Genomic DNA, 57,671 nt, shown 5'->3' with positions numbered 1-57,671 from the left:
GGGCCCGCTGGAGGAGGCTGTTGACGGCCGCTACGGCGGTGTCGAGCGCGACGGCGATCTCCTGCGGCGTCCAGCCGTGGACGTCGCGCAGCACGAAGGCCGCCCGCTGCCGCGGCGGCAGGTACATGAGCGCTGCGATCACGGCCAGCTCGACGGTCTCCCGAGCGGCGAGACCGGCCTGCGCGTCGTCGGCCAGCAGGGCGTCGGGATAGGGACCGAGCTCGATGGACCACTCCAGCGGATCACCGTACGGCACCGCCCGTCGACCGGCCGCCTTGCGGCTGTCGAGGAAGACGTTCGTGGCGATCCGGTACAACCAGGTACGCGCCGACGCCCGACCCTCGAAGCGGTGGCGAGCCCGCCAGGCACGCAGGAAGGTCTCCTGCACCAGGTCGTCCGCGTCGGTGACGTTCCCGACGAGGCGGTAGCAGTGGAGGTGTAGCTCACGCCGGTGCTCGTCGAAGGCGCGCTGCAGCCAGACCGCCTGCTCGTCAGGCGAGTCGGACATGTGATTTCCCCGGGGCTGAGTGGTGCTCACAACCGTACTGACGACCGTGGCCCCCATCCGTCATCGGTCACCGATGACAATCGCCGGCTCGGTCGTCTGTACCTGTGACCGATCCCCACTCCACGAAGGAGACAGCCATGACGGCAACCCCCGCGTCCAGCGCCGCCGCGCCCCCGGTCGTCGACCGGGAGACCTGGCTGCGCAAGCGCGACGAACTGCTCGTACGGGAGAAGGCCCACACCCGCGAAGGAGACGCGATCGCCGCCGCTCGTCGTCAGCTACCGATGACCTTGATGCCGACGGTGACGGTGCGGGGCCCTGGCGGCGACACCCCGCTGGTGGAGGTGTTCGAGGGCCGCCGGATGCTCATCGCCTACTTCCATATGTGGCACGACGGCAATCCGTACGAGCATCAGTGTGAGGGGTGCACCTTCTCGACCTGTCACATGCAGACGCTGGACTACCTGCATGCTCGGGACGTCACCTACGCCGTCTTCTGCGAGGGTCCCTACGACGAAAGCGCCCCGTTCGCGGAGTTCATGGGCTACCGGTTCCCCTGGTATTCGGCGAAGGACTCCGACCCGGCTCTGGCCGACGGTCGTCACTTCGGGTTCATCGCGTGCTACCTGCGCGACGGCGACAAGGTCTACGAGACCTACTGGACCACCGGGCGGGGCGTGGAGGCGTTGATGACCACCTACCACGCTCTGGATCTCACGGTGTACGGCCGGCAGGAGAACTGGGAGAACTCGCCTGAAGGCTGGCCGCGGGTCGCCGGGCACCCGTGGCGTCTCGACGGCCGCCCCACCGCGCAATGGTCACGCCCCGGCGTTGCACCGCGATGACGTCCTGATCGTAGTTGAGCTGGGGAAACGGCTGGTGGGGCGGGCGGGTTTCGACCCCGCCACCGAGGAATCATGAGATCAAGATGGGCGACCCAGCGACCTGCCTGAATGGGGCTCTCACCAGCGGAAACACCTCTCGATATCTCTCACCACTCCCCCAGAGGCGGTCGGCCTCTTGCGGACTGGGTGCGAACTGCCCGCAAGCCTCTCGTCCCGCAAGAGTTGGCTACCCATCGAGCGCCTTCTGCCCCGCCGACAGCTCCTGTCGAAGCCGTCCCACCTCATCAGGTGGGGCGTCCGGGAATCTGGGCACTGCTTCAGCGATTCCCTCCACCGCCTCCTCACCGATCACCTGACTGATGGCATCCCATAGGACCCTTCGCGCCCGAGACGCTTGAGGGCCGATCAGCCACTCGTCGATGAAGCGGTCGACGGTCTCGGCGTCTGCATGGCCGCCTGCCATCCTTGAACCGATCCGGTCAATCGAGCGGGTGAGGCACTCAAGGAAGCGAGCTACCTCGATCGCCCGGTCAAGTGGGACGGTCACCGTTGATTCGTCGCGGTTCACATCCAAGGCTGCCCCTCTGGATCAAGATGCCGTCGCAGACCGTCCAGATCCTCGACGGATAGCCGCCAGCCTGCCCCCGTCCCCCGGATAGGTGCCAAAAACTGCGGTGCCCGGTTGGGGTCAAGGATGGCTGTAGGCCATCGGCATACCGACGCGCAGCGCCCTTGACGCCGGGCGGGTGGCGTAGAGGATCGGGCACCCGGGGACGGTTCACGCCCTGGTCCTCATCGTCGTCAAACCGCATTCGGCGACCTACGAGAGGCCGGGGGCAAGCAGCTCCGCTGCGCGGCAGCCGATCGCCCCAACCTCAACTGGGAGCGACGCCTACGCCGATCGTCCCGCCTCACAGCCCTTCAAGCCCTTGGTAGGCCCCGTCAGCGTGGCCGGCCGGCCAGGCCGATGCCGGCGCTTGCGCCGCCAGCAGGCCGCCTTGATCCTAAAGAGGCCAATTCGGCAGTTCGCGGTGTAGAACTCTTGTCTTCCGTCGGCTGATGCGCGACACCCGTCCGCCAACTGATCGGCGACACCTACGCGCTGGTCGCGGCATGAGCGAGCGTCAGCGATGATGGCGCGACCGTTCAGATGGGGAAACGATGACGACACGACCGACTCTGTTCCTGACGGTAGGACTGCCAGGCACCGGGAAGACCACAGAAGCACGGCGCATAGAAGTCGAGGAGCAGGCTCTTCGCCTCACGAAGGACGAGTGGGTAAAGGCCCTGTACGGCCTCGCGAACCCGCCGTCGGCCTCGGACGTGATCGAAGGACGGCTCATCGAGATTGGGCTGCGCGCCCTCAATCTCGGCATCAACGTCGTCATCGACTTCGGCCTCTGGGGTCGAGATGAGCGCTCCGCGCTACGGCAGGCAGCTGCCGACCTCGGCGCGGCGGTGGAGATGCGCTACTTCGAACTCCCACCGGCCGAGCAACGGAGACGACTCGACCAACGCCAAGCCGAAGAGCCGCACACGACGTGGCACATGTCCGACGAGGAACTCGACAGGTGGGCTGCCCTCATCAGCATCCCGACCGAAGGGGAACTCGACGGCAGTGAACCCGTCGACTGCCCGCCGGCAGAATTCGCGACGTGGGAGGACTGGCGCAGGCATCGCTGGCCTCCGTCGGTCCCCTGACACCAAGGATTCCGAACCAACCACCCATCGGCAGACCGCACGTCCCGACGCCCACTGATGTGCCCCGGTGACGAGCTGGTGTTCACATCCCCAACGGGCGAGGTGTTGCGTAACAACAACTTCCGTCGCCGGGTCTTCGACCGGGCTTCGGCGTCGATCGAGCTTGCGAACCGGACGCCGCACGAGCTGCGGCACAACGGCGGCCAGTGTCGCGGTGGCGGAGGGGCCAATGTGAAGGCGGCCATGACCTCGACGCAGTGCACCCGAGCCGTCGGCACCATGGCTGAGCTGGAGAAACGGCTTGGTGGGGCGGGCGGGGTTCGAACCCGCGACCGAGGGATTATGAGTCCCCTGCTCTAACCGGCTGAGCTACCGCCCCGTCACCGCGCCGGATCGTAACCCGCCGATCGTTTCGCGGACCACCACCGGCCGGGCGGAAAGACTACCGCGACAGCACGATGGGCTACGCGAGGATAACAACGCGCAACCCACCGGCCAACGGCTCTACGCGCGCCGGAGATCGGCGATGACGGCACCGACCGTGCGCCAGCCGCTGGCGAGCGCGCCCTGGATGGACGGGCTGTCCCGGTGGTCCCCGGCCACGTACAGGCCGCCGCCCAGCGCGACCGGCTTGCGCAGGCGGCCCTGCGGCGGCGGGGCGGCGGGCAGCGCGTCCGGCACGGTGATGGTGGTGAGGTGGGTCCAGTCGGCGGTGGAGCGGCCGTAGAGGCGGTCCAGTTCGCGGCGGATCACCGGTTCGGGCGGGGTCTGCGGGCCGACCACCGAGGTGGCGACCAGGTGCTGGCCATCCGGGGCGTACGTGGGCGCGGCCCGGCTCACCACCACCGTGTTGGCGATCGTTTCCCGCCGGTCGCCGTCGAGCAGCAGGATCGGCTCGTCCAGTGGCGCCGTCTCGGTGCGGTGGTAATAGGTGGTGTAGGCGTGCATGCGTACCCTCGGCAGCCCCGGCAGCAGCGTGGCCGCCGCCGGCGGGTCGGCCGCGACCACGACGGCGCGGCAGGTGATCTCGCCGGACGGGGTGCGGACGCGGCCGGGCGCGACCTCGGTGACCGGGGTGTTCAGGTCGATCAGCTCGGCGGGCAGYGGCGCGGCGAGCGCCCGGGGCAGCGCCGCCATGCCGTCCGCGGGCAGGCCGATGCGGCCCCGGGCGAAGGAGCGCATGATGACCGCGAGGACGTGGCTGGAGGTGGCCAGCTCGCGGTCGAGCAGCACGCCGGACAGGAACGGCCGGAGCAGTTCCTCGATGATCGCGTCGGAGAGCCCGGCCCGGCGCAGCGCCTTCTCGGCGCTGGTCTCGGGTGTGTTGAGCAGCCGCCCGACCGGCAGCGTCGCGTAGCCGGCGGCGAGCGCGCCGAACCGCAGCCGGTCGGTCAGTGTCCCGATGCCGGCGGTGAGCGTGGCGGGCGCGCCGGCGGGCTCGCGCAGCGGGTTGACGAGTCGTTCCAGCCGGTCGCTGCGGCGCACCAGCACGCCGGGCGTGAACCAGCCCATCTCGAGGGCGCCGACGTCGACCAGGCCGGCCAGCCGTGGGTACGCGGTGTTCAGCACCTGGAAGCCGCGGTCCAGCAGGAACCCGTCGACGCGGTCGGTGGCGACCCGCCCGCCGAGCCGGTCGCTCGCCTCCAGCAGCCGCCAGGGCACGCCGGCCCGGTGCAGCCGCCGGGCGGCGGCGAGACCGGCCAGGCCGCCGCCGACGACCACCACGTCGGTGTCAGGCACGGTCCACCCCCGCGCCGGCCCGGTCGCCCTCGCGGTGCGACCGCGACAACCGGCCCGGCCACCAGACCTTCGGCCCGATGTCGTACGCGAGCGCGGGCACCAGCAGCGAGCGGACCACTATGGTGTCGAGCAGGACGCCGACGGCGACGGCCACGCCCAGCTCGACGAGCACGACGAGCGGCAGTACGGCGAGCGCGGAGAACGTGGCGGCGAGCACGATGCCGGCGGAGGTGATCACGCCGCCGGTGACGGCCAGGCCGACGAGCACACCGGCGCGGGTGCCGCGGCGTACCGATTCCTCCCGGACCCGGCTCATCAGGAAGATGTTGTAGTCGATGCCGAGCGCGACCAGGAAGACGAACGCGAACAGCGGGAACGACTGGTCGACGCCGGGGAAGTCGAACACGTACTTGAACAGCAGCGCGCAGAGGCCGAGCGTGGCCAGGAACGACAGCACCACCGTGGCGATCAGCAGCACCGGGGCGACCAGGGCGCGCAGCAGCACGGCCAGGATGACCGCGATGACCAGCAGCACCACCGGGATGATCACGTTGCGGTCGCGGACGGAGGCGTCGGCGGTGTCCACGTTGATCGCGGTGAAGCCGCCGACCACGGCGTCCGCGCCGGGCACCCGGTGCACCGCCTCGCGCAGGTCGCGGATGGTCCGCTCGGCGCCGTTGCTGTCCGGCGCGTCAGCGAGCGTGACGTTGAGCTGCACCCGCCCGTCGACCACCTTGGGGGGCGCGTTCGGGTCGGGCGGCGCGTTCTCGCCGCGCTGGCCGAGCGGCAGCACCGAGGCGACTCCCGGTACGCCCTGCGCCACCTGGGCGACCTGCCGCGCGGTGTCCTGGGTGGTGAAGATGGTGGCGGGGCTGCCGGTGCCGGCCGGGAAGTGCCTGTCGATGACCTCCTGCCCGGCCACCGAGTCGGTGCGCTGGGTGAACAGCTGGGACTGGCCGAGCGTGGTGGCGCCGAGCTGGGTCACCCCGATCGCGAGCACGGCGAGCGCCACGGCGGTGACGACCCAGACGGTACGGGAGCGGCGCGCCACGAAGCCGGCGATCCGCGCCCAGATGCCGTGCTCGGCGCGCGGGTCGGCCTCGTCGTGCCGGGGCCGCCGGGGCCAGAACGCCCACCTGCCGCCGAGGACCAGCAGCGCGGGCAGGAACGTGAGCATCACCAGCAGCGTGGCGGCGATGCCGACGGCGCTCACCGGGCCGAGCGCCCGGTTGGAGTTGAGACTGGACAGCAGCAGACAGAGCAGGCTGACGATGACTGTGGCGCCGGAGGCGACGATGGCCGGCGCGGCGCCCTTCCAGGCGGTCTTCATCGCGTCCCAGGGCCGCTCGTGCCGGTGCAGCTCCTCCCGGTAGCGGGCGATGAGCAGCAGCGCGTAGTCGGTGCCGGCGCCGAACACGAGCACGGTGAGGATGCCCTGTGCCTGCCCGTTGAGCTTGACGATGTCGTGGTCGGCGAGCAGGTAGACGAAGACGGCCGCCAGCGAGTACGACATCCCGGCGGCCAGCAGCGGGAAGATCCACAGCACCGGGCTGCGGTAGACGACGAGGAGGATGACCAGGACCACGGTGAGGGTGACGAGCAGCAGCGGTCCGTCGATCGCGCCGAACACCTCGATCAGGTCGCCGAGCAGCCCGGCGGGTCCGGCGACGTCGACGGTGAGCCCGTCGCGGTCCGGGCCGGCGATGTCGCGCAGGCGTTCCACCACCGCGCGGATCTGTTCGCCCTCGCCGCTGTCGATCGGCACGATCACCTGGGCGGCCTGCCGGTCCTGGCTGACGACCGGTGGCGGCAGCGGGCCGACCACGCCCGGTACGTCGGCGAAGCGGGCCGCGTCGGCCTGGATCCGTTGCTGGTCGGCCGGGGTGAGGCCGCCGGCGCGTTCGTAGACCACGAGCGCCGGCGTGGTCTCCCGGTCGACGAATCCGGCGGCCAGGTCCTGCGCGCGGGTGGCCTCGGCGTCGGCCGGCAGGAAGGAGGCGTTGTCGTTGGTGGAGACCTCGCCGAGCTTGCCCGAGTACGGCCCGGCGACGCCGCCGATGATCAGCCAGCCGAGCACCACGGCTACCGCGATCAGCGTCGCGGTCCAGCGGCTGCGTCCTGCGGCCATCTCCACCGTCCTCGAATCGACGCAACAATCGACGCAGCGGGAGTCTAGGTCGACGCCGACCATCCTGCCGGGCGAGTGACGACTCGCGGGCGGAAACCGGGCAGCCGGGACACGCGAGGGGCCGGAACGGGAAACGCCCGCCGGCAGGGCCGACGGGCGTGACGTGGAGCGAAGCTCCCCCGATTGGACTCGAACCAATAACCTGCCGGTTAACAGCCGGCTGCTCTGCCAATTGAGCTACAGGGGACCGTGCACCGCTCGGATCGGATCTCTCCGCTCCGTGCGACGGGGACAAGAGTACAGGACATCGGGGGGTTGTGCGCCAGGGGGTTACCGGAGGAGGACCGGGCCGGCGGACGCGCCAGGATTACGGACAAATCGTCATCTCGGCACAGGGAGGCATGAGCGGAGAGCAGGATGGGTAGTTAGCCGTCGACAGAGAACGCAGGCGCAAGATGGTCGTTCCGCCGAGCCGGCGGAAATCGGCAAGAGCGTCAGGTACGGAAGGAGCCGCCATGCGCGGAAAGATCATGTTTCTTGGCGGGCTGGCTGCGGGATTCGTCCTGGGCGCCCGTGCCGGCCGGGAGAAGTACGAGGAGCTGGTGGTCCGGGGGCGCAAGGTGCTCGACCACCCGACCGTCCAGGAGGCGGCCGGGGTCGCGCAGGCCCAGGCGACCCGGCTCTACTCCGAGGGCAAGGACAAGCTGGGGCAGACCAAGCTGGGTGAGAAGCTCGCCACCGGCAACGGTGGCAAGCCGGGCATGACCGAGGCCGACAAGCCGTTCGCGGGCACGCCGGCCGCGGTCGGCAGCCGCAGCGCCAACGGCACGGGCTCGACCAGTTCGACCAGCGCGTCCGGCTCGACCACGACCGGCACGAGCACCAAGCCGTCCACCGGCAACACGCTCTGACGCAAGCGGACAGCGGGCCGGTCACCTCCGGGTGACCGGCCCGCTCCCGTGTGCTCGGGCGCCGATGTGGCACATTCTCCGTGGGGAGGTGACCACATGCCGATGGTCGGACCGGAAACGGCGGATCAGGCGCGGCTGCTGCGCCTGCTGCGCGACGACGGCCCGCGGTCCCGGGTCGAGCTGACCGACCTCCTCGGCCTGCCGCGGGCCCGGTTCGCCGCCGAGGTGGACCGGTTGACCGCGCTGGGCCTGGTGGAGAGCGCCGGCCCGGCTGCCTCGCGGGGCGGGCGACGGTCGTCGCTGCTGCGCATCGGCGCGCAGGTCCGGTTCGGCGCGGTGCTCGTCGGCGGCGGCACGCTACGGGTCGCGCTCACCGACGGCGAGCTGAACCCGCTGGCCCGGCACGACGAGCCGGTGGACGTCCGGCTCGGCCCGGACGTGGTGGTCGGACGCATGGTCGAGCTGCTCGGCAAGCTGCGCGTCGAGGCGGGGCTGACGTCGCTGACCGGCGTCGGTGTCGCGCTGCCCGCGCCGGTCGAGGTCCGCGACGGCACGCCGGTCTCCCCGCCGGCCCTGCCCGGCTGGCACCGCTTCCCGGTACGCGACACGCTCGCCGCCGAGCTGGGCTGCCCGGTGCAGGTCGACAACGACGCCAACGCGATGGCCCTCGGTGAACGGCACGCCGGCACCGGCCGCCCGTTCGACGACTTCCTCGCCGTCAAGCTGGGCGACGCGGTCGGCTGCGGGCTGGTGCTCGCCGGCTCGCTCTACCGGGGCGCGGCCAGCGGGGCCGGCGACATCGGCCACCTCCAGCTCAGCGAGGACGGGCCGCTCTGCGGCTGCGGCAACAACGGGTGCGTCGAGGCGTACTGCGGGGATGCCGCGCTGGTGCGGGAGGCGGTGACGGCCGCGCGGGCCGGGCGCTCGACGGTGCTCGCGGACCGGCTGGCCGCGGCCGGGACGCTGGCGGTGGACGACGTGGCGGCGGCGGCCACCGAGGGCGACCCGGCGGCGCAGACCATCGTCCGCGACGCCGCCCGCCGGCTCGGGCAGGTGCTGGTCGGGCTGGTCAGCTTCGTCAACCCGGCCATCGTCATCATCGGGGGCGCGCCGGCCGGGATCGGGCCGGTCCTGCTCGCCGAGATCCGGGGCGTGGTCTACCGGCGCTCCACGCCGCTGGCCACCGGCAGCCTGCCGATCGTCCTGTCCGACCTCGGCGACACCGCCGCCCTGATCGGCGCGGCCCACCTGGTCAGCACCCAGACCTACGCCGCCCGCTGACCCCCGCCCCCGCCCTCACCTCACCCCGTCAATCTTGCACTTGCGGCCCTCCCGAAACGGGCATAAGCAGCATCACGTGGGCCGCAAGTGCAAGATCGCGAGCGCAGGAGGAGGGTCAGTCGCGGCTGCTGAAGGCGGCGTCGAAGGCGGCGCTCGGGGCGTCGAAGGCCAGGCGGCGGACGAACTGGAGCGCCTCCGGCGCGCCGACCAGGCGGTCCATGCCGGCGTCCTCCCACTCGACCGAGATCGGGCCGTCGTAGCCGATCGCGTTCAGCGCCCGGAAGCAGTCCTCCCACGGCACGTCACCGTGGCCGGTGGAGACGAAGTCCCAGCCGCGCCGCAGGTCGGCCCAGGGCAGGTGGGAGGAGAGCCGGCCGCGCCGGCCGTCCCCGGTACGGACCTTCGCGTCCTTGCAGTCGACGTGGTAGATCCGGTCGGCGAAGTCGAAGATGAAGTTCACCGGGTCCAGCTCCTGCCAGACGAAGTGCGACGGGTCCCAGTTGAGCCCGAACGCCTCCCGGTGCCCGATCGCCTCCAGCGTCCGCTTGGTGGTCCAGTAGTCGTACGCGATCTCGCTGGGGTGCACCTCGTGCGCGAACCGCACGCCCACCTCGTCGAACACGTCCAGGATCGGGTTCCACCTGTCGGCGAAGTCCTGGTAGCCGCGCTCGATCATGGCCGGTGGCACCGGCGGGAACATGGCCACCGTGTGCCAGATGGACGAGCCGGTGAAGCCGACGACGGTGCGTACGCCGAGTTTCGCCGCCGCCCGCGCGGTGTCCTTGATCTCCTCGGCGGCCCGCTGCCGCACCCCTTCCGGCTCGCCGTCGCCCCAGATCCGGGCCGGCAGGATGTCCTGGTGCCGCTCGTCGATCGGGTGGTCGCAGACGGCCTGCCCGACCAGGTGGTTGGAGATGGCGAACACCTGAAGGTTGTGCTTGGCCAGGGTGGCCCGCTTGCGCTCGACGTACGAGTCGTCGGCGAGCGCCTTGTCCACCTCGAAGTGGTCGCCCCAGCAGGCGATCTCCAGCCCGTCGTAGCCCCACTCGGCGGCGAGCCGGCAGACCTCGTCGAACGGAAGGTCGGCCCACTGGCCGGTGAAGAGCGTGATGGGTCGCGCCATTGTCCTTCTCCCCTGTGGTGATGGGGGATTCCGTCGCGGACCGGGGCGAGGACGACCGGAGGCGGCGGCCTGAGGGCACCGGTGGACGCCGGAGCGTCTGCCTCCCGGGCGGGTTGCGCCTCCCGCCGGGTCACCGGCCACCTCGCGGTCGCCGCCTCCACTCTATGGCCTACCTCAGGGCAGGGTCCAGCGCTGGTTCGCCGCGCCCGTGCACGTCCACAGGTGCACCGCCGTGCCGTCGGCCGAGTTGTTGCCGGACACGTCCAGGCACTTGCCCGACGACGGGTTGCGCAGCGTCCCGTCCGCCTGCGCCGACCAGGTCTGCGCGCCGGTGCCGTTGCACGACCACAACTGGATCTTCGTGCCGTTCGCGTTGCCGCCGCCGGAGACGTCCAGGCACTTGCCCAGCGCCTTCACCGGCCCGTTCGGCGTCACCGTCCACGTCTGCGCCGTCGAGCCGTTGCAGGTGTAGAGCTGGATCTGGGTGCCGTCCGCCGACGAGGCGTTCCGCACGTCCAGGCACTTGCCGGCCAGCCCCTTGATCGGGCCGGTGCCGCCGCTTGCGGTGCCGCGGACCAGCGTGAAGTCGTCCACGTCGAACAGGCCGGTGCCGCTGCCGGCGAACGTCAGGTGCACGGTCTGCGTACCGGACGGCACGCCGGTGAGCGCGGTGGACACGTCGGCGAACGTGGTCCAGCTCCCGGTGTTCGGCACCGCCACCTGGCCGAGCAACGGTCCGGTCGGCGAGCCGGTCCGCACCTGGAGCGTGCCGCCGGGGCCGCCGGAGACCACCCGGGCGCGCAGCGACGTCACACCGGTCAGGTCCAGCCCCGGGTACGCGGCCCAGTCGCCCGGATCCACGTACCCCAGGGTCTGGCCGCCGTTGGCACCGGCCTTGGGGTACGCGCTGACGCCGCTGGCCGAACCGAACGCCTCGGCCTGGACCGTGGTGTTGCCGGTCGGCGGCGGCGTCCCGCCCAGCTCCTTGATCCGGATGTTGCGGAACGACACGTCGTCGCCGGTGCCGTGGTTCTGGATGCCGACGTGCCCGGCGAGAGACCGCACCGGATCGGTGTTTGTGAAGTCGTTGATGCGTACGCCGTTGAGGAACACCTGCAGCCGTTCCCCTTCGACCAGGATCTCGTAGGTGTTCCACTCCCCCGCCGGGTTCAGCGCCGCGTCCCGGGCCGCCAGGTCGGCGGACTTGAAGCCGTAAATCGCGCCGGTGGTCCGGTCGGCGGCGTCGGTGGGGTCGATCTGCACCTCGTAGCCGTTGTCCACCGCCGAGTTCGGGTCGCTCGACGGCGGGAAGCCGACGAACACGCCCGAGTTGTCGTCACCGGCCAGCCGCCAGTCCAGCTTCAGCGAGTAGTTGGTGAACTGCTTCGCGCTGTACCAGTACAGGCCCATGCCGCCGACCGAGGTGAGCGTGGCGTCGGTGTTGGTGAAGCTGCCCGGCCCGGCCTGCGACCAGCCGGTGGTGCCGCCGTTGTAGAGCGCGGTGTAGCCGGTCTCCGGCCGGCAGTCGGCCTTCGTGCGCCCGGCCGCGTAGCGGATGCCGCCGAGCAGGTGGTTGCGGAACGCCGCGTCGGCGTAGGAGGCCTGGGTGTGGCCGCCGCCGGTGTAGAAGGACCGGCCACCGCTGTACGTCTTGCACCAGGCGTGCGGGTGGTCGCCGCCCATCGAGCCTCCCGAGTACGAGGACTCGTCGAGACTGGCCAGCACGTGCGCGGTGGAGCGGGCGTTGGAGCGGTAGTCGTACCACTCGTCGGTGCGGTTCCACTGCTGCGGCAGGTGCGCGGTGGCCGCGTGCGCCCGGTCCTCCACCTTGACGGTGGCCGGCTGGATGGCCGGGTGGGACGCGAACCACGCGCCGACGAGGTTGCCGTAGAACGGCCAGTCGTACTCGGTGTCGGCGGCTGAGTGCACGCCGACGTACCCCCCGCCGGCGCCGATGTACGCCTCGAACGCCGACTGCTGGGTGGCGTTCAGGACGTCCCCGGTGGTGTTGAGGAAGATCACCGCCTCGAAACGGGCCAGGTTGGCGGTGGTGAACTGGGCGGCGTCCTCGGTCGCGGTGACGGTGAAGTTGTTCGCCGCGCCAAGCTCCCGTACGGCCTGCGTGCCGACCGCGATGGAGTCGTGGCGGAAGCCGGCGGTCTTGGAGAAGACGAGCACGTCGTAGGGGGCGTCGGCGGCGCTCGCCGGGGCGGCGGCGCTGGTGGCGGCCACGGCGGTCACCGCGACCAGCGCGATACAGAGGAGTCTCATCGGCGTTCTTCCTTCCCACCTCACGGCAGCGTCCACTTCTGGTTGGCCGCACCCGTGCAGGTCCACAGGTGCACCGCCGTGCCGTCGGCCGAGTTGTTGCCGGACACGTCCAGGCACTTGCCCGACTGCGGGTTGCGCAGCGTCCCGTCGGCCTGCGCGGACCAGTTCTGCGCGCCGGTGCCGTTGCACGCGTAGAGCTGGATCTTCGTGCCGTCCGCGCTGGCCCCGCCGGACACGTCCAGGCACTTGCCGAGCGCCTTCACCGTGGCGTTCGGCGTCACGGTCCACGACTGCGCCGTCGTGCCGTTGCAGGTGTAGAGCTGGATCTGGGTGCCGTCGGCGGTGGCGGCGTTGCGCACGTCCAGGCACTTGCCGGCCAGGCCCTTCACCGGGCCGGTGCGCACGGCCGACGTGATGAGCGTGAACGCGTCCAGGTCGTAGAGCGCCCCGGTGCCACCGGCGAACGTCAGGTAGAGCGTGGTGGTGCCGGCCGGCGGATTGGCGATCGTGCCGGTGACTGTGGTGAACGTGTCCCAGGCGCCGGTGACCGGGACGGTGGCCGAGCCGAGCACGGCGCCGGTGGCCGAGCCGGCCCGTACCTGGAGCGTGCCGCCGGCCCCGGCGGACGACACCCGGGCGGTGAACCCGGTGGCGTCGGCGAGCAGGTACGGCTGGAACGCGATCCAGTCTCCGTTGTGGATGTCGCCGACGGTCTTGCCGCCCTCGGCGGTGGCCTTGTCGAACGTGTTGATTCCGGACGAGGTCTTGAAGTGCTCGGCCTGCCGGTGCCGGGGCTGGAGCGTGTGCTGGGTGTGCGTGGTGAGGCCGCCGGAGTCGGTGTACTCGGCGTCGAAGACCGCGAAGATGTTCGCCGCGTCGTCGTGCTCACCGTCGACGGGTACGGCGATCGAGCCGGTGCAGCCGGTCGCCGAGGTGATCTGGTGGCCGTGCTGGTCGTGGCCGAGCACGTAGGTCATCTTGACCTTCGTGCAGTCGATGGTGGCGTCCTCCGGGTCGGTGACGGTGATCCGGAACGGCACGGTGTCGCCGAACGAGAACAGCTTGCCGTTGCCGGGTGTCTCGATGACCACAGTCGGGGCGGTGTTGCCGACGGTGATCGTCACGCTGGCGGTGCCGGTGGCGCCCTGCGGGTCGCGCACGGTGAGCGTGGCGGTGTACCTGCCGTTGGCGGTGTAGGTGTGCGAGGGGTTCGCCGCGGTGGAGGTGCCGCCGTCGCCGAACGTCCAGGCGTACGTGAGCGCGCCGCCCTCCGGGTCGGACGAGCCGGCCGAGGAGAAGGCCACCGCGAGCGGCGCGGCGCCGGAGGTCCGGTCGGCGGCGGCGCGGGCCACCGGGGCGCGGTTGGCGCCGCCCAGGTAGTCGAAGCGGTACAGCGCCGAGTTGGCGTCGCCGTTGAAGTAGCCGGTGCCGTAGTCGAGCACGTAGTACGCCCCGTCCGGGCCGAACGCGGAGTCCATCACCTGCTTGCCGGTCCACGGGAACGTGTCGATGGTGCCGGGTGAGCCGTCGGCGTTGACGTGGATCGGCTTGATCCAGCCCCGGCCGAACTCGGTGGCGAAGAACTGCCCGTCGAACGACTGCGGGAACTTGGTGGTGGACGGGTTCGCCGCGTCGTACCGGTAGACCGGGCCGCCCATCGGCGACTCGGAGCCGCCGCCGAACTCGGGCGGGCTGCCCGCGTCACCGGCATAGCGGATCCAGGACGGCTTCGCCGCCGGCAGCGTGGCCAGGCCGGTGTTGCGGAACGAGTTGTTCGTCGGGCCGCCGGTGCAGTCGTACTTCGGTCCGGCGGCGCCGGTGGCGAAGTCCCATTCGGCGTACGTCTCGGCGGCCGTGTTGGTGCCGGTGCAGTACGGCCAGCCGTAGTTGCCGGGCCCGGTGACCCGGTTGAACTCGACCTGCCCGGACGGGCCGCGCGCGGTGGTGGTGCCGGCGTCCGGCCCGTAGTCGCCCACGTAGACGACGCCGGTGGCCTTGTCGACGCTGATCCGGAACGGGTTGCGGAAGCCCATCGCGTAGATCTCCGGGCGGGTCCGCGCGGTGCCGGGCGCGAAGAGGTTGCCGGCCGGGATCGAGTACGTGCCGTTGGCGTTCACCTTGATCCGCAGGATCTTGCCCCGCAGGTCGTTGGTGTTGCCGGCGCTGCGCTGCGCGTCGTACCCGGGGTTGCGGTTGGTGCGCTCGTCGATCGGCGCGTATCCGGCCGAGTCGAACGGGTTGGTGTCGTCGCCGGTGGACAGGTAGAGGTTGCCGGCGGCGTCGAAGTCGATGTCACCGCCGACGTGGCAGCACAGCCCCCGGTCGGCCGGTACGTCGAGCACGTCGACCTTGCTGGCCTGGTTGAGCGTGAAGTCGGCGTTGAGCGTGAACCGGGACAGCCGGTTGACGCCCTGCCAGGTGGAGAAGTCGGTGCCGGTGGCGGGCGCGTCGCCGGCGGGGGTGGACAGCGGCGGCGCGTAGTAGAGGTAGATGTGCCGGTTGGAGGCGAAGCCGGGGTCGACGCCGACGCCCTGCAGCCCCTCCTCGTCGTGGGTGTAGACCGGCAGGGTGCCGATGACTGTGGTGGCGCCGGCCGCGTCGGTGCGGCGCAGCGTGCCGTTGCGGGCGGTGTGCAGGACCGACCGGTCGGGCAGCACCGCCAGGGACATCGGTTCGCCGGTCTCGGCGACGCCGCGGGCGAGTTCGACCTGCTGGAAGTCGCTCGCCGTGATCGGGTGGGCGGACGCCGGGACGGGCGCCGCGGCCGCTGTGACGGTGCCGGCGGTGGCCGCGAGCAGCAGCGCTGCGGCAGCGGCGAACGGTCGTCGGGCACGGGGGTGGTGGTGGCTGGACATGCTGTGCTGTCCCTTCCTGACGCGCGCAGCCAGGACCGGGCGCGCGTCGCGCCGGATGCCGAGCGGGGGATGCTGCGCCTCGGCGAGGCGGGCGGTACGGGGGCGGATCGCCTCGTCGGGTCAGCTAGGTACTGTGCACGACATTAAAACCTTTCGATCAGCCTGTCCATAGCTTCTGATCGATCGGCTTACACTTTCGCCGCCACGCGACAAAAGTAGGTGTCACTCGCGGCGGTCGACAGCCCGCTCCACGAGCGCGGCGAGCACCCGCCGGGCCGGCTCCGCGAGCCCCGCCGCGTCCAGCGCGACCACTGCCGCGTCGGCCCGGGTACGGATCATCCGCTCCACCGCCTCCCGGGCGCCGGACTCCTCGACGATGCCCCGCACCTCGGCGGCGCCCGCCTGATCCAGCGCCGGATCGCCGACCAGCTCGCGCAGCCGGGCCACCCCGGCCGGGGAGGCGGACGCCCGGGCCAGCGCCAGCAGCACCGTCGGCTTGCCCTCGCGCAGGTCGTCCAGATTGGACTTTCCGGTCACCGCTGGATCGCCGAAGACGCCGAGGACGTCGTCGCGGAGCTGGAACGCGTCCCCGAGTGGATCGCCGAACCCGGCCAGCGCCGCCACCTCCGCCGGCGTCGCGCCGGCCAGCGCGGCGCCGATCTGCACCGGACGGGTCACCGTGTAACGGGCCGTCTTCAGCCGCACCACGGCGAGCGCGCTCGCCACCGAACCGTCCCCGGCCGCCGCGACCACGTCCAGGTACTCCCCCGCGATCACCTCCGAGCGCATCCGGGCCAGCAGGACCTGCCCGCCGCGCAGCCGCTCGGGCGGCAACCCGCAGCCGTGGAACATCTGCGCCGACCAGGTGGCGCAGAGGTCCCCGCAGAGCACCGCCGCCTGCCGGCCGTACGCCGCCGGGTCGCCGCGCCAGCCGGACCGCTCGTGCAGGTCGGCGAAGAAGCGGTGCAGCGTGGGCGCTCCCCGGCGGCGGTCACTGCCGTCCACGATGTCGTCGTGGATCAGCGCGAACGCGTGGAACAGCTCCAGCGACGCCGCGGCCACCACGATCGGCCGCTCGTCCGGGCAGCCGAAACCCCGCCAGCCCCAGTAGCAGAACAGCGGCCGCAGCCGCTTCCCGCCGGCCAGCACGAACCGGCGCAAAGCGGAGTGAACAGTCCCCGTACCGTCGTCCGGCCGACCCGGCCCTCTCGCGTCCAGGAACGCGGCGAGCTCGGCGTCGAAACGGCCCCGAAGCAGGGCCGGGTCGGTCGGTGCGACGGTCACGGTCATGGTGCCTCCCAGGCCAATCCGGCGAGTTCCAGCAACAACGCCTTCACATCGGTCGCCTCCACCCGGGGCCGGATCGCGGCCGGGTCGGAGCAGAGCAGCACCGGGCCGTCCGCCGGATCGGCCGGCAGGCGCCCGTGCGAACCACGCACCGCCCGCGCCCCGGCGTCCAGCCCGACCACGTTCATCAGATAGCGCAGACCGAGCTTCTTGCGCGCCAGCGCCACCGCCGCACGACGTTTCGCCGCGCCCGGAGCGGCCGGATCGAAGAACAGCTCGGCCGGGTCGTAGCCCGGCTTACGGTGGATCTCCACCAGCCGCGCGAAGTCGGGTGCCCGCGCGTCGTCCAGCCAGTAGTAGTAGGTGAACCAGGAGTCCGGCTCGGCCACCAGCACCAACTCGCCCGAGCGGGGATGGTCCAGGCCGTACCCGGCCTGCCCGGCGGCGTCCAGCACCTCGGCCACGCCGGGCAGCGCCGCGCAGAGCTTCGCCACCGCCGGCACGTCCGCCGGATCCCGGACGTAGACGTGCGCCACCTGGTGGTCGGCCACCGCGAACGCCCGTGACGTCCACGGGTCGAGGTATTCCATCCCGGCCTGGGTGTAGACCCGCAGCAATCCTTCGGCGCGCAGCAGCCGGTTCACGTCCACCGGGCGGGACACGTCGGTGATGCCGTACTCGGACAACGCCACCACAGTAGCGTCCCGATCACGGGCCGCGTCCAGCAGCGGGCCGAGCACGGTGTCCAGCTCCGCCGCCGCGGCGGCGGCCTCCGGCCCGGACGGACCGAAGCGTTGCAGGTCGTAGTCCAGATGCGGCAGGTAGACAAGGGTCAGGTCGGGGGCGTGGTCGGCCAGGATCCGCTGCGCGGCCCGGCTGATCCACGCCGAGGACGGCAGCCCCGCGCCCGGCCCCCAGTAGCTGAACAGCGGGAACGTGCCGAGCGCGTCGGTGAGCGTGTCCCGCAGCCGCGGCGGGCCGGTCCAGCAGTCCGGCTCCTTGCGCCCGTCGGCGTGGTAGACCGGGCGCGGCGTGACCGTCCAGTCCACGTCCGCGCCCATCGCGTACCACCAGCAGACGTTCGCGACCCGGTAGCCCGGCTCGACGCGGCGGGCCGCCTGCCACACCTTCTCGCCGCCGACCAGCGCGTTGTGCTGCCGCCAGAGCAGCACCTCGCCCAGAGCGCGGAAGTACCAGCCGTTGCCCACCACGCCGTGCCCGGCGGGCAGCTCGCCGGTGAGGAACGTGGACTGCGCCGAGCAGGTCACCGCCGGCAGCACGGTGCCCAGCTCGGCGGCGAACCCGGCGTCGGCCACCGCGCGCAGCCGGGGCATGTGCGCCAGCAGCCGCGGGGTCAGCCCGACCACGTCGAGCACCACCAGCCGCCGGCTCATGCGGTGCCGGCCTTCGTTCGCGACTGCGGGGCTCGCAGGACCGGCTCACTCCTCGCGCTCACGAGGACATCACCGCCGTCGGCGCCAGCCCGAGCGCGGTCAGCTCGTCGCGGGCGAAGGCCAGCTCGGCGGCGATGCCGGCGGCCAGCTCCGCGTCGCCGCGCGGCCGCCGCGCCTCCGGCAGCACCCCCCAGGTGTACGTCTCGACGTCGAGGTGGTCGCAGCCGGCGGCCGGACCGGCGAACAACGCGGCGAGCGCCTCCCGCAGCACCGGCACCGTGGAGCGCAGCGGCGGCTCGGGCGGGGCGTGCAGCGGCACGTGGTAGTGCACCCGCCAGGCACCGGGCAGCCCCGCGTCGAGCGCGGCGTCGAGGTCGTCAGCCGCGTACGCCGGATCGGCCGGATCGGCGGCGCCGGCGCAACCGGCCGCGCGGGTCTGGTGCAGGAACCTCGGCTCGACGAAGCGGCGCAACGCCGCGCCCGCCCCGACCGGATCGGGCGCCTCGACGGCGGCGGACACCTGGACCTTCACCACGGGGAGACCGGCGGCACGCAGCCCGGCCAGGGCATCCGCCGGCTGCTCCCAGGCGCACGCCAGGTGTGCGAGGTCCAGGCAGATCCCGAGCCGGTCGGTATCCATGGCTGAGAATACCTCGCGTGCTTGTCCCGTCGACTCCACCAGGCAGCCGGGTTCCGGCTCGAAGCCGACCCGGATCACCCGGCTGGTCTCCCGCTGCACCGCCGCCAGCCCGTCGGCCAGCGCGTCGAGCCGGCGCCGGGCGGTCGCGGCGCGCGCGGTGTCCCACGGCGTACGCCAGGCCAGCGGCAGCGTCGAGACCGACCCGTGGACCGCGTCGTCGGGCAGCAGGTCGGCCAGCACCCGGGCCAGGTCCAGCGTGTACGCCGAGCGCTGCGGCGTGGTCCAGTCCGGGTGGTACACCGCGCCCTTGACCACCGGGGCCTGGAACGCGGCGTACGGGAAGCCGTTGAGCGTGACCACCTCCAGGCCCCGTACGGTCAGCTCGTGACGCAGCCGGCGGCGGGCCGCCGGGTCGGCGGCGAGCGCGGCGGCCACCGGCGCGGCCAGCCAGAGCCCGAGCCCGAGCAGGTCGGCGCCGAGCGCCCGGCGCACCGCTACCGCGTACGTGTCGAGCTGGGCGACGATGCCGGGCAGGTCCTCGGCCGGGTGGACGTTCGTGCAGTAGCCGAGATGGACGGTCGTGCCGTCGGCGTGGCGCAACCGCATCACTCGCCTCCGCGCAGGATCGAGTTGCCGGCGAAGGTGGGGTCGTTCGCCTCCAGGGCGGTCAGGTCGAGCCGGCCGGACTGGCCGTAGAACTCGACCGGGTTGCGCCACAGCACCCGGTCCACGTCGTCGGCGCTGAACCCGGCCAGCTGCATCGCTTCCCCGGTGGCCCGGGTCAGCAGCGGGTCCGACCGCCCCCAGTCGGCGGCCGAGTTGACCAGCATCCGCTCGGTCCCGTACCGCTTCAGCAGCTCGACCATGCGCGGCGGCGACATCTTCGTCTCCGGGTAGATGGAGAAGCCCAGCCAGCAGCCGGTGTCCCGGACCAGCCCCACAGTCACCTYGTTGAGGTGGTCGACGAGCACCCGTTCCGGCGCGATGTCCGACTCGGCGACCACGTCGAGCGTGCGCCGTACGCCGCGTGCCTTGTCCCGGTGCGGCGTGTGCACCAGCGCGGGCAGGTCGTACGCGACGGCCAGGGCGAGCTGCCCGGCCAGCGCGGCGTCCTCGGCCGGCGTCATCGCGTCGTAGCCGATCTCGCCGACGGCCACCACGCCGTCCTTGTCCAGGTAGCGGGGCAGCAGGTCGAGGACCGGGCGGCAGCGCGGGTCGTTCGCCTCCTTCGGGTTGAGCGCCACTGTGGCGTGGTGCCGGATGCCGAACTGTCCGGCCCGGAACGGCTCCCAGCCGATCAGCGAGTCGAAGTAGTCCACGAAGCTGTCCACGCTGGTGCGCGGCTGGCCCAGCCAGAACGCCGGTTCGACCAGCGCGCGGACCCCGGCGGCGGCCATCCGCTCGTAGTCGTCGGTGGTGCGGGACGCCATGTGGATGTGCGGGTCGAAGATGCGCATGTCACGCCTCCGGGGTGGGGATGGTCAGCCGGCGCAGCAGGTCGGCCGCGTCGTCGGGCATGGTCCGGCCGGCGGCGTGCCGCTCGGCGGCGTACGCGGCGAGCATCCGGGCCAGCTCGCCGTCGGCCCGCTCCGGCAGGTCGTCGACGACCGCCAGGGGCACGCCGGTGAACACGCACTTGAGCACCGCCTGCCGCCAGGCCGGCTGCTCCAGGTGCCGGGCGTACGGGCCGAGCGCGGCGGCGACCAGCCGGGTGTCGTTTGTGCGGATCGCGTCGTGCAGCAGCGGCACGCACTCCGCGCCGATGGGCAGCAGCGGCAGCGCGCGCAGCACGGCGCGTTTCTCGGCGGCGTCGCCCTGCCGGTAGAGCGTCTCGGCCGCGGCGGCGTGGCCGTTCGGCAGCGTGGTCAGCAGCAGCGCGCGGGCCGCCTCGTCGGCCGTCCAGCCGGGCGGGTCGGGCAGCGGCCCGCGACCGCACCGCCGGGCGGCGGTGGCGAAGAACCGTTCGATCGCCGTGGGTTCGGTCGCGACGCGGCGCAGCGCCGCGTCCAGCCACTGCGGATCGGGTACGCCCCGAAGCGCGGCGCGCAGTCGGTCGGGTGTCATGCCGTCTCCCCTCTGCCGGGTGGAAGGTGGTGGGTCACCGCCCCTCGCCGCGCGAGGCGGCGGCGCGCAGGAAGTCCAGTGAGCGGGCGGCGACGGCCGGTGCCGCGTGCGAGTGCCGGGGCAACTCCACCGCCACCAGCCCGCGGTAGCCGGCGTCGGCCAGGGCACGCAGCACCGGCGGGAAGTCGATCTCGCCGGCGCCGAACTCCAGGTGCTCGTGCACGCCCCGGCGCATGTCGTCGATCTGCACGTTGACCAGGTGCGCGGCGACCTCGGACACGCACCGCGGCACCGGCAGCGGCTCCAGGCACCGGCAGTGCCCGATGTCGAGCGTGATGCCGAAGCCGAGCGGCGCGCCGAGCGCCTCGCGCAGCCGCCGCCACCCGGCGATGTCCTCGACGAACATGCCCGGCTCCGGTTCGAAGCCCAGCGGCACGCCCGCCTCCGCCGCCTCGGCGCACACCGTCGCGCAGCCCGCTACGAGGCGGTCGGCGGCGACGCCGGGCGGTACGCCGGGCGGTACGCCGGGCGGGCGTACGCCGGCCCAGAAGGAGACCGCCTCCGCGCCCAGGTCGGCGCCGATCCGCACGGCCCGGCGCAGGAGCTCCACCCGCCGGGACGGGTCGTCGTGCAGCAGCGTCGGCGCGTGCTTGTGCCAGGGGTCGAGCAGGTAGCGGGCGCCGGTCTCGACCACCACCGACAGCCCGAGCGCGTCCAGCCGGCGGCGCACGGCGGCGACCCGGCGGGCCAGGCCGGGGGCGAACGGGTCCAGGTGGTCGTGGTCCAGGGTGAGCGCGACACCCTGGTAGCCGAGGTCGGCGAGGACCGCCAGCGCGTCGCCGAGGCGGTGGTTGGCGAAGCCGTTGGTGCCGTACCCGAAACGCAGCGTGGCCGGGCCGGAGAGCGGTTCGGCGACAGCTGTCATGTCGGCGAGATCAGTCGGGCCAGGCGGCGGCCGAGCGGGGCGGCGCCGGCCACGGCGAGGCCGAGCAGCCGCGCCCCGGCGCGGGCGGTGAGCGAACCCTGCAAGGCGGGCAGCCCGGTGATCCCGGCCCCGACGGCGGCGCGCACCCGGGCCGGTGACGGATCGGCGAGCACCCGGGCCTGCGCCCGGCCGTACCGGGCGGCGTACCCGGCCGCGAGCACCGCCGGCACCAGCTCCCCGAGCCGAAGGAAGGGCCCCCTCTTAACGCATCCGGTAGAGGAGGGGGCCCCTCTTAACACGGTGGGCCGGGCCGGGGTGGTGAACGCGATCAGCGCGGTACCGGCCAGCGTGAGGCCCGGCAGACGCCGGTCCGCGCCGGTCACCTCGCGGCGGGACAGCGCGGTCACCGTCCAGGTGTGCGCGGCGACGGTGAGCGCTGCGGGCAGCGCCCGGACCACCCGGCCGCCGGACGCGCCGAGCAGCACGTCCAGCCCACGGCACGCGGCCATCACCGCCGGGCCGGCGGCGGTGTTCTTCGCGCGCAGGTCGTACCCCCAGATGGTGGCCGCGAGTGGCAGCGCGACCGCCGCCGCCCGGCGGCCCCCGGCGGCGGTGGCGACCGCGAGCCCGGCGGCGGTGAGGCCGGACGCGACGCCGAGCGCCACGGACGGGCGCACCCGGCCGGACGGGATCGGCCGCTCCGGCCGTTCGACAGCGTCCAGCCGCCGGTCCGCCCAGTCGTTGGCGGCCATCCCGGCCCAGTAGAGCAGCACCGACGCGCCGGCCAGGGCGGGCGTACGGCGGTCCAGCGATCCGGCCGCGGCGGCGCCGGACAGCACGTCCCCGGGTACGGAGAGCGCGGCCGGCGCCCGGACCAGTTCGGCCAGGTCGGCCAGGCGGGTCACGGCGTCACCCGGGCGTGCAGGCCGGCGGCGAAGTCCCGCAGCACCGTCCACTGCTCGCCGAGCGCGTGGCCGGTCGCGCCGAGCGGGTCCTTGAAGAAGAACGCCAGTTCGGTCAGCGGGCCGTGGCGGCCGGCGGCGTGCGCGGCGGCGGTGAGCCGGGCCAGGTCCAGCACGAGCGGCGCGGCGAGCGCCGAGTCGCAGCCGTGCCAGGTGAACTCCATCCGCATGCCGGTGCCGAGGAAACCGGCGAACGTGATCAGGTCCCAGGCGGTCTTGAAGTCGCCCAGTTCCTCGACGTACTCGATCCGGGTGCCGCCCTGGGGCAGGTAGCCGAGCGTCTCGGCGAGCACCCGCTGCTTGCTGCCGACCTTGGCGGCGTTGGCGGCCGGGTCGGCGAGCGTGGCGCCGTCGCCGCCGCCGAGCAGGTTCGTGCCGGACCAGGAGCGCACGGCGAGGTGCCGCATCGCGAACATCGGCGCGAGCACCGACTTGAGCAGCGTCTCGCCGGTCTTGCCGTCGTGCCCGGCGTACGGCAGCCCGCGTTCGGCGGCGAGCGCGGCCAGGGCCGGCAGGCGGGCGCCGGTCGACGGGGTGAAGTCCACGTACGGGCAGCCGGCGGTGAACGCCGCGTACGCGTAGGCAGAGCTGGGCGGCAGCACGCCGGCCCGGCCGGTCAGCGCGTCGCGCAGCGTGGCCAGGTCGTGGTGGGCCGGGTGCGGTGCGGGCGCCGGCTCGGTGGCGGCGACGTTCACCACCACCACCCGGTCCAGCCCGTGCCGGGTGCGGAACCCGGTCAGGTCGCGCACCACGGCGGCGATCCGCTCGCCCTGGTCGCCCTCGGCCGGCGCGGGTCGCAGCGCCGCCTCGACGGCGGCCAGGTCCGGCGCGACGGCATCGGCCAGCCGGGCGGGCAGCACGCCTGCGGCGGCGAGCGCCTCGGCGCGTTTGGTCAGCGGGGTGGCGACCACGTCGTGGCCGCCGAAGACGAGATCGGCGAAGCCCGGCAGGGCGGGCCCGCGCAGGTCGGGCAGCTCGGTCACGCATCCGGTCGGCGCGGTGAGCCCGGCCCGCAGGGCCAGCCCGCCGACCACGGCGGTGGTGGCGACCGAGCCGCGCGCACCCACCAGCCACACACCCGTACGCATTCGCGCTACCTCCCCAGGTAAGGCCGGTCCGCCGGTGCGGCCGGGGAATCCCGGTCCGGCCGCACCGGAGGGCCGTGCTGGTCGTGCCGGCGGACACCGGCGGCACGCTCCCCGGAGCCGGCCTCGTCCCCGCCGCGGGGCGCAACCGCGGCGGGCCCTCGCCGGCCGGCGCCGGAGAGTGTCGGGCGGGCCTGGCCCGCCTCGGATCAGGCGGAAGCTTCGGCCAGCGCTGGCTCCACCTCCGTCCAGGCGGCCCGCTCGGCCGAGCGGGTCACCGCGTCGAGCACGAGCTGGACCTGCAGCGCGTCGGCGAACGACGGGGCCGGGTCGGCGCCGGTGGCGACCGCCTCGACGAAGTCGCGCGCCTGGTGGGTGAAGGAGTGCTCGTAGCCGATGATGTGGCCGGGCGGCCACCACGCACCCAGGTACGGGTGGTCCGGCTCGGTCACCAGGATCCGGCTGAAGCCCTGCTCGGCGGCGGGCCGGGTGGCGTCCAGGAACTCCAGCTCGTTGAGGCGTTCCAGGTCGAACACGACGCTGCCGCGCGAGCCGTTGATCTCGACGCGCAGGGCGTTCTTGCGGCCGGTGGCGAACCGGGTCGCCTCGTACGTGGCGAGCGCTCCCCCGTCGAGCCGGGCCACGAACACCGCCGCGTCGTCCACCGTCACCTGGCCCATGGCGCTGCCGTTGCCGTCGGCCTGCGCGGCCAGGCCGCTCGACCCGGCGACGAGTGGCCGCTGGCGGACGAACGTCTCGGTCAGCGCGCTGACCCCGCTGACGAGCTGACCGGTGACGTACTGGGTCAGGTCGATGATGTGCGCGCCGATGTCACCGAGCGCGCCGGAGCCCGCCCTGTCCTTCTGCAACCGCCACACCAGCGGGAACTGCGGGTCGACGATCCAGTCCTGGAGGTAGACCGCCCGGACGTGCCGGATCTCGCCGATCCGCCCGTCGGCCACCAGCTGCCGCATCAGGGCGACAGCCGGCACCCGCCGGTAGTTGAAGCCGCACATCGCGCGTACCCCGGACTCGCGGGCCCGGGCCGCGGCCCCGGTCATCTCGCGGGCCTCGGCGACGCTGTTCGCCAGCGGCTTCTCGCACAGCACGTGCTTGCCCGCGGCGAGCGCGGCGAGCGCGATCTCGCGGTGGCTGTCCCCCGGCGTGCAGATGTCGACCACGTCGATCTCGTCGGACTCGACGAGCCGCCGCCAGTCGGTGGTGTAGCCGTCCCAGCCGAGCCGGTCGGCGGCCTCGGCCACCTTCGGCTCGTCCCGGCCGCAGACGAGCGCCATCCGTACCCGGGACGGCAGATCGAACACCCGGTTCACGGTGCGCCACGCCTGGGAGTGCGCGGCGCCCATGAACGCGTAGCCGACCATGCCGACCCGCAGGATGCTGTCGTGACTGGACAAGGTGGGTCTCCCCCCGTGTGTCAGAACCCGAGCTTCAGGTAGTCGCTCGCGTTCTCCTTGGTGATCGTCTCGGAGGCGAGCACGATCTCCTTCGGTACCTGGAGTTCGACCAGGTCGGACATGCCCTTGCCCTGGCCGATCAGGCGGGCCAGGGAGATGGCCGAGGAGGCCATCGACGGGCTGTAGGTGACTGTGGCCTTGAGGACCGTGTTGTCGGCGGCGATGTCCTCCATGGCCTTCTTGGAGCCGGCGCCGCCGACCATGATGAATTCCTTGCGGTTGGCCTGGTTGACGGCCGCGAGCACGCCGATGCCCTGGTCGTCGTCGTGGTTCCAGACCGCGTCGATCTTCGGCAGCGCCTGGAACAGGCCGGTGGCGGCCTGCTGCCCGGAGTCGACTGTGAACTCCGCCGGGCGCCGGTTGGCGACCTTGAACCCGTACGAGGCGAGCGTGTCGGCGAACCCCTTGGACCGTTCCTGGGTCAGCTCCAGCGACTCGATGCCGGGGATCTCACCGATCACCGGGTTGCTCACGCCCTTGGTCTTGAGCTGCTCGGCGATGTAGGTGGCGGCGGCCACCCCCATGCCGTAGTTGTCGCCCTTGATCTGGCACCGGTAGGCGCGCGCGTCCGGGAAGGCGCGGTCCAGGTTCACCACCGGGATGCCGGCCTTCATCGCCTCCAGGCCGAACGCGTTGAGTTCCTTGCCGTCGTGCGGCAGCAGCACGATCACGTCGGGCTTCTGCGAGATCAGCGTGGACAGCGCCGCCCGCTGGGCCGCCGCGTCCGCGCCGGCCTCGACCGACTTCAGCTCCACGTCCTGGTACGCCCCGGCCTGCGCCTTGGCGTTGTTCGTGATGGCGGCGATCCAGCCGTGGTCGGCGGCCGGGGCGGAGAAGCCGATGGTCACCTTCTTGCCCGGCTCGGTGTTGGCGCCGGAACCGGCCGCCTTGGTCTGTGCCTCGGTCGGGCTCTGCTCGTTGCTGGTGCAACCGGCGAGCAGCACCCCGGCGGAGACCGCGGCCCCGCCGAAGAGCAGCCGGCGGCGGGACAGGTCATGGCGCGGTGTTCTCATGACGCCTCCTGGGATGAGGTGGTGGGGTGGTTTCGGGCGTGGCGGGCCGGACCACAGTCGGTACGACGGCAGCCTGGTGTGCGCGGGTGGGGTCAGGTGGTGGTGGCCCGGTTGCGGGCGAGGAACTGGGTGAGGCTGCCGAACTGCACCTGCTGGACCAGGACGGCGGCGACGATGATGCCGCCCTTGACCATGTTCTGGGCCTCGGCGGAGAGGTTGTTGATGGCGAACAGGTTGGTGATCGTGGAGAAGATGATCACCCCGAGCAGGGAGCCGATGATCGTGCCCCGCCCGCCGCTGAGCAGCGTGCCGCCGATGATCGCGGCGGCGATCGCGTCCAGCTCGTAGAGGTTGGCCATCGCCGCCTGCGCGGAGGTGGCCTGCGCGGTCAGCATGACCGCGGCGATGCCGCAGCACAGGCCGGACAGCGCGTAGAGGAGCACGGTGTGCCGGCGCACGTTGATGCCGGCGAGCCGGGCCGCCTCCGGGTTGCCGCCGACCGCCACCGTACGGCGGCCGAACGTGGTCCGGTTCAACAGCACCCAGCCGGCCGCCACCACCGCCACCAGGATGTAGACCAGCAGCGGGATGCCGAGCACGTTCGTGCTGGCGATGCCGTTGATGAACGTGTTGCCCGACACCTGGGTCTGCTTGTCGGAGATCTCCGCCGCCAGCCCTCGGGCGGCGACGAGCATCGCCAGCGTGGCGATGAACGGCACCAGCCGCCCGTACGACACGAGCAGCCCGTTCACCACGCCGACGGCGAGCCCGACGGTCAGCGCGGTGAAGATCATGCCGCCCGCGCCGTAGCTCTGCGTGGCGACAGTGGTGCACCAGACCCCGGCCAGCGCGACGATCGCGCCGACCGACAGGTCGATGCCGCCGCCGATGATCACGAAGGTCATGCCGACGGTGACCACGCCGACCACCGAGGCGAGCTTGAGAATGGTGAGCGTGTTGCCCCACACCCAGTTCGGGTCGCCGTAGAGGTCGGGGCGGGTCAGGATGCCGATGACCACCAGCACGACGAGCGTGGCGAGCAGGCCGAGGTTGCGCTTGACGCCCTCCCCGCCGTCGCCGCGCCACCAGGAGAGCTTCGCCGGCGCGTCGACCTTGGCGGTCTCCGTCCGCTCCACCGGCGGCGACTGCGCGGGCAGGGCGGATTCTCTGACATCGCTCATGCCGGTGCGCCTTCCATGAGGGACCCCGCCATGACGAGGTCGAGCACGGTGTTCTCGTCCAGTTCGCCGGCTGGCGCCTCGCGGACCACCCGGCCCTCCCGCATCACCAGCACCCGGTCGGCCAGGCCCAGCACCTCGGGGACCTCGCTGGAGACCAGCAGCACCCCGACGCCCCGGGCGGCCAGATCGCGGATCACCTGGTACAGCTCGGCCCGGGCGCCCACGTCCACGCCCCGGGTCGGCTCGTCGAGCAGCAGCAGCCGGGTGTCACCGAGCAGCCACCGGCCGACCACCACCTTCTGCTGGTTGCCGCCGGACAGCGTGCGCACCGGCCGCCGTACGTCGCGGGGCCGCAGCTCCAGCGACTCGGCGATCCGGTCCGCCTCGGCGCGTTCCCGCCCGGCGTCGGTGAACCCGAGGCGGGCGTACCTGCCGAACGTGGCGAGCGTGACGTTGCGGTAGATCGGTTCACCGAGCAGCAGCGCCTGGCTCTTGCGCTCCTCCGGCGCCATGCCCATCCCGGCCCGTACCGCAGCGCCCACACTGCCGGGACGCAGCGTCCGGCCGTTCACCCGGACCGTCCCGGCGTGCGCCCGGCGCGCGCCGAAGATGGTCTCCAGCAGCTCCGACCGGCCCGAGCCGACCAGCCCGGCGATGCCGACGATCTCTCCCGCCCGGACCCGGAGCGAGACGTCGGCGAACTCGCCGGGCCGGGTCAGCCCGTCCACCCGCAGCAGCTCCGCGCCACCCCCGTGGTCGGCCGGGCGCTGCGGGAAGACGTACTCGATGGTCCGCCCGGTCATCCGGGCGACCAGGTCGCGGGTCGGCGTCTCGCGGGCCGGCAGGCTCGCCGCCGTGGTCCGGCCGTCCTTGAGTACGGTGACCCGGTCGCCGATCTCGCGGATCTCCTCCAGCCGGTGCGAGATGTAGATGACAGCGATGCCCTGCGCGGTGAGTTCCCGGATGATCCGGAACAGGTTCGCCACCTCGTCGTGGGCCAGCACCGCGCTCGGCTCGTCCATGATGATCAGCCGGGCCTCGTGGGAGAGCGCCCGCGCCATGCTGACGATCTGCTTGCCGGCCGCCGGCAGATGCCGCACCAGCCGCCCCGGCGGGATCTCCGGGTGGCCGAGCCGGGCCAGGATCTGCCGGGTACGCCGGGCCATGTGCCCCCGCCGGACGAAGCCGAACCGGCGCGGCTCGTGGCCGAGGAACGCGTTCTCCGCCACCGACAGGTCGTCGACCAGATCGAGTTCCTGGTAGATCGTGGCGATGCCGGCGCGCATGGCGGCCTGCGGGTTGGCGAACGACGCCGGCTCGCCCCGCCACACGACCTCGCCGGAGTCCGGCCGGTGCACCCCGGCCAGCACCTTGATCAGCGTGGACTTGCCGGCGCCGTTCTGCCCCAGCAGGCAGTGCACCTCGCCGGCGCGTACCTCCAGTTGCACGCCGTCGAGCGCGCGTACCCCCGGGAACGTCTTGACGACGTCGGTGAGGCGCAGGACCACCTCGCCCGCGACGGCGTCCGCGGGCGCCTCGACCAGTGGTTTCCCGGTGTCGCTCATGCTGCTTCTCCGAACGCGAGGTCGCTGGCCAGCACGGCCGCGCCGGCGACGCCGGCGCGCGGGCCCAGTTCGGACAGGACGACCGGCAGGTTGCCGGTGGCCAGCGGCAGCGAACGGCGGTAGACCACGCTGCGGATCTCGGCGAGCAGGATGTGGCCGAGCTGGGCCAGTCCGCCGCCGATCACGATCATTGACGGGTTGGTGAAGCTGACCAGCCCGGCCAGCACGCTGCCGACCCGCCGGCCACCGTCCCGGATGAGCTGGATGCAGGAGACGTCCCCCTCGATCGCCCCCTGCGCCACGTCCAGCGCGGTCACCACACCCCGGGCGGCGAACCGCTCGGCCAGCGCCGGGGAGACCTCGGTGCGGGCCGCGACAGTCGCCTCGCGGGCCAGCGCGGCGCCGCTGAACACCGCCTCCAGACAGCCGACGTTGCCGCAGGAACACATCGGGCCGTTCGGGTCGACCTGGATGTGGCCGATGTCCCCGGCACAGCCGTCGGTGCCCCGGTAGACCTCGCCGTGCAGGTAGATGCCACAGCCGATGCCGGTGCCGATCTTGATGAACAGGAAGTCGTCGACCGAGTGGGCCACGCCGCCGTGCCGCTCCCCGATCGCCATGATGTTGACGTCGTTGTCCACCACCGCCGGGCAGCCGTGCTCCCGGGTCAGCAGCTCGCGGACCGGGAACCGGTCCCACCCCGGCATGATCGGCGGGGAGACCGGCACGCCGTCGCGGAAGCTCACCGGCCCCGGTACGCCGATGCCGACCGCGTCGAGCCGCTCGTACGCGCCGTCCACCTTGGCCTTGTGCAGCAGCTCGTTGACGCGCTGGAGCGTCACCTTCGGGCCGGAGCGGATGTCGGCGGTCTCGGTGTAGGCGGCCACCGGCTCCAGCCGGCCGTTGACCACCTCCACGTCGATCGAGCTGGCGCCCAGGTCGACGGCGGCGAACCGCAGGTGCGGGCTCAGCTCGACCAGGGTGGAGCGCCGCCCGCCCCGGGAGGCGGCCAGCCCGGCCTCGGCCACGTACCCGAGGGAGACGAGCCGTTCCAGCTCGGCGAGCAGGCGCGGGCGGGGCATCTGGAGGCGGTCGCCGAGTTCGGCGCGGGACACCGCGCCCTCGTCCCGGAGCAGCCGCAGGAGCCGTACGTGCAGGGGGTCGACCGTCCGCACCGGCAGTCACCTCCGCATCGGAAGTCCGTCACATCGACCATGGCGATGTGTGTTGTGTCCGACACAGTAGGAGCCTTCCGGGTCGCATGTCCATAGCTTCGGCACGCCTGATGCAAACTTTTGTCCATACGAACAAAAGAGGTGCCGGGCCAGAAAAACGCGCCGCCTCGCCCGGGCGCATCCGGGCGGGGCGGCGAGGTGCGGTCAGCGGTCAGTGGTGGGAGGAGGCATTGCCCTTCTTGCGCAGCTTGCGGTCGTCGCGCAACTCCACGTAGGGCTCCTCGTCGGCCGGGTGGCCGGCCGCGATGGCCCGGCTGCGCTCCAGCTCGGCGTCGAACTCCGCGCCGAGCAGGATGGCCACGTTGCTCAGCCAGAGCCAGACCAGGAAGATGATCACGCCGGCCACCGCGCCGTACGTTTTGTTGTACGAGCCGAAGTTGCTGACGTAGAGCGCGAAGAGGCCGGACACCACGAGCCAGAGCACCACCGCGAGCACGCCGCCGGGGCTGACCCAGCGGAAGCCGCCGTGCCGGGCGTTCGGCGAGGCCCAGTAGAGGATCGCGAACATCAGGCTCACCAGCACCAGCAACACCGGCCACTTGGCGATGTTCCACACCGTGACGGCGGTCGAGCCGAGCCCGATCGCGTTTCCGGCCTGCTCGGCCAGGCCGCCGGTGAACACCACGATCACGGCGCTGATCAGCAGCATCACGCCGATCACCGCGGTCACGCCGAGGCGTACCGGCAGCGTCTTCCAGATCGGCCGCCCCTCCGGCACGTCGTAGATGCCGTTCGAGGCGCGCATGAACGCGGCGATGTAGCCGGAGGCGGACCAGAAGGCCGCGACCAGACCGATGACGGCCGCGATGCTGGCCAGCCCGCCGGACTGGCCGGCCTGGTCGATCGCGCTCTCGATGATCTTGCGGATGTTCTCCTCCGGCACCGCCTGGCCGACGGTGTCCCGGACCCCCTCCGTGGCCCGGTCACCGAGCAGGCCGAGCAGCGAGATCAGCACCAGCACGCCGGGGAAGATGGAGAGCACGCCGTAGTAGGTGAGCGCGGCGGCCCAGTCGGTCAGGCTGTCGTCCTGGAACTCCCGGACGGTCCGCTTGAGCGTCGCCATCCAGCCCGTCGCGGTCAGGTCGGTCGGGCTGTCCGGACCGTCGTCCGGGCCCACCGGCTCCGTGCGGTCGCGCCCGTCACGGGCGGGAGCCTCGTCGGCGGCCATGGCACCTCCTCGTCGTCGCGTCGTCAGACGACATGCCCTGACGACGGCGGCCATAACCACCACCCGCGAAAACGGCAGACCCGCCGCCCGACGCCCCTGCCCCCGAGGCGGCCACTCACGCCCATCGCGGCCGTCCGCGTTTCCCGGCGCCTCGCTCTGCATCCATCGGCGCACACGGTTACGCAGCGTGGCTGCCGCGCGGGTGGCTGCAGAGCAAAGCCCGCCGGCGCCGCACCCCGTCACGACAGCGCGACGCACTCGACCGGAGATCTCGGCGCCCGCCGCCCGGAGCGGACAACAACTCGCCCAAGATCTCGACAACCGTCACGACGGGTGGAACGTCATGGGTGCCAAACGGGGGCGGAGACACCCACGGCGCTCCACCCGTCCGATCCGCCGGCGGCGGGCGCGCGGTGGAATCGGCGGCGGCACCCGGCACAGCCACTGTGCCGCAGTGGCGGCGTCGTCATGACGAAGGAGCCCGCGACCTCGGCGGAATGAATTCGATCATGGGCCTTCCGGGCACCGGAGCACGTACTGCCGACGTCGGTCGGCGCCGGCACCGCCGAGGGCCGACAGGGCCTGCGACAGCAGTCGGTCGCGCTGCACTATCCGTAACCGCCACCGGCTCCCGTGACTCGCCATTCATCGTTGGAAAGGCGCCCGGTCGGCCACCGGAAGGCATTGCCGAAGTCCTTGATCGCGCAATTACGAAAGAGATTCAAGAAGCGTCCGCCGGAGCGCGTCACCCCAATTACCGTCACTCATTGCAATCACGTTAAGCAATGTTCCCAACGCGCGCGCAATTCGCGTATCGTGCCCCCTCGTGCCGCCCGTTCGCCCCTCCGACGCGACTCCCCCGAAACCCCGGCCGCCGTCCGGCGGACGACCGGGGTCCGATGTGGACGCCGAGGTGGTTCCGCTCCCGCCGGACGAGGGCGTCGTCGCCGGTCCAGAGTGGTCCGACGACGGGCCGGGCGAGACGCACCACCACAGCCGGGCCGTGCCGCACCACACCGAGGACCACACTCCGGCCGAGACGCAGGACGCCCCGGATCAGGCCCAGCAGGACGCCCGGGAACTGGCCGCCCGGTTCGAGGAGGAGAAGCCGGGACGGGTCCTCGCCGGCGGAGTCGGCTTCCTGTTCACCGGCGTCACCGTCGCGGTCGGGCTGCTGACGCTCTGGCAGGTGTTCTTCCCGCTGGCCCAGGGCAGCAAGTACTACCTCATCTTCTTCCTCGCCGGCGTCCTGCCGATGGTGTTCCTCGCGTACCCCTCGGGGGTGCGGCTGCGACGCACCAAGGCCGACGCGGTCGACGTGGACGACCGGCGCGGACCGACGCCCGTGGACTGGCTGCTGGCGCTCGCGGCGCTCGTGGTCTGCCTCTACCCGGTGCTGCCGGTCGCCGTCGGTGCGGGCGGCGGCGGGTACGACGCCTTCCTGGACCGGCAGGGCCTGCTGGATCCGCTGGACGTGGCGTTCGGCACCGGGCTGCTGCTCCTGCTGCTGGAGGCGTGCCGGCGTACCACCGGGTGGATCCTGCCGGCGGTCTGCGTGCTGTTCCTCGGGTACGGCTACTACGGCGGGCTGCTGCCGCAGTCCTGGCCGGTGGCGCACGCGGGGCTCGACTTCGCGCAGCTGGTCGACGCGTTCTACAACTCCGACAGCGGCTTCTACGGCACGCCGCTGGACGTCGCCGCCTCCTACATCGTGCTGTTCACCATCTACGGCGCGGTGCTCGACCTGTCCGGCGCGGGCCGGTTCTTCGTGGAGCTGTCCGCCGCCGCGTTCCGCCGCTCCCGTACCGCCGCCGGGCGCACCGCCGTCGCCTCGGGTTTCCTGCTCGGCACGGTCTCCGGCTCCGGCGCCGCCACCACCGTCAGCATCGGCGCGGTGACCTGGCCGATCCTGCGCCGCGCCGGCTACCCGGCCGAGCGCGCGGGCGGCATGCTGGCCGCCGCCGGTGTCGGGGCGATCCTGTCCCCGCCCACGCTCGGCGCGGCGGCGTTCATCATCGCCGAGTACCTGGGCGTGTCCTACCTGCAGGTGCTCGGCTGGGCCACGGTGCCGACGATCCTCTACTACCTGGGCATCCTGTTCTCGGTCGAGATCGACGCGCGGCGTTCCGGGGTCCGTCCGGTGGTCATCGACAGCGGCTCGGCCTGGCGGCTGCTGGCCCGTTTCGGCTACCACTTCCTCTCGCTCCTCGTGATCATCGTGGTGCTGGCGCTCGGCGCGTCGGCGATGCGGGCGGTGGTCGTCGCCACCGTGATCGCGGCGGCGCTGTCCTTCCTGGACCGGCGGCACCGCCTCACGCCGGCCCGGCTCGTGGCGGCGCTGCGCGACGGCGTACGCGGGGTGCTCGCGGTGAGCGCCGTGTGCGCCGCGGCCGGCATCATCACCGCCACCACCACGAAGACCGGGCTCGGGCCGCAGGCCGCCTCGCTGCTGATCAGCGGCGCGCAGGCGGTCAGCTCGGAGCCCGCCGTGGTGCTGGCGCTGACCGCGGTGCTCGCCGCCGTCGCGCTCAGCCTGCTGGGCCTCGCCGTGCCGGTCACCGCGTCCTTCGTCATCGGCTGGGTGATCATCGGCCCGGCGCTGCTGAACCTGGGTGTCGAGGCGCCCGCCGCGGCCATGTTCGTCTTCTACTTCGCGGTGCTGTCCGAGGTCTCGCCGCCGACCGCGCTCGCCGCGGTCGCCGCCGCCGCGGTCACCGGCGGCCGCCTGGTGCCGACCATGTGGCAGACCCTGCGGTACGCGCTGCCGGCGTACCTGATCCCGCTGGCCTTCGTGATCACGCCGACCGGCCTCGGACTGCTCGGCATCGGCGGGCCCGGGCGGATCGTGACGGCCGGCCTGGTCTCCGCGCTCGGCGTGGCGGTGCTGGCGGTCGCGGCCGGCGGCTGGCTGCCGGGCGTGGGCCCGGCCGGCGCGCCGGAGCGGATCCTCGGCGCGATCGCCGGGCTGGTCCTGCTCTGGCTGGAACCGCTGCCCATGGCGATCGGCGCGGCGCTCGCCGCGCTCACGGTCGCGGGCGTGTACGTCCGACGTGGCGCCGCCGGGCACGCCGGCCGCCCGGCGGTCGAAGAATCCGTGGATCTTGGGGAGGAGAGAGAGTGGGACGGATCGACGCGAGGATAGTGGCGGGTGTCGGGGCGCTTGTCCTGGTCGCCGCCGGTGCCGCCGGCTGCGGGGGCCGTCAGGACGGCGCGGCGAAGGACGACGCCGCCCGCGAGGTCAGCTGCAAGGTCACCAAGGACACCCGGGTCGGTATCGCCACCGGCAACGCCACCGGCGTCTACTACGTGGTCGGCAACGCGCTCGCCGGTGAGCTGAGCAAGACCACCGACGGCAAGCTCACCGGGACGGCCGCCGAGACGGGCGCCTCGGTGCAGAACGTCGAACAGCTCGTCGCCGGCCAGTACGACGTGGCGTTCTCCCTGTTCGACACCGCTGTCAACGCGGTGCAGGGCAAGGGGAGCTTCACCGCGCCGCAGCCGGTCAAGGCGCTGGCCCGGATCTACGACAACTACACCCAGGTGGTCGTACGGGCCGACGCGGGCATCACGTCGGTGGCCGACATGAAGGGCAAGAAGATCTCCACCGGCTCACCGAAGTCCGGCACCGAGGTCATCGCCAACCGGCTGCTCACCGCCGCCGGCCTGGACCCGGCGAAGGACGTCCAGGCGCAGCGGCTGGACCTCACCAAGACCGTCGACGGCATGAAGGACGGCAGCATCGACGGCTTCTTCTGGTCCGGCGGCGTACCGACCGGCGGCGTCACCGACCTGTTCACCACGTCCGGCGACAAGGTGAAGTTCGTCGACATCACTCCGCTGCTGCCGAAGATGGCCGAGCTGAACCCGGCGTACCAGGCGGGCACCATCGGCAAGGACATCTACCGGACCCCGGCCGACGTGCCCACCATCGTGGTGCCGAACGTGCTGCTGGTGCGGGACAACCTCGACGCCGACGTGGCCTGCGCGATCACCCGGACGGTGTTCGAGTCCAAGGACGCCCTGGCCCAGGCGAACCCGGCGGCGAAGGGCATCGAGCTGGGCAACGCCCGCAAGACCGACCCGGTGCCGCTGCACCGCGGCGCGGAGCGGGCACTGAGCGACCTCGGCGCGAGCTGACCTGAACGGGCCGGGTCCGGACGCGCGTCCGGGCCCGGCCCGCCCGACCCGACCGGAGACCACCGTGCCGCTGCCCCACCCGGCTCGCGTACGCCGGCACCACCGCTCCGCGGACCGCACCGGACGCCTGCGCTCGGTCCGCGTCCAACTGCTGGCCCCGATCCTGGTCGCCACGGCCGGGCTGGTCGTGCTGGGGGCGGCGCAGACCGACGCCGCGCTGGACGCGTCCGCCGACGCCGACCGGGCGCGCGTGCTGGCCGGCACCGCCACCGCGACCGTACGTCTGGTGCACGAGCTGGAACGCGAACTGGGCGAGACGGCCGCGTTGCGCCAGCGCGGCGGTACGTCCGGCCGCCCGCTCGTGGACGCGCAGCGCCGCCGGGTCGACACGGCCGTGGAGCGCTACCGCTCGGCGCAGGGTGACGCGCGCCGGGCCGCCCCGGACCTGGCGGGGGTGCTGGACGACGCGCGCGGGCGCTTGGAACAACTCGCGCCGACCCGGGACCTGGCGCTGGCCGGTGAGCGCGGCGACCCGGCGTACGTGTCGCTCGTGGAGTCGCTGCTCGCGGTCGCGGACGCGCTGCCCAGTCAACTCCGGGACGCCGACCTGGCCAACCAGGCCCGTGAGGTGGCCTCGGTGGCCGCCCAGGAGCACCTGTCCGCGCTGGAGCGCGACCTGCTGCGGGCGGTGTTCGTCAGAGGCGGACTGGAACGCGGCGAGCTGGCCCGGCTGGGCCGGCTGCGGGGCGCCCGGGAGCAGCGGCAGGCCGAGTTCCTGCGGATCGCCTCCGCCCCGGCGAACGCTGCCTGGTACCGGCTGGTCGACGGCGCCGACGTGACCACGGCCCGGCGGATGCGCGACGCGATGCTCGACACCGACGGCGCGCCGGACGCGCTGAAGACCGACGGCGACGCCTGGTACGTGGCGCAGAGCGGCGCGATCCGCCGGTACAACCTGCTCGGCCGGGACCTGTCCGACGGGCTGGACCGGGACGCGGCCGACCTGGCCGCCGCGGCCCGGCTGCGCGCGGTGCTGACCGCCGGGGCGACGAGCACCGTCGCGCTCGGCTCGCTCGTCACCGCCGTGCTGCTGGCGGTACGGACCAGCCGCCGGTTGCGCCGGCTGCGGGTGGCCGCGCTGACCATGGCGAACCGGGAGCTGCCGGAGCGGATCACCGCGATCGCGGCGGGCGAACGGGCGCCCGCGGAGGGTCCGGCGACCCGGATGACGGACGGGATCCGGCGCGGTCGGGACGAGGTGGCGCAGGTCGCCGAGGCGTTCGACACGGTGAACCGGGCCGCGCTGCGGCTCGCCGGGCAGCAGGCGGAGTTGCGGCTGGACGTGACCCGGATGGCGGAGGCGCTGGCCCGGCGCATCCGGACGCTGATCACCCGGCAGTTGCGGCTGCTCGACGACTTCGAACGCGAGGAGACCGATCCGGACGCGCTGGCCCGGCTCTTCGCGCTGGACCACCTGGCCGCCCGGCTGCGGCGCAACGGGGAGAACCTGCTGGTCCTCGCCGGTGGCGAGCCGGGCCGGGGGCACGAGGGCGCGTTGCTGCTGGACGACGTGGCACGGGCGGCGGCCTCCGAGATCGAGGACTATCCGCGGGTGGAGATCGACGTGCCGACCGCGGCGGTGCACGGCGCTGCGGCCGGCAACCTGGTGCATCTGCTGGCCGAGTTGCTGGAGAACGCCACCGTCTACTCGCCGCCGGAGGCCCGGGTGCTGGTGGACGGCCGGCGCACCGTCGACGGGCTGGTGCTGCGCGTGCACGACCAGGGCATCGGCATCAGCGAGAGCCGGCTGGCCGAGATCAACGAACGGCTCGCCGCGCCGGCCACCCTGTCCAGCGCCGCCGCCGGCAGCATGGGCCTGCACGTGGTGGCCCACCTGGCCGCCCGGCACGGGATCCGGGTGCAGTTGCACAACCCTGGCACCGGCACGGTGGCGCAGGTGGACGTACCGGAGTCGGTGCTGACCCGGGTCGAGTCGGTGGCGTCCCGGCCGCCGGCCGAGCGGCGCCCGCACGGGCGCGGCGCGCCGTGGTTCAAGAACGCGCCCGTCCTGCGGCCGCAGGGCGGTTCCCGCGACCTGGTCACCAGCGCCCCGACGGCCGGCGGGCCGGCGCGCGGCGTGGCCACGGTCCGGGCGCCGGGCGGCGCGCTGCTGGCGCCGAGCGCGGCGCGGATCCGGCCGGTGAGCGTGCCACCGGCGCCGGTGTCGACCACCGCCGCCGGGCTGCCCCGGCGGCCGGTGGGCGGGCATCTGCCGGGACCGATGCCCGCCGCCACCGCGCCGCCACCCGCGACCGACCTGCTCGACCCCGAAGTGGTACGCGCCCGGCTGTCCGCCCTCGCCGAGGGGGTGGCCAGCGCGACGCGCCGTGCCCCGAACACCACACCACCCAACGGGAGAAGACCATGAATCCACCCGCTTCCACCGGGCTCGACTGGCTGCTGGCGAACTTCGCCGAGCAGGTGCCGGACGTCTCGCACGCGCTCGCGGTCTCCGAGGACGGACTGCGGCTGGCGTCCTCGCCGGATCTCTCCCCGGACCAGGTCGACCAGCTCTCGGCGGTGATCAGCGGCTTGGCGAGCCTTACCGTGGGCGCGGCCCGGCTGATGTCCGCCGGCCGGGTACGCCAGCAGATCGTCGACATGGACGGCGGTGTGATGCTGGTGATGGCGGTCGGGGAACGGGCGCTGCTCGGCGTGCTGGCCGCGCCCGGCTGCGACCTGGGCCAGATCGGTTACGAGACGGCGACGCTGGTGCAGCGGGTGGCGGAGGCGCTGGAACCGGCGGTCCGCCGGTGAGCGGCCGCCCGGCGCGGCTGGTGGCGGCGCTGCTGGCGACGGTGCTGGTGGCCGGTTGCGGCGCCGAGGACACCACTGGGCAGGCGTGGCACGGCGGGCGGATCTTCCTGGCCACCGGCAACACCACAGGCGTCTACTACCAGCTCGGCGGCGGGTACGCCGATCTGATCACCCGGCACGTGCCCGGGTACGAGGCGCGCGCGGAGCCGACCGGCGCGTCGGTGGAGAACATCACCCGGGTGGCGGGCGGCGACATGGAGATCGCGTTCAGCCTGGCCGACACGGCGGCGGACGCGGTCGACGGCCGCGGGGCGTTCGACAAGCAACCGCAGCCGGTACGTGCGCTGGCCCGCGTCTACAGCAACTACACGCACGTGATCGTCCGCAGCGACGGCAAGATCAACAGCTTCGCCGATCTGCGCGGCAAGCGCGTCTCGACCGGTTCGCCGAAGTCCGGGACCGACATCATCGCCGGGCGTCTGCTCACCGCCGGCGGCATCGACCCGAACACCGGCATCCAGCGGCTCAACCTGTCGTTGCCGGAGACGGTCAAGCGGATGCGGGCGAACACGCTGGACGCCATGTTCTTCTCCGGCGGCCTGCCCACGCCCGGCGTGAAGGACCTGCTCTCCTCCGCGCCCGGGAAGTTCCGGCTGCTGCCGCTGAATGAGCTGATCGAGCCGTTGAGCGCCCGGTTCGGCGGCGTCTACACCACCGCCACGCTGCCGAAGGAGGTCTACGGCACGGCCGAGCCGACGCCCACCATCACGGTGGCGAACGTGATCCTGGTGGCGGCGGACATGCCGGAGCAACTCGCGTACGACCTGACCCGGGTGCTCTTCACCTGGCAGGGCGATCTGATCCAGGTGCACCCGGAGGCGGCGAACTTCAACCGGGCCAGCGCGGCCGCGACCGGCCCGATCCCGCTGCACCCGGGCGCGGCCCGGTTCTACCGCGACGGCGGCTGAGCGCGGCGCGGCCCCGCTACGGCGTCCAGTCGCTCCGCAGCAGACCGTAGAGCGCCATGTCGGCGAAGCCGTCGCCGTCGTACTCGCGGTCGCGCTGGGTGCCCTCGTGGACGAAGCCGCACCGCTCGGCGGTACGCCGCATGGCCGTGTTGCCGGCCAGCGTCTCGATCTCCAGGCGCCGCAGGTTGCGGTTGCGGAAGCCGTACCGGCAGAGCAGCCGGATCACCTCGGTGCCGTAGCCCTGGCCGCGCGCCTCGGGCAGCAGCGTGATGCCGAGGTGGGCGTACCCGTTGAAGGTGTTGATCCCCCACAGCACGCCGGTGCCGAGGAACGTGCCGTCGGCGACGGTCTCGGCCAGCAGTGTCACCGGATCGCCGGCTTCCGGCTGCTCGGCGGCGCGCTTCTCCAGCCGGGCCCGGACCTGGCCGACGTGGTACGGCAGGAACGGCCCGCCGTCGGTGATCAGGCGCAGCTCCGGGTCGCTGTGCAGACGGAACAGGTCCGGCGCGTCGTCGGGGGTGGGCGGGCGCAGCCGTACGCGCTCGGTGGCGAACATGCCGCGACGCTAGCGGCGGCAGGGCAGGTCGACAACCGGATTTGGCCACCCTACCGACCGGTCGGTAGGGTGGCGGCATGACCCCGCTCGTCCTCGCCTCCGCCCTGACCAAGACCTACGGGACACGCGACGCCCTGCGCGCGCTCGACCTCGCCGTCGCGCCGGGCAGCCGGTTCGTCGTGCTCGGCCACAACGGCGCCGGCAAGTCCACGCTGCTGGAGATCATCGCCACCCTGCGCACCCCGACCTCGGGCTCGGTGCGCGTCGGCGGCTTCGACACCGTGACCCAGGCGCGGGACGCACGGCGGCTGATCGGCCTGGCGCCGCAGTCGAACGCGCTGGACCCCCTCGCCACCCCGGCGGAGGTGCTCGACTTCCACGGCGTGGCGCTCGGGCTCGGCCGCCGGCAGCGGGCCCGCCGCACGCGGGAACTCGTCGACCTGTTCGGGCTGGGCGAGCACCGCTCGTCCCGGGTGGCCAAGCTCTCCGGCGGCACCCGCCGCAAGCTGGACCTGGCGGTGGCGCTCGTCGCCGAGCCGGCGGTGGTGATCCTGGACGAGCCGACCACCGGCCTGGACCCGCTCGCACGCATCGACTTCTGGACCGAGCTGACCCGCCTCAACCACAGCGGCACCTCGCTGCTCATCTCGACCCAGGACCTGCACGAGGCCGACGTGCTGGCCACGGAGATCGCCGTGCTACGGGACGGCCGGGTGGTCGCCCAGGGCCCACCGGCGTCGCTCAAGGGGCGCGTCGGCGCCCGGACGCTCACGCTCGACCTGTCCGACGCCGCCGCCGCGACCGCGCTCGTCGCCGCGTCCGAAGCCGGGTTCCGCGCCGACCCCGACCACCCGGACCGGGTACGCCTCAGCGTCCCCGACGACCCCCGCGCGCTGACCGCTGCCCTGCACGAAGCCGGCGCGATCGCCGCCGACATCACCCGGCTCCATCTCGCCGAGCCCTCCCTCGACGACGTCTTCGTCGCCCTCGCCGCCCGCTGAGGCGCGCCCCCACCGCACCCCGAAAGGCCCGACACCGTGCTCCCGCTCGCGCTCACCCCGCCCCGCCGCTCTTCGGCCCCGGTCGTCCTCGCGGCGATCAGACGCTCGACCCGGGCCGTGCTCCGTACCCCGGCGCTGCTCGTGGCCCCGGTCGCCCAGTCCCTGTTCTTCCTGCTCGTCTACGCCGGGCAGCTCGACGCCGTGGGCAGCACCTATCTGGGCGGGACGAGCTTCATCGCGTTCCTGCTGCCGCTGATCCTGCTCACCGGCGTCGCCACCGGCGCGGGCGCGGCCGGCACGCTCGTGCTGGGCGACATCACCAGCGGATACCTGGACCGCCTCCGGCTCGCCCACGGGACCACGACGCCGTTCCTCGTCGGCCCGGTCGTCGCCGCGCTGCTCGCTGTCGTACTCCAGATGGTGGTGACCGTCGCCGGGGCCGTCGCGATCGGCTACCGGCCGGCGAGCTGGTCCGGCGTCGCCGGAATGCTCCTGCTGATGCTCGCGCTCGGACTCGGCGTCGCGCTGCTGAGCACGGCGCTCGCCATCCGGTCGGACTCGGCGTCCACCACCAACCTGGTCACGCTCGTCGTGTTCGGCCTGTCGTTCTTCACCGGCGTGTTCGCGCCGGTCGACGAACTCGCCGGCTGGATGCGGGTGATCGCCACGGTCAACCCGCTCACCTATATCGTCGACACCGCCCGGCAGCTCGGCGGCGGCACGCCGCTCGCCGCGGCCCCGATCGGCGTCGCGGCGCTCGCCGCCCTCACCGTCGCCGGAACCGCCGCCTGCGCCCTCGCCCTCCACCACGCCAGGAAGAACCGATGAGCGACACCCGCACCCAGATCATGGACGCCTTCGCCGAACAGCTCGCCGCGACCGGCTACCAGGGCATCTCCCTGGTCGGCGTCGGCCGCAGCGTCGGCATCCAGAAGCCGTCCATCTACCACCACTTCCCGGGCGGCAAGGAGGACCTCTACATCGCGGTGGCGGAGCGGTACATCCGGGACGTCGGCGGCAGGATCTCGGCGGCGCTGGCCGGCCCCGGCGACGTGCCGCACCGGCTGCACGCGCTCGCCACCGTCGCCGCCGGGCAGCACGGCGACGCGATCACGTTCGAGCAGCGCATCTACGACACGCTGCCGCTCGTCTCCGCCGAGACCAGCGAGCACGTCTCGGGCCTCTACGTCGACCTGATGCTGGCCCCGGTGACCCGGTTCTTCGCCGACGCCCGCGCCGAGGGCGCGGTCACCGGCGAACCGGAGTTCCTGATGAACGCGTTCCTGCACCTGGCCCGTGCGGCCGACCTCACCGACGAGACCGGCCCCGCACGGGTCGTCGCGCTCTTCCTCGACGGCGCCCGCCCACGTGCCTAAACTAAGAGCTTAGCTAACCGAGGAGGGCGCGCCATGTCGGCTGAGGCTGTGCACTACAACATGCATGATGCCAAGACCCACCTGTCGCGCATCATCGAGCGGGTGGAACGCGGCGAAGAGATCATCATCGACCGGGCGGGCACCCCCGTGGCGAAGGTCGTACCGCTGGTGCGCCGGACCGACCGCACGGCGATCGGCTCCCTCGCGGGGCAGGTGGACCTCTCGGGTGACTGGGATTCGCCACAGACCAACGCCGAGATCGCCGCCGACTTCGGGATCGGCGCATGACCCTGCTGCTGGACACCCACGTCGCGCTCTGGGCCATCACCCGCGACGCCTCCATCCCGCTCTACGAGGTCGACGTCCTCAAGGTGTAGACCTCAGACGTCGGCGGGGGTGGTGGCGGCCCGCGCCGCCGCGACCAGCCGGGCGGTCTCGGCGGCCACGTCCTCGTCGTCGGTGGGCGTCCCCGGGTCGTAGCGGACCGTCCAGGTCAGCCCGTCGACGCCGGGCACCCGCCGGGCCGCGATCCGCCCGGAGCCGCCGGGCATCTCGTGGTGCGAGGTGTACGCCACCGAGCCGGTGACCCGGTCCCGGACCTGGTGCGGCAGGTCACCCGGGTCGACGAGCAGGTACGTCTCGGGGAGGCCGTCCGCCACCACCAGGTAGCCGTCGCGCTCGGCGACCGGCTCGGCCGGGGTGACAGTCAGCTCGCGGCCGGACCAGACCGCCTTGAGGATGTCGTGCCAGCCGAGGCGCTCCACCCGGCCGGGCAGCCAGAGGCCACGGTTGCTGGCGACCAGCACGCCGTCGTTGCCGCCCTCGCCGGTGCCGGCGGCGGCCCAGGCGAGCACCCGCTCGTCGGCGGCCAGCGGCGGCCGGTCGGCGGACGGCAGTTTCGGCCGGCGGTTGAACAGTCCCATCACAATCCTCCGGCGGCCTGCTCGCGCAGTGCCCGTGCGTGCTGTTCCAGCGACAGCAGTTCCCCGAACAGGGCGAAGTACTCGTCCTTGTTGCTCACCGGGTTGACCCGCTGGATCTTCGACTTGAGGTCACGGATGCGGCCGGTGACCGAACTCCACTGGAGCCGGGCCATGGTGATCGAGACGTACCTCGGGTCCGGCTCGCCGTCGATGCGCAGCGGCTCCACCGCCAGCTCGCCGATGAGCGCCTGCCCGGCCAGGTCGTCGCAGGCGTCGCGGACCCGTTCGATCCAGACCGCGCCGCCGGTGGCAGTGGACGCTCCGCCGGCCGCCGCCACGGCGGCGCGTACCGCGACGTGCACCGGGTGCTGGTAGTCGGTCACCTCGACCGCGTCGAACATCGGACCGGCCAGCACCGGCTCCTGCAACGCCAGCTTGAGCGCCTCCCGCTCCACCATGGAACGCGGACTGTCCACAGCGGGCGTGGCCCGGCCGGGGCGGGCCGGGGCGGCGGGCGCGGCGCCGCCGGCCTGCGGCCCGTGTGCCGCGTTGAGCACCGCGCGCTGCACCGGCTCGATCTCCATGCCGAGGTCGCCGGCGAGCTTGCGCACGTACTCCGGGCGCTTCTCCCGGTCCTTGATCTTCGCCACGAGCGGCGCGGCGCGGCGCATGGCCTCGACCCGGCCGTCGACGGTGTCCAGGTCGAACCGGCTGATCACGTGCCGGAGCGCGAAGTCGACCAGCGGCTCGCGGCGGGCCACCAGGTCACGCACGGCCAGGTCGCCCTTTGCCAGGCGCAGCTCGCACGGGTCCATGTTGTCGGGGCTGACCGCGATGAAGGTACGCCCGACGAAGCGCTGGTCGTCCTCGAACGCGCGCAACGCGGCCTTCTGCCCGGCGGCGTCGCCGTCGAAGGTGAAGATGATCTCGCCGGCCCGTTCGTCGCTGTCGAACAGCACCCGGCGCAGCACCGAGATGTGGTCGCCGCCGAACGCCGTGCCGCAGGTCGCCACCGCCGTCGGCACGTCGGCGAGGTGGCAGGCCATCACGTCGGTGTAGCCCTCGACCACCACCACCTTGCCCTGCTTGGCGATCTCCCGCTTGGCCTGGTCGATGCCGTAGAGCACGTGCGACTTCTTGTAGATCGGCGTCTCGGGGGTGTTCAGGTATTTCGGGCCGTCGTCGTCGTCGAACAGCTTGCGGGCGCCGAAGCCGATCACGTCACCGGTGATGTCCCGGATCGGCCACATCAGGCGGCGGCGGAACCTGTCGATCAGCGAACCGGAGCGGGCCGGGCGGGACAGCCCGGCGGTGACCAGCTCGTCGTGGGTGAAGCCCTGCTGGCGCAGGTGCTTGGTGAGCAGGTCCCACCCGTCGGGGGCGAAGCCGCAGCCGTACCGCTCGGCGGCGGACCGGTCGAAGCCGCGCCCGGCGAGGAACTCGCGGGCCGGGCGCGCGCCAGCGGTGGTGAGCTGGGACCGGTAGAAGTCGACGGCGGCGGCGTGCGCCGCCACCAGGCGCTGCCGCTGCCCCTGCTGCGGGCGGGGACGCGGCGCGGACCTGTCGTCCTCGACGTAGCGCAACTGGATGCCGGCGCGGGCGGCCAGCCGCTCGACGGACTCGACGAAGCTGAGGTGCTCGGCGTCCATCAGGAACTTGATCGCGTCGCCGCCGACCCCGCAGCCGAAGCAGTAGAACACGTTGCGGGCGGGCGAGACGTTGAACGACGGGCTCTTCTCGTCGTGGAACGGGCAGAGCCCCTTGAGGTTGCCGCCACCGGCCGACTTGAGCGTCACCACCTCGGAGATGACGTCCGCGATGGCGGTGCGCTCGCGGACCAGCGCGATGTCCTCGTCCCGGATCCGCCCCGCCATGACCGCCACCCCCTCGGCGTACATCCTGCCCTGCCGGACCGACGATCCGGCGGCCGGGGGGACGGGCGTGTGGCCGACCACGCCCGTCCCCGCCGGCTCAGGCCGAGCGGGCCGCCGCGGGGTCGCCGATACGCGGGAACGGCTCGATGGAGAAGACCACCTCGACCGGCACCTCGAAGTACGCGGCGATGCGCAGCGCCAGGTGCAGGCTGGGCCGGAACTCGCCGCGCTCCAGGTAACCGACGGTCTGGTAGTGCACACCGAGCGCGTCGGCGAGCTGCCGCCGGGAGATGCCCCGTTCGGCGCGCAGCACCGCGATCCGGTTGTGCACGGTCTCGCTCATCGACGCCCTCTCATCCGACCCGCTGCATGGCCCGCTCCCGCCGGGCCGCGACCCGCGAGCCGGACTCCCGGCGGGCCATCCGGCGCAGCACCACCGGGGCCAGCACGAGCCCGAGCACCGCCCAGGCGCCGAGCACGCCGACCGTCTCCAGGTGCCGCCAGGAGCCGCCGAGTTCGACTGCTGCCAGGTCGCCGGGGAGCAGCGCCGAGCGCATGCCCAAGCCTAGCCAGTAGAGCGGGAACACCTGGGCGACGCCCTGGAGCCAGCCGGGCAGGCCGTTGATCGGATAGAAGATGCCGGACAGCGCGATCAGGCCGAAGATCGGCATCACCACCAGGCCCATGTTGCGCGGGTTCTCGATCAGCGAGCCGATCACCGCGCCCAGCGGCAGCGTCGCCACCAGCCCGAGCGGCACCACCCAGGCCAGCGTGAGCCAGGCGCCCGGGTCGCCGAGCCGCAGCCCGTCCAGGAAGAACAGCCCGGGCGTGAGCTGGATGACCACGCCGATCAGCGCGACCGCCGAGACCAGCACGATCTTGCCGACCAGGTAGCCGAGCATGYCGTCCGGGATGGCCTTGGCGCGCAGCAGCGTGCCGTCCTCCCGGTCGATGACGAGCTGGTTGGCCAGCCCGAGCAGGCCGCCGAAGAGCAGGCCCATCCCGAGCGCGCTGGGCAGCGTACGGGCGCCGAGCGAGAAGTCGGTGCCCGGCACCGTCGAGCCGCGCATCCAGAACACCGCGATCAGCAGCACCACGGTGGGGAAGAAGTAGGTCCAGAGATCCTGGCCGTTTGTGAACGTCGCGCGCAGCTCGATCACGCCGCGCCGCAGCCCGGCCCGTAGCGCGTTCGTGGTCGGGTTCATCGGTCCGCCTCCTGCTGCCACACCCGCTCGGCCCGCCCGGTACGGATGCCGGTCTCCTCCTCGTGCACCAGCGCCAGGTACGCGTCCTCCAGGCTGGCCCGGCGCACCTCCAGCTCGCCTATCCGGTCGCCGTGCTCGCGGAGCAGGTCGCGCAGGAACGCGGTGGCGTCGGCGGTGGCGTGCACGTACCGCTCGCCGTCACGGGTCCAGCGCACCTCGGCGTCCCCCGCCACGCGCCGGGCGAGCTGGTCGGGCGACCCCTCGGCGATGATCCGGCCGCCGGCCAGGATGAGGATGCGGTCGGCCAGCTTCTCCGCCTCGGCCAGGTCGTGCGTGGTCAGCACGATCGTGGTCTCGTCCAGGTCGGCCAGGCGGTGCACCAGTTCGTGGAACTCGCGCCGGGCGGCCGGGTCGAAGCCGACAGTGGGCTCGTCCAGGAACAGCAGCTCCGGGCGGCCGACGATGCCGACAGCCACGTCCAGCCGGCGGCGCTGACCGCCGGAGAGCCGCGACACCCGGCTGCCGGCGTGCGCGGTCAGGCCCACCGTCTCCAGCAGCTCGTCGACCGGCCACGGGCGCGGGATCCGGTCGGTGCCGTACGGCGCGTAGAAGTCGCCGAGGTGGGCGAGCAGCTCCCGTACCCGCCACTTGCCGTGGTCGCGCCAGGACTGGAGCACCACGCCCAGCCGCGCGCGCCACCGCTCGTCGCCGCGGGCCGGGTCGCTGCCGAGCACGCGCACCGTGCCGGCCGAGGGCAGCCGGAAGCCTTCGAGGATCTCGATGGTGGTGGTCTTGCCGGCGCCGTTGGGCCCGAGCAGCGCCACCACCTCGCCCCGCCGGGCGGTCAGGTCGACGCCGTGCAGCACGTCGACGGCGCCGTAGCGCATACGCAGATCCCGCACGTCGAGGACGAGATCCTCGTCGGGCGGTCGGGGGGACGCGACGGCCCCAGGAAGTTCGACCGCAGTCATGCCTCGAAATGTAGCACCTATGCTACAAGGCGAGGTACCCCCACTCAGCGGCGCCGACTGTGGAACCAGCGGGTGACGGGGGCCGGCTCCTCCTCCTCGTACGACCGGGCCGCGTTCACCGCGGCGGCCAGGCCGGAGCGTCGGGGCCGGGGCCCGGCGCGCAGCACCGGATCGGCGGCCATCTCCCGGAGCACCGCGACGGCCAGGCCCAGCATCACCACGACGAACGGCAACGCGACCAGGATGGTCGCCTGTTGCAGCGCGGCCAGGCCGCCGGCCAGCAGCAACGCCGCCGCGACCGCGCCGATCAGCACGCCCCAGAGCACCACCACCCCGCGGTGCGGCCGCAGCGCGCCGCGCGAGCTGAGCGAGCCGAGCACCAGCGACGCCGAATCCGCGCTGGTGACGAAGTAGAGCGCGATCAGCACCATGGCGAGCACGCTCGTCAGCGTGGCCAGCGGCAGCGCGTCGAGCAGCCCGAACAGCGCCTGCTCGGACCCGGCTTCCACGTCGGCCACCAGGTCCCGGGTGCCGGTGGTCTGCGTACGCAGGGCGGTCCCGCCCATCACCGCGAACCAGACGGTGCTCGCGCCGCTGGGTATCAGCAGCACCCCGATCAGGAACTGGCGGACCGTACGGCCGCGTGAGATGCGGGCGATGAACGTGCCCACGAACGGCGCCCAGGAGATCCACCACGCCCAGTAGAAGATGGTCCACGAGCCCAGCCAGGCCGGATCGGAGAACGCCCCGGTACGCGTCGACATGCGCACCAGGCCGCTCAGGTAGTCACCGACCGAGGCCGGCAACACCTCCAGCGTGTAGACGGTCGGACCGACCACGAACACGAACAGCATCAGTACGACGGCGATCAGCACGTTCGTGGTGGACAGCCACTTGACGCCCCGGTGCAGTCCGGAGAAGGCGGAGACGACGAAGGCGAGCGTGAGCGCGCCGATGATCGTCAGCTCGACGGCCCGGCCGTCCGGCACGCCGGCCACCAGGTCGAGGCCGGCCGCCACCTGGAGCGCGCCCAGCCCGAGACTGGTCGCGGAGCCGAACACGGTGGCGAAGACGGCGAGCAGGTCGATCGCGCGGCCGAGCGGGCCGTCGGTCCGGTCGCCGAGCAGCGGCGTGAACGCGGACGAGATGCGGTTGCCCCGCCCCTTGCGGAACGTCGAGTACGCCAGGGCCAGCGCCGCGATCGCGTAGATGCCCCACGGATGCAGCGTCCAGTGGAAGAGCGTGTACTGCATGGCGGTCGCGGCGGCGGCCCCGGTCTGCGGCGCGACGCCGGAGGCGGGAGGCGGCGTCGCGTAGTGCTGGATCGGTTCGGCCACGGCGAAGAACACCAGGCCGATTCCCATGCCGGCGCTGAACATCATGGCGACCCAGGCCAGCGTGTCGAACTCCGGCTCGTCGTCGTCGGCGCCCAGCCGGATCCGGCCGAACCGGGAGGCGGCCACGACGACCGCCAGCACCAGGAAGGCGTCCGCCGCGAGCACGAAGAACCAGCCGAACGTGCTCACGGTCCAACTCAGCCCGGCCGCGCCGAACGACGCCAGGGAACCACGCGCGAACACGCCCCAGGCCACCACGGCCAGCACCCCGGCCACGCCGACCCCGAGCACCACCCGGTCGGCCGGCTGCGTCCCGGCCCGCTCCCCCACGTCTTCCCCCATGACCCCATCCTGGGCAGCGCAGCCGCCCGGGTAGGACGAAACGCCCACTCCGCCTCCGTCGATCACGGAGTTGTGGCGCCCAGGATGCCCGCTTCACGCCGGTATCAGAGGCGCCACAACTCCAAGATCGGCGTCGGGAGCGGGGGCGGCGGGCGGCGGGCGGCGGGCGGCGAGGGCGGTCAGGAGGGGACGGTGGTGGCCTCCTCGGCCTCCACCGCGGCGTTCCAGGCCGGCTTGGCGGAGCGCCAGCCCTCGTCGTCAAGGCCCTGCCGCCAGTAGCCGGAGATGGACAGGTCGCCCCGGGGCACGCCGCGCTCGACCCGCAGCAGCCGCCGCAGCTCCTTCACCGCGCCGGCCTCGCCGTGCACGAACGCGTGCACCCGGCCGGGCGGGAACTCCAGCGCCCGTACCGCCTCGACCAGCGGCTCGCCGTACGGGCGGCCGTCGCGGTGCAGCCAGCACACCTCGACAGCGCCCGCACTGGTCAAGGGCAGCTCGTCGGCCGGGCCGCCGACCTCGACGTACACCTTCGCCCGCGCGCCCGCCGGCAGCCGCTCCAGGGCGGCGGCGATGGCCGGCAGCGCGCTCTCGTCGCCCGCCAGCAGGTGCCAGTCGGCGGCCGGGTCCGGCGCGTACGCGCCGCCCGGCCCGGTGAACAACACCCGGTCGCCGGGACGCAGCGCCGCCGCCCACGGCCCGGCCAGCCCCTCGTCGCCGTGGTGCACCACGTCCACCGTCATCTCACCCGCCGCGGCGTCCCAGGCCCGCACCGTGTACGCGCGCAGGCGCGGCCACTGCTCCGCCGGGAACTCCCGCTTGATCGTCGCCAGGTCGACCGGGTACGGGTAGGTCACCCCGGCCGGCGGGAAGAGGAACTTCACGTAGTGGTCGGTGTACGCGCCCACCGGCAGCCCGGCCAGCTCGGGACCGCCCAGGACCAGGCGGATCAGGTGCGGGGTGGGCCGCGTGGTCCGGACGACCGTGGCGGCGGTGAGCTTCTTCGGGCGGTCCGTCATGCCACTTAGGCTAACCTAAGCTCGCCGGGGTGATCCGGTCAGCTCGGCGACACCAGGCGGGCGTGCCAGGCCAGCGCGGCCGGATCGGTGAGCGAGGCGACCTGGTCGATCACCACGCGCAGCCGTCCGGCGTCGTCCGCCGCGTCCCGCCACAACGGCGCGAACACCGGGTCGAGCGCGTCCGGCGCCCGGTCCAGCAGCGCCGTCACCAGCCCGGCCAGGACGTCGCGCTGCCGCGCGTACCGGCCCTCGGCACCGGGGCGGCGCATCACGTACCGCAGCGCGATGCCCTTGAGCAGCGCGCACTGCGCCCGGGTCCGGCGCGGCACCTCCAGGTCGGCGGCGTAGCGGCGGTGCGGGCCGGGACCGTGGCGCTGCTGCGTGGCGGCCACCACGCGGGAGACGAACCGGCCGGTGAGCACGCTCGTGGTGGCCTTCAGCGCGGCGAGCGCACGGTGGCTGCCGTCGTACGCGGCCAGCGGGGCGAGCACCGGGTCGGCGAGCAGGTCGGCGAGCACCTCGCCCAGGTCCTCCGGCGCCTCACCCGAGTACGTGGCGGACACGTCGGCGCAGAGCGCCCGCCGTTCGTCCGGGTCGGCCAGCAGCGGGCGCAGGTCGACGTACCCGCCGTGGATGCCGTCCTCGACGTCGTGCACCGAGTACGCCACGTCGTCGGCCCAGTCCATCACCTGGGCCTCCAGGCAGCGCCGGGTGCCGGGCGGCGCGCCCTCGCGCAGCCAGTCGAAGACCGGGCGGTCGTCGGCGTACACGCCGAACTTGCGCTCACCGGGCCGGCGCGGCCACGGGTACTTGCTCACCGCGTCCAGCGCGGCCCGGGTCAGGTTCAGCCCGGCCGAACGCCCGTCCGCTGTGAGCACCTTGGCCTCCAGCCGGGTGAGCACCCGCAGCGTCTGCGCGTTGCCCTCGAACCCGCCGCAGGCGGCGGCCAGCTCGTCCAGCGCGTACTCGCCGTTGTGCCCGAACGGCGGGTGGCCCAGGTCGTGGGCCAGCCCGGCGGTGTCCACCACGTCCGGGTCGCAGCCGAGGCGGGCGCCCATCTCGCGGGCGATCTGCGCGACCTCCAGCGAGTGGGTCAGGCGGGTACGCAGGAAGTCGTCGGTGCCGGCGGTGTGCACCTGCGTCTTCGCGGCGAGCCGCCGGAACGCCGCCGAGTGCAGCACCCGGGCACGGTCCCGCTCGAACGGCGACCGGCCGTACCCGGTGTCCTTCGGCGCCTCGTCGACCAGCCGCGCCGCGTCGCCGCTCACTTCCCCCGGAGAACGCAGAACTCGTTGCCCTCCGGGTCGGCGAGCACCGTCCACTCCACGTCTCCCTGGCCGATGTCGACGTGCCGCGCGCCCATGTCGACCAGGCGCTCGACCTCGGCCTCCAGGTCGGCCGGGCGCAGGTCGATGTGCAGCCGGTTCTTCCCCTCCTTCGGCCCGGCGACCGGGACGAAGACGAGACCGGGCAGCGTGTCGGGGGTGCGGCGGATCTCCACCTCGTCCGGCTTGTCGGTGACCACCTGATAACCGAGCGCCTCCGCCCACCAACTGGCGAGCCGGGACGGGTCCCGGGCGTCGATGGTCAGGTTCTCCCAGACGGCGGTCATGCGCCCACCCCTCCTGATCGACACGTGGCGGAAGCTCAGGTTACGCCGAGGAGGCCGGAAAGGCGCGCCAGGCGGTACGCGGGGCCGTCGATGAACACCGGCGGCCCCGCGTCGGCGTCAGCGGGAGTCGGAGCCGGTGGTGGTGATCGCCGCCCGGCCGGCCTCCAGGCGCGCCACCGGCACCCGGAACGGCGAGCAGGAGACGTAGTCCAGGCCGACCTCGTGGAAGAAGTGCACCGAGTCCGGGTCACCGCCGTGCTCGCCGCAGACGCCCAGCTTCAGGCCCGGGCGGGCCGCCCGGCCCTCCTCGGCGGCGATGCGGACCAGCCGGCCGACGCCGTCGGTGTCGATCGACTCGAACGGCGAGATGCCGAAGATGCCCAGCTCCAGGTAGCGCCAGAAGAACGCGCCCTCCACGTCGTCGCGAGAGAAGCCCCAGCCCATCTGGGTCAGGTCGTTGGTGCCGAAGGAGAAGAACTCGGCCGCCTCGGCGATCTGCCCGGCGGTCAGCGCCGCCCGGGGCACCTCGATCATCGTGCCGATCAGCACCTCGACGCCGCTGTCCCCGACCACCTCGGCGATGATCCGCTCGGCCTCGGCGCGTACCGTCTCCAGCTCCTGCACGGCCCCGACGAGCGGCACCATGATCTCCGGGCAGGCCTTGCCGCCGTCGCGGACGACCGCCACGGCGGCCTCGGCGATCGCGCGGACCTGCATGGCGAACAGGCCCGGGATGACCAGGCCGAGCCGGACGCCGCGCAGGCCCAGCATCGGGTTCTCCTCGTGCATCCGCCGGACGGCGGCGAGCAGCGCCTCCTCCTTCGCGACGTCCTCACCGCGCTCCTGCGCGACCGCGACGTTCACCGCGAGCTGCTCCAGCGGGGGCAGGAACTCGTGCAGCGGCGGGTCGATCAGCCGCACGGTGACCGGCAGGCCGTCCATCTCCCGGAAGATCTCGATGAAGTCGGCCCGCTGCAGCGGCAGCAGCGCCGCGAGCGCGTCCTCCCGCTCCCGCGCGCCGGAGGCCAGGATGAGCCGCTCGACCAGCTCGCGCCGGTCACCGAGGAACATGTGCTCGGTGCGGCACAGGCCGATGCCCTCGGCACCGAAGCGCCGGGCCCGGGCCGCGTCCGCGCCGGTGTCGGCGTTCGTGCGCACGCGCAGCCGCCGCGCCGCGTCGGCGTGCGTCATGATCCGGTGTACGGAGCGGACCAGCGCGTCGTCGGTGTTCTCCGGGTCGAGTTCGCCCTCGAAGTACTGCACCACCTCGGACGGCATGACCGGCACCTCGCCGAGGTACACCTTGCCGGTGGTGCCGTCGATCGAGACCACGTCGCCCTCGTTCACCACGTGGTCGCCCACTGTGAACCTCTTCGCCGGCACGTTCACGTCCAGCTCGTCGGCGCCGGAGACGCAGGTCTTGCCCATGCCGCGGGCCACCACCGCGGCGTGGCTGGTCTTGCCGCCCCGGGAGGTCAGGATGCCCTTGGCGGCGATCATGCCGTTGAGGTCGTCCGGGTTGGTCTCCCGGCGGACCAGGATGACCGCCTCGCCCTCGGCGGCCAGCTCGACCGCCCGGGCCGAGGTGAAGACGACCTTGCCGGACGCGGCGCCCGGGGAGGCGCCGATGCCCTTGGCGACCGCCTCGAACTCGTGGTCGAGCTGGAAGCGCGGGAACATCAGCTGGGCGAGCTGCGCGCCGTTGACCCGGTGCAGCGCCTCGTCCAGGTCGATCAGGCCCTCGTCGACGAGCTGCCCGGCGATGACGAACGCGGCGGCGGCGGTGCGCTTGCCGACCCGGGTCTGCAGCATCCAGAGCTTGCCGCGCTCGATGGTGAACTCGATGTCGCAGAGGTCCTTGTAGTGCTCCTCCAGCCGGGCCATGATGCCGAGCAGCTGGTCGTAGGAGGTCTTGTCGAGCTGCTCCAGCTCCTGCAACGGCACGGTGTTGCGGATGCCCGCGACCACGTCCTCGCCCTGGGCGTTGGCCAGGTAGTCGCCGTAGATGCCCTGCGCGCCGCTGCCCGGGTCGCGGGTGAACGCGACGCCGGTGCCCGAGTCGGGGCCGAGGTTGCCGAAGACCATCGCCACCACGTTGACGGCGGTGCCCAGGTCGGCCGGGATGCGCTCCTGGCGGCGGTAGAGGATCGCCCGCTCCGCGTTCCACGAGTCGAAGACCGCGCGGATGGCGAGGTCGAGCTGCTCGCGCGGCTCCTGCGGGAACTCGCGGCCGGTGTGCTTGGCGAAGATCTTCTTGTACGCGTCGACCAGCCCCCGCAGGTCGTCGGCGTCCAGGTCGAGGTCGTTGTGGGTGCCCTTGGCGCTCTTGATCTCGTCCAGCGCGTGCTCGAACTCCTCGCCCGGCACCTCGCAGACGGTCTTGCCGAACATCTGGATCAGCCGGCGGTACGAGTCCCAGGCGAACCTGTCGTTCCCACCCGCCTGGTTGCTGAGGCCGACCACGCTGCGGTCGTTGAGACCCACGTTGAGGACGGTCTCCATCATGCCGGGCATGGAGAACTTGGCGCCGGAGCGTACCGAGACCAGCAGCGGGTCGTCCGGGTCGCCGAGGCGGCGGCCCATCTCGCGCTCCAGGGACTCCAGGTGCGCCTCGATCTGCGCGGCCAGGCCGTCGGGCTCACGCCCGGTCGTCAGGTACGCCTTGCAGGCCTCGGTGGTGATCGTGAAGCCGGGCGGAACCGGCAGGCCGAGGTTGGTCATCTCGGCCAGGTTGGCCCCCTTGCCGCCGAGCAGATCCTTCAAATCCTTGTTGCCCTCGGCGAAGTCGTACACGTACTTGTGCTCGCCCGATTCCTGCGCTTCCACCAGAGCCTCCAACGCGCGCCATTGACACTTAACGAAGGTTTAGTTCGGACATACCCCGGGAGTGACCACCGGTAATCCCGGCTCGTCAGCGTCGGTGGGCCGAAGGCTAGGCGAGTTTCGTGAAACCTGGGAGCGTTCGGTGACTTTCGGCACAACGGTCGCCACTATGCGCGTTCGTACGGGTTGTTGGGAACGCTTCCACGAGCACGATCACGCAATTCCGCTTCCCCTCGTACTCTTGACTGACTGCGTCCCGCGGATCCTCACCTTTGCCATATCCCGCGCGAATACACCCCTCGGAGCCGTCGCCGTGCCGACCACACCCACCGCCCCGGAGACCGGGCCGGAGCCGACCGAAACCCGTCCCACCAGCACGCCGGGTGAAGTGCTGCCCGGCGTGGCGACGCCTGCCGCCGAGCTGGCGCGTGTCGCCGCTGGCCGTGCCACCGAGGTTCTCGCCGGTCCGGCGCCGGTCCGGCTCGACGACGTGGTGCCCGCGCCCGAGCAGGTGTTCCCGGACCCGGCGGGCGACTTCACAGTGAGCGCGGACGCCGCGCTGCGGGTCAGCCCCGCCGGGCGGGACGTGGCCGAGCAGCTCGCCACCTGGCTGCGTCCGGCCACCGGCTTCCCGCTGCCGGTCGCCGACGCCCCCGCCGGCGAGGACGGCCCGCTGACGCTCACGCTGTCCCCGTCCGCCCCGGATGCCGCCGCTGCTCCCGGGACCCGGGCGACGGACGACGGCTCCGGCGGGCCGGCCGTCGGCGGGCTCGAGGGCGAGGGCTACCACCTCGACGTGACCGCCACCGGCGTCCGGATCACCGCCGCCACCCCGGCCGGCCTGTTCCACGGCGCGCAGACGCTACGGCAGCTCCTGCCGGCCGCGATCGAGAGCCCCACGCCGGTCGCCACCCGCTGGGCAGTGCCCGGTGGCACGGTCGTCGACCGTCCGCGTTTCCCCTACCGGGGCGCCATGCTCGACGTGGCTCGGCACTTCTTCCCCGTCGAGGACGTGCTGCGGGTGGTCGACCACCTGGCCCGGTACAAGCTCAACCACCTGCACCTGCACCTCACCGACGACCAGGGCTGGCGGATCGCCGTCGACTCCTGGCCCCGGCTCGCCGAGGTGGGCGGGGCGACAGCTGTCGGCGGCGGCCCCGGCGGCTGGTACTCCCGCGACGACTACCGGCGAATCGTCGCGTACGCGGCCCGCCGGCACGTCACTGTGGTGCCCGAGATCGACCTGCCCGGCCACACCAACGCGGCGCTTCTCGCGTACCCCGAACTGGCGCCCGGCAAGGTCGCGCCACCGCCCTACACCGGCACCGAGGTCGGGTTCAGCTACGTCGACCCCGCCGACGAGCGGACGTACGCCTTCGTCGCGGACGTGGTGGGCGAGGTGGCCGCGCTGACGCCGGGGCCGTGGCTGCACCTCGGCGGCGACGAGGCGTTCAAGGTGCCGGCCGAGAGCTACCGCACCTTCGTGGAACGGGCGCAGCGACTGGTGCAGGCCACCGGCAAGACGGTGGTCGGCTGGCACCAGCTCGCCCCGGCCGGGCACGTCGACGGGCGCGTCCTGCAGTGGTGGGGCACGAACGGCGACGACCCGGAGACCGCCGACGCGGTACGCCGGGGCGCCCGGTTGATCCTCTCCCCCGCCAACCACGCGTACCTGGACATGAAGTACGCGCCGGACACCCCAATCGGGCACGACTGGGCGGGTCTCATCGACGTGCGCCGGGCGTACGAGTGGGATCCGGGCACCCACGTGCGGGGCGTACCGGCCGAGGCCGTGCTGGGCGTGGAGGCGCCGCTGTGGACCGAGTCGGTGAGTACGCGGGCCGAGGTCGAGTACATGCTCTTCCCCCGCCTGCCCGCCGTCGCGGAGCTGGGCTGGTCACCGCGTGCCACGCACGACTGGCAGCGGTTCCGTAGCCGCCTCGCCGGCCACGGCCCGCGCTGGGCCACCGCCGGCATCACCTTCCGCCCCTCCCCCGAGATCCCCTGGCCCCCCACCCCCACCCCCGTCCCCACCCCGCGCCGCCGCCCGGAGGACAGCCCTCGTCGATCATGAGGTTGGCGGCGACAAACCGGACACAGACCGCCGCCAACCTCATGATCGCCCGCTGCTGCGGGAGGTCTTGGGGCACCGCGGCTTGATCGACTCCAGCTCGGCGAGGTGGTGGCATCAGAGGCTCCGCGACACCACCACTTCGGCGAGCTGGAGTTGATCACACCCAGGGCCAGGGCAGCGCGCCGGAAAACGGACAGCTCACGCCCGCCGGAGCCGCGAACACCCCTCACCAAGCGCGTTGTCGACCAAGGAGTTTGCGGGATCTTGCAGTTGCCGCCCCGGAAAAAGGTGCGAATCGGGCACCTCAAGGGCCGCAAGCGCAAGATCGCGATCGAGGGTTGGGCGCTCGGGTGGTGATCAAGGGGTTTGTGTCTGTTCTGGGTGGTCTGTCGGACACGAACTCCTTGATCAACGCCGGGCGGGCGCTGGGTGGATTGTCCGGGTTCGGGGTGGTGGGCGCCACGGCTGGGCTGGAATCGGGGCGGGGTGCGGGGCGTTGTACATGGCAGACCGCGCCGCACCCACCGACCACCCCGCCCCACCCCGGGCGGGCTGGGAATGAGGCCGGACGCCGGTCGTTACATCCCGGGCCTCCGAGCAGGCCGACAGCGCCGATCGAGCAGGCCGCAGGACCGCCCGCCGGGAATGACCCCGGGGCGCGGGTCGTTACATCCCCGAGCCGCCGGAGCAGGCCGTCCCCCTGGCCGCCCGAGCGAGCCACCGGCCCGACGCACATACCGGGCCACCTGATCTTTCTTCGCGGCATCCCCCATCGCCGCGTACCCCCGACAGAGAGGCAACTGATCATGGCTACCACTCTGCTGCGCAAGACCGTTCTGACCGCTGCCGGTGTCGTCGCCACCGCCGGTGGCATCGCCGGCCCCGCCGTCGCCGCCCAGGCCACCCCGGCCGAGCGCGCCGCCGCGCAGGTCACCACCGACCGCAAGGGCCACGGCGAGCGGGAACTCGACGTCCGCTACGAAGCCCAGCCCAACTTCTACTTCTGCGGCCCCGCCGCCGCCCGCAACGCGCTGAGCGTGCAGGGCAAGAACATCGACGTACACGCCATGGCCGAGGAGATGGGCACCACCGAAGCCGGCACCAACTCCATCAACGACATCACCCCGGTACTGAACAAGGAGACCGGTAAGGACGTCTACAAGTCCACCGAGATCCCCGTGGACAAGGCCCGCGACCGCGACAAGGTCGACAAGCTGCGCGCCGACGTGGTCAAGACCGTCGACGACGGCCGTGCCGTGGTGGCCAACATCGCCGGCACCGC

At 72.8% G+C, this 57,671-nt stretch carries 47 protein-coding genes and 2 tRNA genes (1 of these 49 running past the window's edge); 15 read left to right on the top strand and 34 right to left on the bottom strand.

The genetic code is table 11. The features are described from left to right. A protein-coding gene (locus tag A8711_RS18120) for an RNA polymerase subunit sigma-70 (RefSeq protein WP_069088882.1) crosses the window boundary here: on the bottom strand, positions 1–508 show its 5' portion. The gene continues 413 nt to the left of window position 1, outside the view; the window shows 508 of its 921 coding nt (coding positions 1–508); its start codon is at positions 506–508; its stop codon lies beyond the left edge, outside the window. A gap of 137 nt (positions 509–645) precedes the next feature. Here A8711_RS18120 and A8711_RS18115 point away from each other — a divergent pair, with 137 nt between their 5' ends. After that, on the top strand, positions 646–1,353 hold the full coding sequence (locus A8711_RS18115) for a DUF899 family protein (RefSeq protein ID WP_043331028.1): 708 nt from the start codon (positions 646–648) through the stop codon (positions 1,351–1,353). A gap of 226 nt (positions 1,354–1,579) precedes the next feature. Here A8711_RS18115 and A8711_RS18110 read toward each other — a convergent pair whose 3' ends face one another. After that, positions 1,580–1,921: a hypothetical protein gene (locus A8711_RS18110; protein ID WP_231915629.1), complete on the bottom strand. Its 342-nt coding sequence runs from the start codon at positions 1,919–1,921 to the stop codon at positions 1,580–1,582. Between the two features lie 593 nt (positions 1,922–2,514). On the opposite strand from A8711_RS18110, the gene A8711_RS18105 reads away from it, so the two are divergent. Next, positions 2,515–3,054 carry an ATP-binding protein gene (locus A8711_RS18105; protein ID WP_069088881.1) on the top strand — a complete coding sequence of 180 codons (540 nt, stop codon included), beginning with the start codon at positions 2,515–2,517 and terminating at the stop codon, positions 3,052–3,054. Between the two features lie 302 nt (positions 3,055–3,356). Here the strand turns inward: A8711_RS18105 and A8711_RS18100 are convergent. From A8711_RS18100 to A8711_RS18085, 4 genes are all read right to left on the bottom strand, one after another. Next, positions 3,357–3,433: transfer RNA gene (locus A8711_RS18100), tRNA-Ile, on the bottom strand. A gap of 125 nt (positions 3,434–3,558) precedes the next feature. Continuing rightward, positions 3,559–4,794: an FAD-dependent oxidoreductase gene (locus A8711_RS18095; protein ID WP_069088880.1), complete on the bottom strand. Its 1,236-nt coding sequence runs from the start codon at positions 4,792–4,794 to the stop codon at positions 3,559–3,561. Next, the gene (locus A8711_RS18090) at positions 4,787–6,922 is read right to left on the bottom strand and encodes an MMPL family transporter (protein WP_064448175.1); all 2,136 of its coding nucleotides are present in this window, start codon (positions 6,920–6,922) and stop codon (positions 4,787–4,789) included. Before A8711_RS18090 ends, A8711_RS18095 begins: the two co-directional genes overlap by 8 nt. Before the next feature lie 174 nt (positions 6,923–7,096). After that, positions 7,097–7,169 (bottom strand) — tRNA-Asn (locus A8711_RS18085). A gap of 268 nt (positions 7,170–7,437) precedes the next feature. Here A8711_RS18085 and A8711_RS18080 point away from each other — a divergent pair. Beyond that, the gene (locus A8711_RS18080) at positions 7,438–7,833 is read left to right on the top strand and encodes a hypothetical protein (protein ID WP_030503967.1); all 396 of its coding nucleotides are present in this window, start codon (positions 7,438–7,440) and stop codon (positions 7,831–7,833) included. A gap of 96 nt (positions 7,834–7,929) precedes the next feature. Next, positions 7,930–9,114 carry an ROK family transcriptional regulator gene (locus A8711_RS18075; RefSeq protein WP_069088879.1) on the top strand — a complete coding sequence of 395 codons (1,185 nt, stop codon included), beginning with the start codon at positions 7,930–7,932 and terminating at the stop codon, positions 9,112–9,114. 115 nt (positions 9,115–9,229) lie between these two features. On the opposite strand, the gene A8711_RS18070 is transcribed toward A8711_RS18075, so the two are convergent. The 17 genes from A8711_RS18070 to A8711_RS17990 form a co-directional block, all read right to left on the bottom strand. Further along, positions 9,230–10,237: a sugar phosphate isomerase/epimerase gene (locus tag A8711_RS18070; protein WP_043329109.1), complete on the bottom strand. Its 1,008-nt coding sequence runs from the start codon at positions 10,235–10,237 to the stop codon at positions 9,230–9,232. A gap of 174 nt (positions 10,238–10,411) precedes the next feature. Beyond that, entirely contained in the window at positions 10,412–12,508 is a 2,097-nt protein-coding gene (locus A8711_RS18065; RefSeq protein WP_069088878.1) for a ThuA domain-containing protein, read from the bottom strand. A 20-nt stretch (positions 12,509–12,528) separates the two neighbouring features. Continuing rightward, positions 12,529–15,363, bottom strand: coding sequence for an RICIN domain-containing protein (locus tag A8711_RS18060; protein WP_069088877.1), 2,835 nt, complete (start codon positions 15,361–15,363; stop codon positions 12,529–12,531). A gap of 222 nt (positions 15,364–15,585) precedes the next feature. Next, a complete protein-coding gene (locus A8711_RS18055; RefSeq protein WP_069088876.1) occupies positions 15,586–16,653 on the bottom strand; it encodes a polyprenyl synthetase family protein in 1,068 nt (355 codons plus the stop codon). Beyond that, a complete protein-coding gene (locus A8711_RS18050; protein ID WP_069088875.1) occupies positions 16,650–18,044 on the bottom strand; it encodes an alkaline phosphatase family protein in 1,395 nt (464 codons plus the stop codon). Before A8711_RS18050 ends, A8711_RS18055 begins: the two co-directional genes overlap by 4 nt. A gap of 58 nt (positions 18,045–18,102) precedes the next feature. Further along, the gene (gene eboE / locus A8711_RS18045) at positions 18,103–19,290 is read right to left on the bottom strand and encodes a metabolite traffic protein EboE (protein WP_069088874.1); all 1,188 of its coding nucleotides are present in this window, start codon (positions 19,288–19,290) and stop codon (positions 18,103–18,105) included. Next, positions 19,290–20,141, bottom strand: a complete 852-nt coding sequence (locus tag A8711_RS18040) for a TatD family hydrolase (RefSeq protein ID WP_069088873.1) — start codon at positions 20,139–20,141, stop codon at positions 19,290–19,292. Before A8711_RS18040 ends, eboE begins: the two co-directional genes overlap by 1 nt. 1 nt (position 20,142) lies before the next feature. Next, positions 20,143–20,748 (bottom strand): EboA domain-containing protein, encoded by a 606-nt coding sequence (locus A8711_RS18035; protein ID WP_069088872.1) that lies wholly within the window; start codon positions 20,746–20,748, stop codon positions 20,143–20,145. A gap of 34 nt (positions 20,749–20,782) precedes the next feature. Then, positions 20,783–21,673: a sugar phosphate isomerase/epimerase gene (locus A8711_RS18030; protein WP_069088871.1), complete on the bottom strand. Its 891-nt coding sequence runs from the start codon at positions 21,671–21,673 to the stop codon at positions 20,783–20,785. Beyond that, positions 21,670–22,578, bottom strand: coding sequence for an SCO3242 family prenyltransferase (locus A8711_RS18025; protein ID WP_069088870.1), 909 nt, complete (start codon positions 22,576–22,578; stop codon positions 21,670–21,672). The genes A8711_RS18030 and A8711_RS18025 overlap by 4 nt, the downstream gene beginning before the upstream one ends. After that, positions 22,575–23,723, bottom strand: a complete 1,149-nt coding sequence (locus A8711_RS18020) for an inositol-3-phosphate synthase (protein ID WP_069088869.1) — start codon at positions 23,721–23,723, stop codon at positions 22,575–22,577. The genes A8711_RS18025 and A8711_RS18020 overlap by 4 nt, the downstream gene beginning before the upstream one ends. A 206-nt stretch (positions 23,724–23,929) precedes the next feature. Then, positions 23,930–25,102 (bottom strand): Gfo/Idh/MocA family protein, encoded by a 1,173-nt coding sequence (locus tag A8711_RS18015; RefSeq protein WP_369830119.1) that lies wholly within the window; start codon positions 25,100–25,102, stop codon positions 23,930–23,932. Between the two features lie 53 nt (positions 25,103–25,155). Further along, on the bottom strand, positions 25,156–26,208 hold the full coding sequence (locus A8711_RS18010) for a substrate-binding domain-containing protein (protein ID WP_043329088.1): 1,053 nt from the start codon (positions 26,206–26,208) through the stop codon (positions 25,156–25,158). A gap of 92 nt (positions 26,209–26,300) precedes the next feature. After that, positions 26,301–27,389 (bottom strand): ABC transporter permease, encoded by a 1,089-nt coding sequence (locus A8711_RS18005; protein WP_069088867.1) that lies wholly within the window; start codon positions 27,387–27,389, stop codon positions 26,301–26,303. Further along, the gene (locus tag A8711_RS18000; protein ID WP_069088866.1) at positions 27,386–28,954 is read right to left on the bottom strand and encodes a sugar ABC transporter ATP-binding protein; all 1,569 of its coding nucleotides are present in this window, start codon (positions 28,952–28,954) and stop codon (positions 27,386–27,388) included. The genes A8711_RS18005 and A8711_RS18000 overlap by 4 nt, the downstream gene beginning before the upstream one ends. Further along, entirely contained in the window at positions 28,951–30,129 is a 1,179-nt protein-coding gene (locus A8711_RS17995) for an ROK family protein (protein ID WP_043329082.1), read from the bottom strand. Before A8711_RS17995 ends, A8711_RS18000 begins: the two co-directional genes overlap by 4 nt. 211 nt (positions 30,130–30,340) lie before the next feature. Beyond that, positions 30,341–31,357 carry a YihY/virulence factor BrkB family protein gene (locus tag A8711_RS17990; RefSeq protein WP_124778938.1) on the bottom strand — a complete coding sequence of 339 codons (1,017 nt, stop codon included), beginning with the start codon at positions 31,355–31,357 and terminating at the stop codon, positions 30,341–30,343. Between the two features lie 913 nt (positions 31,358–32,270). On the opposite strand from A8711_RS17990, the gene A8711_RS17985 reads away from it, so the two are divergent. The 5 genes from A8711_RS17985 to A8711_RS17965 all read left to right on the top strand — a co-directional run bounded on the left by A8711_RS17985 (position 32,271) and on the right by A8711_RS17965 (position 39,279). Then, entirely contained in the window at positions 32,271–34,499 is a 2,229-nt protein-coding gene (locus tag A8711_RS17985; RefSeq protein WP_233607794.1) for a TRAP transporter fused permease subunit, read from the top strand. Further along, complete coding sequence (locus tag A8711_RS17980; RefSeq protein ID WP_043329078.1) at positions 34,475–35,494, top strand: TAXI family TRAP transporter solute-binding subunit; 1,020 nt, start codon at positions 34,475–34,477, stop codon at positions 35,492–35,494. Before A8711_RS17985 ends, A8711_RS17980 begins: the two co-directional genes overlap by 25 nt. Before the next feature lie 64 nt (positions 35,495–35,558). Then, entirely contained in the window at positions 35,559–37,922 is a 2,364-nt protein-coding gene (locus A8711_RS17975) for a sensor histidine kinase (protein WP_069088864.1), read from the top strand. Beyond that, positions 37,919–38,311 carry a roadblock/LC7 domain-containing protein gene (locus A8711_RS17970; protein ID WP_030503989.1) on the top strand — a complete coding sequence of 131 codons (393 nt, stop codon included), beginning with the start codon at positions 37,919–37,921 and terminating at the stop codon, positions 38,309–38,311. The genes A8711_RS17975 and A8711_RS17970 overlap by 4 nt, the downstream gene beginning before the upstream one ends. Beyond that, positions 38,308–39,279, top strand: coding sequence for a TAXI family TRAP transporter solute-binding subunit (locus tag A8711_RS17965; RefSeq protein WP_069088863.1), 972 nt, complete (start codon positions 38,308–38,310; stop codon positions 39,277–39,279). Before A8711_RS17970 ends, A8711_RS17965 begins: the two co-directional genes overlap by 4 nt. A 16-nt stretch (positions 39,280–39,295) precedes the next feature. Here the strand turns inward: A8711_RS17965 and A8711_RS17960 are convergent, their stop codons facing one another. Continuing rightward, on the bottom strand, positions 39,296–39,835 hold the full coding sequence (locus A8711_RS17960; protein ID WP_043329074.1) for a GNAT family N-acetyltransferase: 540 nt from the start codon (positions 39,833–39,835) through the stop codon (positions 39,296–39,298). A gap of 77 nt (positions 39,836–39,912) precedes the next feature. On the opposite strand from A8711_RS17960, the gene A8711_RS17955 reads away from it, so the two are divergent. The 4 genes from A8711_RS17955 to A8711_RS17940 are packed head-to-tail and all read left to right on the top strand — an operon-like array spanning position 39,913 to position 42,500. After that, the gene (locus tag A8711_RS17955) at positions 39,913–40,836 is read left to right on the top strand and encodes an ABC transporter ATP-binding protein (protein WP_043329071.1); all 924 of its coding nucleotides are present in this window, start codon (positions 39,913–39,915) and stop codon (positions 40,834–40,836) included. Positions 40,837–40,872: 36 nt separating this feature from the next. Continuing rightward, positions 40,873–41,664, top strand: coding sequence for an ABC transporter permease (locus A8711_RS17950; protein ID WP_069088862.1), 792 nt, complete (start codon positions 40,873–40,875; stop codon positions 41,662–41,664). Beyond that, complete coding sequence (locus A8711_RS17945) at positions 41,661–42,212, top strand: TetR/AcrR family transcriptional regulator (protein ID WP_043329068.1); 552 nt, start codon at positions 41,661–41,663, stop codon at positions 42,210–42,212. The genes A8711_RS17950 and A8711_RS17945 overlap by 4 nt, the downstream gene beginning before the upstream one ends. Before the next feature lie 33 nt (positions 42,213–42,245). Beyond that, complete coding sequence (locus A8711_RS17940) at positions 42,246–42,500, top strand: type II toxin-antitoxin system Phd/YefM family antitoxin (protein ID WP_043329066.1); 255 nt, start codon at positions 42,246–42,248, stop codon at positions 42,498–42,500. 92 nt (positions 42,501–42,592) lie between these two features. Here the strand turns inward: A8711_RS17940 and A8711_RS17935 are convergent, their stop codons facing one another. The 10 genes from A8711_RS17935 to ppdK all read right to left on the bottom strand — a co-directional run bounded on the left by A8711_RS17935 (position 42,593) and on the right by ppdK (position 54,318). After that, positions 42,593–43,135, bottom strand: coding sequence for a hypothetical protein (locus A8711_RS17935; protein WP_043329065.1), 543 nt, complete (start codon positions 43,133–43,135; stop codon positions 42,593–42,595). Continuing rightward, positions 43,135–45,033, bottom strand: coding sequence for a DNA primase (gene dnaG / locus A8711_RS17930; protein WP_043329063.1), 1,899 nt, complete (start codon positions 45,031–45,033; stop codon positions 43,135–43,137). Before dnaG ends, A8711_RS17935 begins: the two co-directional genes overlap by 1 nt. Positions 45,034–45,106: 73 nt before the next feature. Continuing rightward, the gene (locus A8711_RS17925) at positions 45,107–45,352 is read right to left on the bottom strand and encodes a helix-turn-helix transcriptional regulator (RefSeq protein ID WP_013287928.1); all 246 of its coding nucleotides are present in this window, start codon (positions 45,350–45,352) and stop codon (positions 45,107–45,109) included. 10 nt (positions 45,353–45,362) lie between these two features. Beyond that, positions 45,363–46,214: an ABC transporter permease gene (locus A8711_RS17920; RefSeq protein WP_069088861.1), complete on the bottom strand. Its 852-nt coding sequence runs from the start codon at positions 46,212–46,214 to the stop codon at positions 45,363–45,365. Continuing rightward, positions 46,211–47,185 (bottom strand): ABC transporter ATP-binding protein, encoded by a 975-nt coding sequence (locus A8711_RS17915; protein ID WP_064448153.1) that lies wholly within the window; start codon positions 47,183–47,185, stop codon positions 46,211–46,213. The genes A8711_RS17920 and A8711_RS17915 overlap by 4 nt, the downstream gene beginning before the upstream one ends. Positions 47,186–47,229: 44 nt before the next feature. Continuing rightward, positions 47,230–48,864, bottom strand: a complete 1,635-nt coding sequence (locus A8711_RS17910; protein ID WP_069088860.1) for a BCCT family transporter — start codon at positions 48,862–48,864, stop codon at positions 47,230–47,232. 179 nt (positions 48,865–49,043) lie between these two features. After that, on the bottom strand, positions 49,044–49,880 hold the full coding sequence (locus A8711_RS17905) for a siderophore-interacting protein (RefSeq protein ID WP_069088859.1): 837 nt from the start codon (positions 49,878–49,880) through the stop codon (positions 49,044–49,046). Between the two features lie 38 nt (positions 49,881–49,918). After that, a complete protein-coding gene (locus A8711_RS17900) occupies positions 49,919–51,148 on the bottom strand; it encodes a deoxyguanosinetriphosphate triphosphohydrolase (RefSeq protein ID WP_069088858.1) in 1,230 nt (409 codons plus the stop codon). Next, a complete protein-coding gene (locus tag A8711_RS17895; protein ID WP_064448149.1) occupies positions 51,145–51,492 on the bottom strand; it encodes a VOC family protein in 348 nt (115 codons plus the stop codon). The genes A8711_RS17900 and A8711_RS17895 overlap by 4 nt, the downstream gene beginning before the upstream one ends. Before the next feature lie 117 nt (positions 51,493–51,609). Then, a complete protein-coding gene (gene ppdK, locus A8711_RS17890) occupies positions 51,610–54,318 on the bottom strand; it encodes a pyruvate, phosphate dikinase (protein WP_043329053.1) in 2,709 nt (902 codons plus the stop codon). Positions 54,319–54,628: 310 nt separating this feature from the next. On the opposite strand from ppdK, the gene A8711_RS17885 reads away from it, so the two are divergent. Both A8711_RS17885 and A8711_RS17880 read left to right on the top strand, forming a co-directional pair. Continuing rightward, on the top strand, positions 54,629–56,389 hold the full coding sequence (locus A8711_RS17885; protein WP_069088857.1) for a beta-N-acetylhexosaminidase: 1,761 nt from the start codon (positions 54,629–54,631) through the stop codon (positions 56,387–56,389). Between the two features lie 806 nt (positions 56,390–57,195). Continuing rightward, positions 57,196–57,671: C39 family peptidase (locus A8711_RS17880; protein WP_069088856.1), on the top strand; the 476-nt coding region annotated here is incomplete at its 3' end.

Origin of the sequence: Micromonospora sp. II, from assembly GCF_001709195.1 — a bacterium.
GTDB classification, from domain to species: Bacteria; Actinomycetota; Actinomycetes; order Mycobacteriales; family Micromonosporaceae; genus Micromonospora; species Micromonospora chalcea.
Note: the sequence above shows the minus strand (reverse complement) of the source record. Positions and strands in the feature narration are given on the sequence as shown.

What these genes read in the sequence shown, in the direction of transcription:
- A8711_RS17940 (WP_043329066.1), top strand. Translation starts at nt 42,246, where the DNA reads ATGTCGGCTGAGGCTGTGCACTACAACATGCATGATGCCAAGACCCAC.
- A8711_RS18035 (WP_069088872.1), bottom strand. Translation starts at nt 20,748, where the DNA reads ATGACACCCGACCGACTGCGCGCCGCGCTTCGGGGCGTACCCGATCCG.
- A8711_RS17990 (WP_124778938.1), bottom strand. Translation starts at nt 31,357, where the DNA reads ATGGCCGCCGACGAGGCTCCCGCCCGTGACGGGCGCGACCGCACGGAG.
- A8711_RS18065 (WP_069088878.1), bottom strand. Translation starts at nt 12,508, where the DNA reads ATGAGACTCCTCTGTATCGCGCTGGTCGCGGTGACCGCCGTGGCCGCC.
- A8711_RS17970 (WP_030503989.1), top strand. Translation starts at nt 37,919, where the DNA reads ATGAATCCACCCGCTTCCACCGGGCTCGACTGGCTGCTGGCGAACTTC.
- A8711_RS17955 (WP_043329071.1), top strand. Translation starts at nt 39,913, where the DNA reads ATGACCCCGCTCGTCCTCGCCTCCGCCCTGACCAAGACCTACGGGACA.
- A8711_RS18055 (WP_069088876.1), bottom strand. Translation starts at nt 16,653, where the DNA reads ATGACCGTGACCGTCGCACCGACCGACCCGGCCCTGCTTCGGGGCCGT.
- A8711_RS18080 (WP_030503967.1), top strand. Translation starts at nt 7,438, where the DNA reads ATGCGCGGAAAGATCATGTTTCTTGGCGGGCTGGCTGCGGGATTCGTC.
- A8711_RS17895 (WP_064448149.1), bottom strand. Translation starts at nt 51,492, where the DNA reads ATGACCGCCGTCTGGGAGAACCTGACCATCGACGCCCGGGACCCGTCC.
- A8711_RS17925 (WP_013287928.1), bottom strand. Translation starts at nt 45,352, where the DNA reads ATGAGCGAGACCGTGCACAACCGGATCGCGGTGCTGCGCGCCGAACGG.
- A8711_RS18060 (WP_069088877.1), bottom strand. Translation starts at nt 15,363, where the DNA reads ATGTCCAGCCACCACCACCCCCGTGCCCGACGACCGTTCGCCGCTGCC.
- A8711_RS18000 (WP_069088866.1), bottom strand. Translation starts at nt 28,954, where the DNA reads ATGAGCGACACCGGGAAACCACTGGTCGAGGCGCCCGCGGACGCCGTC.
- eboE (WP_069088874.1), bottom strand. Translation starts at nt 19,290, where the DNA reads ATGCGGTTGCGCCACGCCGACGGCACGACCGTCCATCTCGGCTACTGC.
- A8711_RS17935 (WP_043329065.1), bottom strand. Translation starts at nt 43,135, where the DNA reads ATGGGACTGTTCAACCGCCGGCCGAAACTGCCGTCCGCCGACCGGCCG.
- A8711_RS18105 (WP_069088881.1), top strand. Translation starts at nt 2,515, where the DNA reads ATGACGACACGACCGACTCTGTTCCTGACGGTAGGACTGCCAGGCACC.
- A8711_RS18020 (WP_069088869.1), bottom strand. Translation starts at nt 23,723, where the DNA reads ATGCGTACGGGTGTGTGGCTGGTGGGTGCGCGCGGCTCGGTCGCCACC.
- A8711_RS18075 (WP_069088879.1), top strand. Translation starts at nt 7,930, where the DNA reads ATGCCGATGGTCGGACCGGAAACGGCGGATCAGGCGCGGCTGCTGCGC.
- dnaG (WP_043329063.1), bottom strand. Translation starts at nt 45,033, where the DNA reads ATGTACGCCGAGGGGGTGGCGGTCATGGCGGGGCGGATCCGGGACGAG.
- A8711_RS17910 (WP_069088860.1), bottom strand. Translation starts at nt 48,864, where the DNA reads ATGGGGGAAGACGTGGGGGAGCGGGCCGGGACGCAGCCGGCCGACCGG.
- A8711_RS17915 (WP_064448153.1), bottom strand. Translation starts at nt 47,185, where the DNA reads ATGACTGCGGTCGAACTTCCTGGGGCCGTCGCGTCCCCCCGACCGCCC.
- A8711_RS18090 (WP_064448175.1), bottom strand. Translation starts at nt 6,922, where the DNA reads ATGGCCGCAGGACGCAGCCGCTGGACCGCGACGCTGATCGCGGTAGCC.
- A8711_RS18005 (WP_069088867.1), bottom strand. Translation starts at nt 27,389, where the DNA reads ATGAGCGATGTCAGAGAATCCGCCCTGCCCGCGCAGTCGCCGCCGGTG.
- A8711_RS18030 (WP_069088871.1), bottom strand. Translation starts at nt 21,673, where the DNA reads ATGACAGCTGTCGCCGAACCGCTCTCCGGCCCGGCCACGCTGCGTTTC.
- A8711_RS17905 (WP_069088859.1), bottom strand. Translation starts at nt 49,880, where the DNA reads ATGACGGACCGCCCGAAGAAGCTCACCGCCGCCACGGTCGTCCGGACC.
- A8711_RS18115 (WP_043331028.1), top strand. Translation starts at nt 646, where the DNA reads ATGACGGCAACCCCCGCGTCCAGCGCCGCCGCGCCCCCGGTCGTCGAC.
- A8711_RS18070 (WP_043329109.1), bottom strand. Translation starts at nt 10,237, where the DNA reads ATGGCGCGACCCATCACGCTCTTCACCGGCCAGTGGGCCGACCTTCCG.
- A8711_RS18050 (WP_069088875.1), bottom strand. Translation starts at nt 18,044, where the DNA reads ATGAGCCGGCGGCTGGTGGTGCTCGACGTGGTCGGGCTGACCCCGCGG.
- A8711_RS18015 (WP_369830119.1), bottom strand. Translation starts at nt 25,102, where the DNA reads ATGGTCGGCTACGCGTTCATGGGCGCCGCGCACTCCCAGGCGTGGCGC.
- A8711_RS17945 (WP_043329068.1), top strand. Translation starts at nt 41,661, where the DNA reads ATGAGCGACACCCGCACCCAGATCATGGACGCCTTCGCCGAACAGCTC.
- A8711_RS18010 (WP_043329088.1), bottom strand. Translation starts at nt 26,208, where the DNA reads ATGAGAACACCGCGCCATGACCTGTCCCGCCGCCGGCTGCTCTTCGGC.
- A8711_RS17960 (WP_043329074.1), bottom strand. Translation starts at nt 39,835, where the DNA reads ATGTTCGCCACCGAGCGCGTACGGCTGCGCCCGCCCACCCCCGACGAC.